General features: G+C 74.8%; 57 protein-coding genes (1 of these 57 only partly in view). 28 read left to right on the top strand and 29 right to left on the bottom strand.

What is annotated here, in order from left to right; genetic code table 11:
- Positions 1 to 1,173 carry the 5' portion of a bifunctional folylpolyglutamate synthase/dihydrofolate synthase gene (locus tag ACGF07_RS03785; RefSeq protein WP_392895093.1) on the bottom strand. Its footprint begins 177 nt before the window's first position, so the window shows 1,173 of its 1,350 coding nt (coding positions 1-1,173); the start codon lies at positions 1,171 to 1,173; its stop codon lies beyond the left edge, outside the window.
- A gap of 202 nt (positions 1,174 to 1,375) precedes the next feature.
- Positions 1,376 to 1,966 (bottom strand): hypothetical protein, encoded by a 591-nt coding sequence (locus ACGF07_RS03780; protein ID WP_392895091.1) that lies wholly within the window; start codon positions 1,964 to 1,966, stop codon positions 1,376 to 1,378.
- Positions 1,967 to 2,176: 210 nt separating this feature from the next.
- Between ACGF07_RS03780 and ACGF07_RS03775 the strand changes: the two genes are divergently transcribed.
- Complete coding sequence (locus tag ACGF07_RS03775) at positions 2,177 to 3,184, top strand: MarR family transcriptional regulator (RefSeq protein WP_392895088.1); 1,008 nt, start codon at positions 2,177 to 2,179, stop codon at positions 3,182 to 3,184.
- Positions 3,185 to 3,390: 206 nt separating this feature from the next.
- Here the strand turns inward: ACGF07_RS03775 and ACGF07_RS03770 are convergent, their stop codons facing one another.
- A complete protein-coding gene (locus tag ACGF07_RS03770) occupies positions 3,391 to 4,467 on the bottom strand; it encodes a hypothetical protein (protein WP_392895086.1) in 1,077 nt (358 codons plus the stop codon).
- A gap of 216 nt (positions 4,468 to 4,683) precedes the next feature.
- Between ACGF07_RS03770 and ACGF07_RS03765 the strand changes: the two genes are divergently transcribed.
- Positions 4,684 to 5,568 (top strand): hypothetical protein, encoded by an 885-nt coding sequence (locus ACGF07_RS03765; protein WP_392895084.1) that lies wholly within the window; start codon positions 4,684 to 4,686, stop codon positions 5,566 to 5,568.
- Positions 5,569 to 6,252: 684 nt separating this feature from the next.
- On the opposite strand, the gene ACGF07_RS03760 is transcribed toward ACGF07_RS03765, so the two are convergent.
- Together ACGF07_RS03760 and ACGF07_RS03755 are read right to left on the bottom strand one after the other, a co-directional pair.
- Positions 6,253 to 7,995 carry a multicopper oxidase family protein gene (locus ACGF07_RS03760; RefSeq protein ID WP_392895081.1) on the bottom strand — a complete coding sequence of 581 codons (1,743 nt, stop codon included), beginning with the start codon at positions 7,993 to 7,995 and terminating at the stop codon, positions 6,253 to 6,255.
- Positions 7,988 to 8,446, bottom strand: a complete 459-nt coding sequence (locus tag ACGF07_RS03755; protein WP_392895079.1) for a hypothetical protein — start codon at positions 8,444 to 8,446, stop codon at positions 7,988 to 7,990. Before ACGF07_RS03755 ends, ACGF07_RS03760 begins: the two co-directional genes overlap by 8 nt.
- Positions 8,447 to 8,594: 148 nt before the next feature.
- Here ACGF07_RS03755 and ACGF07_RS03750 point away from each other — a divergent pair, with 148 nt between their 5' ends.
- A complete protein-coding gene (locus ACGF07_RS03750; RefSeq protein WP_350742492.1) occupies positions 8,595 to 9,488 on the top strand; it encodes a LysR family transcriptional regulator in 894 nt (297 codons plus the stop codon).
- Here the strand turns inward: ACGF07_RS03750 and ACGF07_RS03745 are convergent.
- The 3 genes from ACGF07_RS03745 to ACGF07_RS03735 form a co-directional block, all read right to left on the bottom strand.
- Positions 9,485 to 10,390 carry a neutral zinc metallopeptidase gene (locus ACGF07_RS03745; RefSeq protein ID WP_392895076.1) on the bottom strand — a complete coding sequence of 302 codons (906 nt, stop codon included), beginning with the start codon at positions 10,388 to 10,390 and terminating at the stop codon, positions 9,485 to 9,487. The genes ACGF07_RS03750 and ACGF07_RS03745 overlap by 4 nt on opposite strands.
- A 534-nt stretch (positions 10,391 to 10,924) precedes the next feature.
- Entirely contained in the window at positions 10,925 to 11,422 is a 498-nt protein-coding gene (locus ACGF07_RS03740; RefSeq protein ID WP_392895073.1) for a hemerythrin domain-containing protein, read from the bottom strand.
- Between the two features lie 78 nt (positions 11,423 to 11,500).
- Complete coding sequence (locus tag ACGF07_RS03735) at positions 11,501 to 12,460, bottom strand: DMT family transporter (RefSeq protein ID WP_392895070.1); 960 nt, start codon at positions 12,458 to 12,460, stop codon at positions 11,501 to 11,503.
- Between the two features lie 47 nt (positions 12,461 to 12,507).
- Here ACGF07_RS03735 and ACGF07_RS03730 point away from each other — a divergent pair, with 47 nt between their 5' ends.
- The gene (locus tag ACGF07_RS03730) at positions 12,508 to 13,029 is read left to right on the top strand and encodes a MarR family winged helix-turn-helix transcriptional regulator (RefSeq protein ID WP_392895068.1); all 522 of its coding nucleotides are present in this window, start codon (positions 12,508 to 12,510) and stop codon (positions 13,027 to 13,029) included.
- Between the two features lie 83 nt (positions 13,030 to 13,112).
- Positions 13,113 to 13,763, top strand: coding sequence for an AAA family ATPase (locus ACGF07_RS03725; protein WP_392895066.1), 651 nt, complete (start codon positions 13,113 to 13,115; stop codon positions 13,761 to 13,763).
- A 34-nt stretch (positions 13,764 to 13,797) separates the two neighbouring features.
- Here the strand turns inward: ACGF07_RS03725 and ACGF07_RS03720 are convergent, their stop codons facing one another.
- Positions 13,798 to 14,187: a hypothetical protein gene (locus tag ACGF07_RS03720; RefSeq protein ID WP_392895064.1), complete on the bottom strand. Its 390-nt coding sequence runs from the start codon at positions 14,185 to 14,187 to the stop codon at positions 13,798 to 13,800.
- A gap of 248 nt (positions 14,188 to 14,435) precedes the next feature.
- Here ACGF07_RS03720 and ACGF07_RS03715 point away from each other — a divergent pair, with 248 nt between their 5' ends.
- Both ACGF07_RS03715 and ACGF07_RS03710 read left to right on the top strand, forming a co-directional pair.
- Positions 14,436 to 15,005 carry an AAA family ATPase gene (locus tag ACGF07_RS03715; RefSeq protein WP_392895061.1) on the top strand — a complete coding sequence of 190 codons (570 nt, stop codon included), beginning with the start codon at positions 14,436 to 14,438 and terminating at the stop codon, positions 15,003 to 15,005.
- Positions 15,006 to 15,288: 283 nt separating this feature from the next.
- Positions 15,289 to 15,618 (top strand): hypothetical protein, encoded by a 330-nt coding sequence (locus tag ACGF07_RS03710; protein ID WP_392895058.1) that lies wholly within the window; start codon positions 15,289 to 15,291, stop codon positions 15,616 to 15,618.
- A 239-nt stretch (positions 15,619 to 15,857) separates the two neighbouring features.
- Here ACGF07_RS03710 and ACGF07_RS03705 read toward each other — a convergent pair whose 3' ends face one another.
- The 4 genes from ACGF07_RS03705 to ACGF07_RS03690 all read right to left on the bottom strand — a co-directional run bounded on the left by ACGF07_RS03705 (position 15,858) and on the right by ACGF07_RS03690 (position 18,068).
- Positions 15,858 to 16,334: a MarR family transcriptional regulator gene (locus ACGF07_RS03705; RefSeq protein ID WP_392895056.1), complete on the bottom strand. Its 477-nt coding sequence runs from the start codon at positions 16,332 to 16,334 to the stop codon at positions 15,858 to 15,860.
- Positions 16,331 to 16,816 carry a MarR family winged helix-turn-helix transcriptional regulator gene (locus ACGF07_RS03700; RefSeq protein WP_392895055.1) on the bottom strand — a complete coding sequence of 162 codons (486 nt, stop codon included), beginning with the start codon at positions 16,814 to 16,816 and terminating at the stop codon, positions 16,331 to 16,333. The genes ACGF07_RS03705 and ACGF07_RS03700 overlap by 4 nt, the downstream gene beginning before the upstream one ends.
- A 133-nt stretch (positions 16,817 to 16,949) precedes the next feature.
- Positions 16,950 to 17,672 (bottom strand): HAD family hydrolase, encoded by a 723-nt coding sequence (locus tag ACGF07_RS03695; RefSeq protein WP_392895053.1) that lies wholly within the window; start codon positions 17,670 to 17,672, stop codon positions 16,950 to 16,952.
- A 66-nt stretch (positions 17,673 to 17,738) separates the two neighbouring features.
- On the bottom strand, positions 17,739 to 18,068 hold the full coding sequence (locus tag ACGF07_RS03690; RefSeq protein ID WP_350742468.1) for a transcriptional regulator: 330 nt from the start codon (positions 18,066 to 18,068) through the stop codon (positions 17,739 to 17,741).
- A gap of 142 nt (positions 18,069 to 18,210) precedes the next feature.
- Between ACGF07_RS03690 and ACGF07_RS03685 the strand changes: the two genes are divergently transcribed.
- Positions 18,211 to 19,419 (top strand): MFS transporter, encoded by a 1,209-nt coding sequence (locus tag ACGF07_RS03685; RefSeq protein ID WP_392895051.1) that lies wholly within the window; start codon positions 18,211 to 18,213, stop codon positions 19,417 to 19,419.
- Between the two features lie 271 nt (positions 19,420 to 19,690).
- Here ACGF07_RS03685 and pgm read toward each other — a convergent pair whose 3' ends face one another.
- Both pgm and ACGF07_RS03675 read right to left on the bottom strand, forming a co-directional pair.
- Positions 19,691 to 21,331 carry a phosphoglucomutase (alpha-D-glucose-1,6-bisphosphate-dependent) gene (gene pgm, locus ACGF07_RS03680; protein ID WP_392895049.1) on the bottom strand — a complete coding sequence of 547 codons (1,641 nt, stop codon included), beginning with the start codon at positions 21,329 to 21,331 and terminating at the stop codon, positions 19,691 to 19,693.
- A gap of 143 nt (positions 21,332 to 21,474) precedes the next feature.
- Positions 21,475 to 21,774, bottom strand: coding sequence for a YciI family protein (locus tag ACGF07_RS03675; protein ID WP_392895047.1), 300 nt, complete (start codon positions 21,772 to 21,774; stop codon positions 21,475 to 21,477).
- Between the two features lie 409 nt (positions 21,775 to 22,183).
- Between ACGF07_RS03675 and ACGF07_RS03670 the strand changes: the two genes are divergently transcribed.
- Both ACGF07_RS03670 and ACGF07_RS03665 read left to right on the top strand, forming a co-directional pair.
- Positions 22,184 to 22,522 carry a hypothetical protein gene (locus ACGF07_RS03670; protein WP_392895045.1) on the top strand — a complete coding sequence of 113 codons (339 nt, stop codon included), beginning with the start codon at positions 22,184 to 22,186 and terminating at the stop codon, positions 22,520 to 22,522.
- 242 nt (positions 22,523 to 22,764) lie between these two features.
- Positions 22,765 to 24,255 carry an FAD-binding protein gene (locus ACGF07_RS03665; RefSeq protein ID WP_392895043.1) on the top strand — a complete coding sequence of 497 codons (1,491 nt, stop codon included), beginning with the start codon at positions 22,765 to 22,767 and terminating at the stop codon, positions 24,253 to 24,255.
- Between the two features lie 93 nt (positions 24,256 to 24,348).
- Here ACGF07_RS03665 and ACGF07_RS03660 read toward each other — a convergent pair whose 3' ends face one another.
- The 3 genes from ACGF07_RS03660 to ACGF07_RS03650 are packed head-to-tail and all read right to left on the bottom strand — an operon-like array spanning position 24,349 to position 26,448.
- Entirely contained in the window at positions 24,349 to 25,242 is an 894-nt protein-coding gene (locus ACGF07_RS03660) for an ABC transporter permease (RefSeq protein ID WP_392895041.1), read from the bottom strand.
- Positions 25,202 to 26,050, bottom strand: coding sequence for an ATP-binding cassette domain-containing protein (locus tag ACGF07_RS03655; protein WP_392895039.1), 849 nt, complete (start codon positions 26,048 to 26,050; stop codon positions 25,202 to 25,204). The genes ACGF07_RS03660 and ACGF07_RS03655 overlap by 41 nt, the downstream gene beginning before the upstream one ends.
- Complete coding sequence (locus tag ACGF07_RS03650) at positions 26,050 to 26,448, bottom strand: MarR family winged helix-turn-helix transcriptional regulator (RefSeq protein WP_392895533.1); 399 nt, start codon at positions 26,446 to 26,448, stop codon at positions 26,050 to 26,052. The genes ACGF07_RS03655 and ACGF07_RS03650 overlap by 1 nt, the downstream gene beginning before the upstream one ends.
- A 553-nt stretch (positions 26,449 to 27,001) precedes the next feature.
- On the opposite strand from ACGF07_RS03650, the gene ACGF07_RS03645 reads away from it, so the two are divergent.
- Complete coding sequence (locus ACGF07_RS03645) at positions 27,002 to 27,301, top strand: helix-turn-helix domain-containing protein (RefSeq protein WP_350744328.1); 300 nt, start codon at positions 27,002 to 27,004, stop codon at positions 27,299 to 27,301.
- Positions 27,302 to 27,308: 7 nt separating this feature from the next.
- On the opposite strand, the gene ACGF07_RS03640 is transcribed toward ACGF07_RS03645, so the two are convergent.
- Entirely contained in the window at positions 27,309 to 28,154 is an 846-nt protein-coding gene (locus ACGF07_RS03640; RefSeq protein WP_392895037.1) for a zinc-dependent alcohol dehydrogenase family protein, read from the bottom strand.
- A 390-nt stretch (positions 28,155 to 28,544) separates the two neighbouring features.
- Between ACGF07_RS03640 and ACGF07_RS03635 the strand changes: the two genes are divergently transcribed.
- From ACGF07_RS03635 to ACGF07_RS03620, 4 genes are all read left to right on the top strand, one after another.
- Complete coding sequence (locus tag ACGF07_RS03635; protein ID WP_392895035.1) at positions 28,545 to 29,501, top strand: phosphotransferase family protein; 957 nt, start codon at positions 28,545 to 28,547, stop codon at positions 29,499 to 29,501.
- A 195-nt stretch (positions 29,502 to 29,696) separates the two neighbouring features.
- Positions 29,697 to 30,953 (top strand): SLC13 family permease, encoded by a 1,257-nt coding sequence (locus tag ACGF07_RS03630; RefSeq protein ID WP_392895531.1) that lies wholly within the window; start codon positions 29,697 to 29,699, stop codon positions 30,951 to 30,953.
- A gap of 64 nt (positions 30,954 to 31,017) precedes the next feature.
- Positions 31,018 to 31,539 (top strand): universal stress protein, encoded by a 522-nt coding sequence (locus ACGF07_RS03625; RefSeq protein ID WP_392895033.1) that lies wholly within the window; start codon positions 31,018 to 31,020, stop codon positions 31,537 to 31,539.
- Between the two features lie 264 nt (positions 31,540 to 31,803).
- On the top strand, positions 31,804 to 32,724 hold the full coding sequence (locus ACGF07_RS03620) for an NADP-dependent oxidoreductase (RefSeq protein WP_350744331.1): 921 nt from the start codon (positions 31,804 to 31,806) through the stop codon (positions 32,722 to 32,724).
- A 149-nt stretch (positions 32,725 to 32,873) separates the two neighbouring features.
- On the opposite strand, the gene ACGF07_RS03615 is transcribed toward ACGF07_RS03620, so the two are convergent.
- Both ACGF07_RS03615 and ACGF07_RS03610 read right to left on the bottom strand, forming a co-directional pair.
- Entirely contained in the window at positions 32,874 to 33,743 is an 870-nt protein-coding gene (locus ACGF07_RS03615) for a class II glutamine amidotransferase (protein WP_350744332.1), read from the bottom strand.
- Between the two features lie 82 nt (positions 33,744 to 33,825).
- The gene (locus tag ACGF07_RS03610) at positions 33,826 to 34,248 is read right to left on the bottom strand and encodes an ATP-binding protein (protein ID WP_350744333.1); all 423 of its coding nucleotides are present in this window, start codon (positions 34,246 to 34,248) and stop codon (positions 33,826 to 33,828) included.
- A gap of 285 nt (positions 34,249 to 34,533) precedes the next feature.
- Here ACGF07_RS03610 and ACGF07_RS03605 point away from each other — a divergent pair, with 285 nt between their 5' ends.
- The 6 genes from ACGF07_RS03605 to ACGF07_RS03580 all read left to right on the top strand — a co-directional run bounded on the left by ACGF07_RS03605 (position 34,534) and on the right by ACGF07_RS03580 (position 39,142).
- Positions 34,534 to 34,899, top strand: a complete 366-nt coding sequence (locus ACGF07_RS03605; RefSeq protein WP_392895031.1) for a PRC-barrel domain-containing protein — start codon at positions 34,534 to 34,536, stop codon at positions 34,897 to 34,899.
- Positions 34,900 to 35,372: 473 nt separating this feature from the next.
- Positions 35,373 to 36,113 (top strand): (Fe-S)-binding protein, encoded by a 741-nt coding sequence (locus ACGF07_RS03600; RefSeq protein WP_392895029.1) that lies wholly within the window; start codon positions 35,373 to 35,375, stop codon positions 36,111 to 36,113.
- A 73-nt stretch (positions 36,114 to 36,186) separates the two neighbouring features.
- Complete coding sequence (locus ACGF07_RS03595) at positions 36,187 to 37,659, top strand: LutB/LldF family L-lactate oxidation iron-sulfur protein (RefSeq protein WP_392895027.1); 1,473 nt, start codon at positions 36,187 to 36,189, stop codon at positions 37,657 to 37,659.
- Complete coding sequence (locus ACGF07_RS03590; protein ID WP_392895025.1) at positions 37,659 to 38,336, top strand: lactate utilization protein C; 678 nt, start codon at positions 37,659 to 37,661, stop codon at positions 38,334 to 38,336. The genes ACGF07_RS03595 and ACGF07_RS03590 overlap by 1 nt, the downstream gene beginning before the upstream one ends.
- A 139-nt stretch (positions 38,337 to 38,475) precedes the next feature.
- Complete coding sequence (locus ACGF07_RS03585; RefSeq protein WP_392895022.1) at positions 38,476 to 38,703, top strand: hypothetical protein; 228 nt, start codon at positions 38,476 to 38,478, stop codon at positions 38,701 to 38,703.
- Between the two features lie 67 nt (positions 38,704 to 38,770).
- The gene (locus tag ACGF07_RS03580) at positions 38,771 to 39,142 is read left to right on the top strand and encodes a hypothetical protein (RefSeq protein ID WP_350744339.1); all 372 of its coding nucleotides are present in this window, start codon (positions 38,771 to 38,773) and stop codon (positions 39,140 to 39,142) included.
- A 129-nt stretch (positions 39,143 to 39,271) separates the two neighbouring features.
- Here ACGF07_RS03580 and ACGF07_RS03575 read toward each other — a convergent pair whose 3' ends face one another.
- From ACGF07_RS03575 to ACGF07_RS03565, 3 genes are all read right to left on the bottom strand, one after another.
- Positions 39,272 to 40,303, bottom strand: a complete 1,032-nt coding sequence (locus ACGF07_RS03575) for a LacI family DNA-binding transcriptional regulator (protein WP_350748514.1) — start codon at positions 40,301 to 40,303, stop codon at positions 39,272 to 39,274.
- A 148-nt stretch (positions 40,304 to 40,451) separates the two neighbouring features.
- Positions 40,452 to 40,892 carry a VOC family protein gene (locus ACGF07_RS03570; protein WP_392895019.1) on the bottom strand — a complete coding sequence of 147 codons (441 nt, stop codon included), beginning with the start codon at positions 40,890 to 40,892 and terminating at the stop codon, positions 40,452 to 40,454.
- A gap of 103 nt (positions 40,893 to 40,995) precedes the next feature.
- Positions 40,996 to 42,036, bottom strand: coding sequence for a LacI family DNA-binding transcriptional regulator (locus ACGF07_RS03565; protein ID WP_392895016.1), 1,041 nt, complete (start codon positions 42,034 to 42,036; stop codon positions 40,996 to 40,998).
- 277 nt (positions 42,037 to 42,313) lie between these two features.
- Here ACGF07_RS03565 and ACGF07_RS03560 point away from each other — a divergent pair, with 277 nt between their 5' ends.
- Entirely contained in the window at positions 42,314 to 42,796 is a 483-nt protein-coding gene (locus ACGF07_RS03560) for a GNAT family N-acetyltransferase (protein WP_392895014.1), read from the top strand.
- A 281-nt stretch (positions 42,797 to 43,077) separates the two neighbouring features.
- Here the strand turns inward: ACGF07_RS03560 and ACGF07_RS03555 are convergent, their stop codons facing one another.
- The gene (locus tag ACGF07_RS03555) at positions 43,078 to 43,977 is read right to left on the bottom strand and encodes an AraC family transcriptional regulator (RefSeq protein WP_392895011.1); all 900 of its coding nucleotides are present in this window, start codon (positions 43,975 to 43,977) and stop codon (positions 43,078 to 43,080) included.
- A 142-nt stretch (positions 43,978 to 44,119) separates the two neighbouring features.
- Between ACGF07_RS03555 and ACGF07_RS03550 the strand changes: the two genes are divergently transcribed.
- On the top strand, positions 44,120 to 44,923 hold the full coding sequence (locus ACGF07_RS03550) for an alpha/beta fold hydrolase (protein WP_392895008.1): 804 nt from the start codon (positions 44,120 to 44,122) through the stop codon (positions 44,921 to 44,923).
- A 457-nt stretch (positions 44,924 to 45,380) separates the two neighbouring features.
- Positions 45,381 to 45,584 (top strand): cold-shock protein, encoded by a 204-nt coding sequence (locus ACGF07_RS03545; RefSeq protein WP_045694210.1) that lies wholly within the window; start codon positions 45,381 to 45,383, stop codon positions 45,582 to 45,584.
- Positions 45,585 to 45,775: 191 nt separating this feature from the next.
- On the opposite strand, the gene ACGF07_RS03540 is transcribed toward ACGF07_RS03545, so the two are convergent.
- Together ACGF07_RS03540 and ACGF07_RS03535 are read right to left on the bottom strand one after the other, a co-directional pair.
- Positions 45,776 to 47,344 carry a PTS transporter subunit EIIC gene (locus ACGF07_RS03540; protein ID WP_392895005.1) on the bottom strand — a complete coding sequence of 523 codons (1,569 nt, stop codon included), beginning with the start codon at positions 47,342 to 47,344 and terminating at the stop codon, positions 45,776 to 45,778.
- 31 nt (positions 47,345 to 47,375) lie between these two features.
- On the bottom strand, positions 47,376 to 47,882 hold the full coding sequence (locus ACGF07_RS03535; protein ID WP_392895002.1) for a MarR family winged helix-turn-helix transcriptional regulator: 507 nt from the start codon (positions 47,880 to 47,882) through the stop codon (positions 47,376 to 47,378).
- 279 nt (positions 47,883 to 48,161) lie between these two features.
- Here ACGF07_RS03535 and ACGF07_RS03530 point away from each other — a divergent pair, with 279 nt between their 5' ends.
- The 4 genes from ACGF07_RS03530 to ACGF07_RS03515 all read left to right on the top strand — a co-directional run bounded on the left by ACGF07_RS03530 (position 48,162) and on the right by ACGF07_RS03515 (position 51,881).
- Positions 48,162 to 49,361, top strand: a complete 1,200-nt coding sequence (locus ACGF07_RS03530; protein WP_392894999.1) for a cytochrome P450 — start codon at positions 48,162 to 48,164, stop codon at positions 49,359 to 49,361.
- 113 nt (positions 49,362 to 49,474) lie between these two features.
- A complete protein-coding gene (locus ACGF07_RS03525) occupies positions 49,475 to 49,672 on the top strand; it encodes a ferredoxin (RefSeq protein ID WP_350749568.1) in 198 nt (65 codons plus the stop codon).
- Positions 49,669 to 50,868, top strand: a complete 1,200-nt coding sequence (locus ACGF07_RS03520; protein WP_392894995.1) for an NAD(P)/FAD-dependent oxidoreductase — start codon at positions 49,669 to 49,671, stop codon at positions 50,866 to 50,868. Before ACGF07_RS03525 ends, ACGF07_RS03520 begins: the two co-directional genes overlap by 4 nt.
- A 278-nt stretch (positions 50,869 to 51,146) precedes the next feature.
- Positions 51,147 to 51,881, top strand: coding sequence for a hypothetical protein (locus ACGF07_RS03515; RefSeq protein WP_392894992.1), 735 nt, complete (start codon positions 51,147 to 51,149; stop codon positions 51,879 to 51,881).
- A 361-nt stretch (positions 51,882 to 52,242) separates the two neighbouring features.
- Here the strand turns inward: ACGF07_RS03515 and ACGF07_RS03510 are convergent, their stop codons facing one another.
- A complete protein-coding gene (locus ACGF07_RS03510) occupies positions 52,243 to 53,193 on the bottom strand; it encodes an SDR family NAD(P)-dependent oxidoreductase (RefSeq protein ID WP_392894990.1) in 951 nt (316 codons plus the stop codon).
- A gap of 258 nt (positions 53,194 to 53,451) precedes the next feature.
- Complete coding sequence (locus tag ACGF07_RS03505) at positions 53,452 to 53,658, bottom strand: tautomerase family protein (protein WP_392894987.1); 207 nt, start codon at positions 53,656 to 53,658, stop codon at positions 53,452 to 53,454.
- Between the last annotated feature and the right edge of the window lie 60 nt (positions 53,659 to 53,718).

Here is a 53,718-nt window from a genome sequence, read left to right as displayed (position 1 = left end):
CAGCGCGGCGGGATCGCTGGCGTCGGGCGAGCCGGTGCGGGTGAGGACCAGCGGCCACCGGTCGGGCAGCGCGGCGAGCATCGCGGGCGCGTCCTTGCTGCGCGTCGCGGCGAAGACGACGGCGGCCCGCGGGGTGCGGGGGCTGTCGGCCGCTCCCGCGATGCGTTCGATCTCGGGGACCACGGTGGCCACGCCCTGCGGGTTGTGGGCTCCGTCCAGGAGGACCCGGCCGTGCCAGCCGTCCAGCCGGGCGTCGGTGAGCAGTTCGAGCCGGCCGGGCCAGCGGGTGGCGGCCAGTGCCCGGCGCAGGGGTTCGTCCGTCGGGATCCGGGCGTGGCCGCGCTCGGCGAGCGCGGCCGCTGCGGCGAGGCCGAGGGCGAGGTTGTGGTGCTGGTGGGTGCCGGGCAGGGGGCAGGGCACGGCGCGGTGTTCGCCGCGCGGCGTCGCGACGTCGAGCACGGTGGCGCCGGCCGTGCCGCCGGGGCGGGCGGTGCAGTGGATGTGCCGGTCGACTTGCCAGAGGGTGAGGCCGGTGCGGCCGGCCAGGACCTCTTCGACGGCCGTCTGGGCCTGCGGGTCCAGGCGGCCGAGTACGACGTGGTCGCCGTCGCGCACGGCGCCGGCCTTGGCTCTGGCGATCTGCGCCAAGGTGCCGCCGAGCAGGTCGGTGTGGTCGAGTCCGACGCCGGTGATCACCTTGACGTCGAGCTCCAGGGCCCGGACCGCGGACCTGCGCCCGCCGATGGATGCCTCGGCCACGACGTGGGTGGCGCCGGCCCGCCGGAAGTGGGCGACGGCCACCGCGGTGCACAGGCCGGCGGCGGACAGCGGCAGGTGGTGCTCCTCGATCGCCGCCACCACCTCGGTGAAGGCGGCCGCGAACTCGGCGCGGCTGACCGGCCGTCCGTCGATCCGGACCCGCTCACGCGGCTCCTGCAGGTGCGGACTCGGCATGCTGCCCACCCGCTGACCGGACGCGGACAGCGCCGCGACGGCGAAGGCGGCGGTGGAACCCTTGCCGTTGGTGCCGACCACCATCGCCCCGCGCAGCCCGTCCTGCGGACGGCCGAGCGCCGTCAGCAGCTCGGGCAGGTTGCCGCGCCTCGCGTCGCGCTCCGTCCGCGGGAGCCGGTACAGCTCGCGGAGGTGGTCCGTACACTGCTGATAGTCCATGAGGTGCCATGCTGCCACCGGGGACTGCGGGAGCGGCTGGCGATGTCGCTCGATCGGGTGAGCAGCGTCCGGGGGCCGGGCGTGCCGGGCGGGTAGCGGGGCAGGCGGACGCGACGGGCCGGGCCCGGCGCGGGTGCACCGGGCCTGGCCCCAGGTGGTTCGCTGCGCGGGCCTCAGCCGGGGGGCTGGGGCCCGCGGGGGCCTAGCAGTTGACGATGCTGTGGACCGGCGTCCAGTTGCCGTTCGGGTCCGAGCTGTGGGCGGGCTTGGTCGAGAAGACCCAGGCGCCGCTGGCGCCGTACATGCGGGCGACAGTGCCGGTGGTCTGGTTGTTGTCCCAGGAGCCGGGGCCGGACCAGGTGCTGAAGTAGTAGCGGGCGCAGTTGTACATGTCCACCTCGTCGCCCGTGTACCAGGTGCCGCGGTAGGCGCACATGTGCTTGTAGTCGGCGCCTCCGCCGGCGCACGGGTCGTAGGACACGGCCCCGGCCGTGCCGGTCAGGTCACGCGGGTGGTCCTCGCCGGGCACGGCCACGTACACCGTGGCGCCGGCGAGCTGGATCCGGTTGGGGGCCACCTGGGTGCCGCCCACGGTGGCGAGGTAGGAGTCCACCTTCTCCTGGAGGGAGGAGGCCTGGCCGGCGGTCAGCCCGGCGGCCCGGGCCTGCGCCTCGAACCGCTGGGCGGAGGCCGGCTTCGCCGGGGCGGCGGCCGCGGTGGTGGCGCCGCACAGGACGCTCAGACCGGCGAGGGCGATGCCGATCGCCCGGACTGCCTTGCTGCGTGAGGTCATCTCGACTCCTGTCTGTGGCCCGACCCACTCCCTGGGCGGGCGGTGAGGCGCGGACCGAAACCGCCCGGCCCGCCTTCCCGCACCAGCATCTGTTTCGGGCCCCTGGCCGGTCGCCCTGTTTCAACCTCCGCTGAACAAGGGCGAATCACGCGAAATTCGTGGCATGCTCGATTCAAGAGCCGCTGCCGTCGCGGACACGTGGGGGGACGGATGGTCTACCGGTTCCACTTCACCAGCGCGGACCTGGCGCGCACCCGCGTCGCCGAGAGCGCCCTACCGCTCGACGAGTTGAGCATCGCGCTGCGCGTCCTGCAGGACCGCAACCACGACCTGCGGTTCGGCGCGTGGCGCCGCGAGACCCGCGCCCGCCTCACACCGCGAGCCCGCATGGTGCTCGACCTGACACCCGTGCACGGCTGGTCGCCCACGTTCCTGAGCCCGAGCGGCAGCGGCACCCTCCCCGAACTGCTGGAACGGGTCGCCGCGACCCCGCGGACCCAGCTGCGCGCCTCCCTGGCCTCCGTCGCCGACCACCAGCGCCTGCCCGGCTGGGCGCACCGCCTCGGCGAGGACCCCGGCCTCCTGCGGCAGCTCGCCGACGCCCTCGGGGAGGTCCACTCGACGGTGCTCGCGCCCTACTGGCCGCAGATCAGCGCCGGCCTCGCCGCCGACCGGGCGCTGCGGGCCCGGCAGATGCTGCACGGTGGCGTCGAACGGCTGTTGAACGGGCTGTACCCGCCGCGGATCCGCTGGCGGCCGCCCGTCCTGGAAGTCGACCTGCTGTCCGGCGTCGAGGGTGACGTCCACCTGCAGGGCCGGGGTCTGCTGCTGACGCCCTCGGTGTTCGCCACCCGGGCTCCCCTGGTCGACCCGGACACCGAACCCCAGCCCGTCCTCGCCTACCCGGCCCACTACGACCCGGCCACGGGCCCCCTCCTCGCCGCCCGCCCCGCCCTCGGCACCGCCCTCGGCACCGCCCCCGCGCCGGTGTCCGCCCTGCTGGGTCGCACCCGCGCAGCCGTCCTGCACACCATCGCCCAACGCCCCGGCTGCACCACCGGCGAACTCGCCGGTGCCCTGCGCATCACCGCCTCCGGCGCCAGCCAGCACGCCACCGTCCTGCGCGAAGCCGGCCTCATCACCACCCTGCGGGACCGCAACACCGCCCTCCACACCGCCACCCCGACCGGCCTCGCTCTCCTGGAGCGGTGCTGGTAGCGGACGCCGGGGCGGGCGGGCCCCCACCGTTCCGGTTCCCGCCGTCCCGGTCCCCGCCGTCCGGGCGGTGACGCGGGGGAAGCGTACGGTGCTGACGCCTCGGCGGGACGGTGGCGCGGCGCCGGCGACGGATCAGCCTCGAGCGGCCGTCGCGGTCAGGACCGCACACACCCGCAGTGCGGATCAGCCGGCGCCGCCGCCGCTCCTCAGCCCGCCGACCTCACGCTCAGGTCGTCCAGGACGATGCGGGGCCGGGCCGGCTCCTGACCGTCACCGCCGGGCCGTGTGGCGTTGACGACCTCGGCGATCCGTTCGTAGCAGGTCACCGCCAGAGCCCAGGTCTCCACCTCCTGCCCGGTGCCCGCGTACACGGCGGTCCGCAGGGCGTTGAGCAACGCGATCACACTGCGCCCCGAGAGGATGTTGTCACCGTGGTCCTCGCCGGCACTGCCGCGCGGGCGCGGGGCGAGGTCCTGCTCGGCGAAGTGTTCGGCGCCCTCGACCCGCTGCTCGAGGAACTCCCAGGTGCGGGGGTTGCACGAGACGGCCACGGTGTTGACGGCCGCGGCCTTGAGCAGGGTGGCCACGTGGGCGTTCCAGGCCAGGGCCGCCGGAATCAGGTCGGTTACGCCCCCGGTCGCGGCGGACGGGATCGGGACGCCCTGCCCGGCGGGCCGCTGCTGCGGGGCGGGTGCGGTAGCGGCATCGGGGGCGGAGGCCGAGGCGGGGGCGGAGGCGGGAACGAGGCGACCGAGCAGTTCGAGGATCTGGTTCGCCTGCTCGGCGGTGATGCCGGTCTTCGGGCTGTTCGACTCCTCGGCCGGGACGTTGTCGGGCACGGCGGTCTCCTTCAGCAAGGTGCAACGTGTCTCGGGCAGCGGGGCTTCGGCGGCGGTGGGCTCCGGCGGCCCGGTCCGGGGCTCGGCCGACGGGTCTTCGGAGGCACCGGTACCGGTGACGAGCCGGTCGGGGGCGTTCGCCGCGTCGGCGCCTGCCGCGGCGGTCGTCCGGACCGTTCCGGCCTCGGCGGCGAGGAGCCGGACGCGGTGCAGTTCGTCACGCGTCTCGGCGAGCTGGCGTTGCAGCTTCCGGTTGTCCCGGTGCGCGAGCTCGGCCTCCTGCCGCTCTCCGGCGAGCTTGGCGAGGGCCTCGCTGTGCCCGCGCAGGCCTTCGGTGACGGCCTGCAGCAGCTCGGTGCGCAACGCCTCGCCGGCGGTGCGCAGTTCGGAGAGTCCGTTGCCGACTTCGGTACGGAGGAGATCGACTTGACGGGCGGTGCGCATCAACTGCCCTCCCCTGGGGGTGCGGCACATGGTCATGCCGGGACCAGGGTCGCGGTGCCGCGTGGGAGCGGAGGGCCGATCGTCCGGGGCTGACCCGATCACGATCATCACTGTCCGGAATCAGATCGTCACACCGGGCGGAAGGGGCCACGTCCGTTCGAGCCGCGGCACTGCGTCCGGTCGGACGTTGTCGCACCTGGAGGGCACAATCGGTGGGTGCACGAGACTTTCACTGACCTGGGATCCGTCGATGCGCCGTCCGGTGTGCTGGTGCTCGGCATGGCCGGGTGGATCGACTTCTGGCGGGAACTGGACGAGCCACTCCCCGAGCGCGCCAGGGCGGCGGCGTCGGCGGGGGGAGGACATCTTCGCGAGGAGTTGTGCGAGGCGGTCGCGGTCCCCGCTGCCGACGACCGGCCGTTGAGGGTGAGGGCGAGCACCTCGCCGTCCCCGTTCGACGAGGAGCCGACGATCGCGACCCTGGAGATCGCCCTCGGGCTCCCGTGGCCGGAAGCCGCGGACCGATCCGCGCCGATCCGCCTCGGGGATCTGCCGGTCGACCGGTGCGGGATGGCGATCGGCGACGCCGTGGGGCTGCACGCGTGGACAGGGATGGAGGACGAACCGGCCGACGGGCTCGCCGACCTCTTCTACTGGGGCCTGTACGAGGACGATGCGCACGCTCGGTTCGGCGGTGAACGGATCGCACAGTACGGCGTGGACGGGCCGCACGGCTGGCTCGACCTCCCGCTGGCCGAGGCGACCGCCCGCGCGGCCGAACTCTCCGCCTGGCGCGACCGCCTCCACGGCAGGGGCCTCATGGTCTCGATCGACGAGCACACCGACTACCACCGGTTCCGCCGCGCCGGGTGGCACCACCCGCTCCACGTCGGGGCGATCGAGGTGGGGGGCTGCCGGGTGCTCGGCATCGAATGGGATCAGGGCGACCACTCGGTCAGGCACCACGGCGGCCGCGACGCCGACCAGGTCTACCCGGTCACGCTCGAGGCCGACGATGCGGGCGAGATGGTGATGCGGTGGACCATCCCGCCCTACCCCTTCGACGAGGAGGACGAGGAGGCGCAGCAAGCCGGTTTCTGAGGGTGACCGGGTGGGGTCCCGGGCCCCGCCATCTGTTCGACGGCTACCGGGACCCCGCGGAGCTGGAGCCGCGTCTTCAAGAACTCCATCTCCGCCAGGGTGCCCACCACCCCGTCGCTGCTCAGCTGCTCGGCAAGCCCCCGGGCCTGCGGCAATGTGACGCCCGGGACTTCGCGGAAGACCTTCATGGCCTGGACCAGACTTGGTACGGGACCGGCCAGCCGCAGCCTGGTAGCTCCATTCGCTGCCAGCAGCGCCTGTCGCCACCCATCGTCCGGCGCCGGCCCCGATCCGGCGTACTCGCACCGACGGGAGCCGCAGCTGTCGCAGTGGAACTCGGCACCCCAGCAGACCTTGCCGAAGTTGACGAACTGGTTCACCTGCCGCACCGCCATGTCGCCGCACTCGCAGAGCGCCGCCATCTTCACCGTCTGGCCAGTCACCCGGACACCCCTCCGCCCAGTTCGCGCCGTCGAATCCACCACCGCGGAGATCCTGCCTGGCTGCATCCGCGCACAGTACCGCCTGCCTGCGGAACCGGCCGACGGTCGAACCCCGGTGTGACGGCCCACGCGCGTGACCCGTGCGTTCGGGACCACCCCGCCCGTTCCTTGCACGGCCGCCCTCCGGCCGCAGCCACGGCCACGGCCGGAGGGCGCCGGCCACCGACCGCCGGCCTGCGGGTCAGACGACTTCAAGGTTGGCCATCATCCCCATGTCCTCGTGTTCGGCGTTGTGGCAGTGGAAGAGGTAGCGGCCGCGGTAGCCGTCGAAGCGCGTGATGATCTCCGCGGACTCCCCCGGCCGCAAGGAGACGGTGTCCTTGAGTCCGGCGTCGTGGGGCAGCGGGGGCTTGCCGCCGCGGGAGAGGACCCGGAAGCCCACCAGGTGCAGGTGGACGGGGTGGTGGACGTCGGCGATCAACCGCCACACCTCCACGTCGCCCAGACCGACCGTGACGTCCGAGCGGGCCGGGTCGAAGGGGCGTCCGCCGATCAGCCAGCCGTGGCCGCCGTCCATGCGCCCGGCCCGGAAGGCGAAGTCCCTTACGCGGACCGCGTCCTGGCGGCGCCAGTCCGGTAGGTCGGCGGCGAGCGCAGCGGGGATGCGGCTGTCGTCGCGGGCGGTTCGGGCGACTCGGAAGGCCAGCACGTCGCGGGTGCGTGCCGTGCCGAGCCGGTTGCGGATCCTGACCAGGCTGCCGGGCGGCAGGCCGGCGAAGTCGACGACGACGTCGTAGCGTTCGGCCGGCGCGATCGGCAGGAAGCGGTGGGTGACGGGGGCGGCGAGCAGGCCCTGGTCGGCACCGATCTGGACGAGGTCGAGGCGGCGTCCGTCCTCGCAGAGCGCCTCCAGCTCGTAGTGCCGGGCGTTGGAGGCGTTGAGCAGGCGCAGGCGGTAGCGGGCGGCGTCGACCTCGTGGACGGGCCAGGGGGCGCCGTTGACCAGGATGATGTCGCCGAGGACGCCGGCGAGGTGGGGCTCGGTGACGCCGGGGCGGCTCCGCAGCTCGGGGTCGAGGGAGGGGTAGTGGAGGGTGCCGTCGGCGGCGAACGCCCGGTCGGTGATCACCAGGGGCAGCTCGCGCTCGCCGGCGGGCAGGCCCAGGGACTGTTCGGCGTCGTCGCGCACGACGTGCAGACCGGCCAGGCCGCGCCAGACGGCCGGGGCGGTGAAGTCCATGCGGTGGTCGTGGTACCAGAGCATGGTGGGGCGTTGGTCGTTGGGGAAGGTGTACTCGCGGGTCAGGGTGGTGGTGACGGCCCGGGGGTCGTCCATCCGGCCCCCGCCCGGCGTCCCTGGCATGCCCGGCATGCCCGCCATCCCTGGCATGCCCGGCATGGCCGACATCGTCGCCGCCCCGGGCATCCCTGGCATCGCCGCCGTCCCGGGCATCCCTGGCATCGCCGCCATGCCGGGCATGCTCTGCGAGCCGGTAGCGGGGGCGGGCCAGCCGGTAGGCAGGACGAGGTCGGTCGGGTAGCCGTCGGAGTCGGCCGGGGTGCGTCCGCCGTGCAGGTGGACAACCGTGGGCACCGGCAGCTCGTTGCGGTGGGTGACGATGACGGGGCGGCCGCGGCGGGCCTCGATCGTGGGGCCGGGAAAGGTGCCGCCGTACGTCCACAGCGGTGTCCTGACGCCGGGCAGGATCTCGGCGGTCACCTGCCGCTGGGTGATCTCGTAGCGGTCCGCGCCGCCCGAGGTGGCGACCGGCGACAGGACCGCGGGCAGTGGCAGCGGCACCTGGTGGGCGGGCGGCAGGGGCACCTCGCTGCGCAGCTCGGCGCCGGTGGCGGCCGGGCGGCGGGCGAGCGCGGCGGAGGAGGTCAGGGCGCCGGCGGCCAGCAGGCCCAGCGCCCCGCCGATGCCCAGCAGCCGGCGCCGGGACAGGCCGTCGCTCTCGGCGAGCCGGTGGCGGTCAGTCATCGCCCGCCTCCTGCTGCCCGGTGCGGCCGGGGAACGGCGCGCGCCACACGGCGCCCGCCAGGACGACCAGGCCGGCGATGGTCGCCACGCCCAGCGGCAGGTGCAGCCACAGCGCGCCGTCCAGGCCGGCGAAGTACTGCACCGTCTCGGCGGCGACCACGGCGAGCGTGGCGGTGAAGGGCCAGGAGCGGCGGGCGCGGGCCCACAGCACCCCGGCCGCGACCAGCTGCGCGTAGCCGAGGGAGGTGGTGAGGTTCGCGCCGAGCTCGTGCCAGCGCAGGGCGTCGAAGTCGCCGCTGAGGTAGACACCGGCGAAGACGGGCTGGCCGCAGACAGCGACCAGGTGCGCGCCGGTCAGGGCGCGCAGGACCCATCCGGCGGGCCCGGTCCGCACCCCCGTGCCGGACCGGGCCGCGGTGCCCGGGCTGGGCCTGCCGGCTGCGATGGCCATGGAACGTCCTCTCCTGAACTGCCGCACCGGAGCTCGGTGTTGCCCGGTGCGTGACCACCTCCGACGTTATGACCTGGCAGGTATCGTGTCTAAGATCAGTATTGCTATGACGTTATGCCGTGGACGGCATGGAACCCGGGGGCCGGCGGTGGACCTGAACACGCTCACCCAGTTCCTCGCGGTCGCGCGGCTGGAGCACCTGAGCCGGGCGGCGGAGGAACTGCGCGTCGCCCAGCCCTCGTTGAGCCGGTCCGTCGCCCGGCTGGAGGCGGAGCTGGGCGCGCCGCTGTTCGAGCGGGGCGGGCGGTTGCGGCTGAACCCCGCCGGGCACCTGTTCCGCGGCTACGTCGAACGGGCCCTCGGTGAACTGGAGGCCGGGCGCCGGGCGGTGGCCGAGGCGACGGGGGACGGATCGGGGACGGTACGGCTGGCCTCCGAGACTTTCCTGGCCTTCAGCACCCCGCTCGCGGCGTTCAAACGGGCGCACCCCGCCGTGGAGATCGAGCTGCACCAGCTCCCGGCCGCCGAGATGGCCCGCCGGCTGCGGGCCCAGGACATCGACCTGGCCGTCGCCTCGCAGCCGATCCCCGCCGAGGGCCTGGAGTCGGCCCCGCTCCTGGACGAGGAGGTCGGGTTGGCCGTGCCGCCCGGCCACCGGCTGGCCGGGCGCGCGTCGGTGGACGTCGGGGAACTCGCCGAGGAGCCCTTCATCGCCGCCCGCCCCGGGCACTGGCAGCGCCGCCTGCTGGACCGCCTGTTCGCGGCGCAGGGCCTGACGCCGAGGATCGTCTGCGAGGGCGACGAGGCCGGCGCCATCGCCGAACTGATCAGCGCGGGCCTGGGCATCGGCCTGGTGCCCGACATCGCCCGGCGCACGGCCACCCGCGTCCCGCTGGAGTGGGTCGGCGTCGACAGCCCCGACTGCCGCCGCGCCCTGACCCTGTACTGGGCCGGCGCGGCACACCCGCCCGCCCCGGCCCGGGCCCTGCGCGAGGCGCTCACCGGCTGGGACTGGGCCGGCGGGCGGCAGGAGCCCTCCTAGATCTTGCCGGAGAAGGTGTCGCAGCGGGCGAGGTCGCCGCTGCGGTAGCCGGTGGTGAACCAGGCCCGGCGCTGGTCCGAGGAACCGTGCGTCCACGCCTCCGGGTTGATCCTCCCGGTGGCCTGCTTCTGGATCCGGTCGTCGCCCACGGCGGCGGCCGCGTCCAGGCCCTCGGCGATGTCCTGGTCGGTGAGCGAGGCGATCAGCGGACGGCCGGTGGAGGGCTGCGGGGTGGTGGTGGCGTGGTGCGCCCACACCCCCGCGTAGCAGTCGGCCTGCAGTTCCAGACGCACCGAGGCGCTGTTCGCGCCCTGCCGGTCGTTCCCGACCTTCTGCATCGTGCCGGTCAGCGTCTGGATGTGGTGGCCGTACTCGTGGGCGACGACGTAGGACTCGGCGAAGGGACCGCCCTTGGCGCCGAAGCGGGAGGACAGCTCGTCGAAGAACCCCAGGTCGAAGTAGGCCTTCTGGTCGCCGGGGCAGTAGAACGGGCCCACCGCCGAGGTCGCCGGCCCGCAGGCGGTGGAGACCCGGTCGGTGAACAGCACCGTCTGGGCGCTCTTGTACGCGGTCTTGGTGCGGGCCGGCAGCTCGGTGCGCCAGAACTCCTGGAGGCTGTTGGTCACCGCCGTGATCCGGCAGTCCTGGCGCTTGTTGGCGTCGGCGCCGCTCTTGCAGGACTGCTGGACCTGGCCGTCGGTGCGCACGCCGGACGAGGACGAGGTCCCGGAGCCGGAGCCCGACGACAGGCCCAGCAGCTGCGGGTCCACGCCGAGGACGACCGCCAGCAGCACCACGATCAGACCCGCCGCCCCGCCGCCGATGGCCACCTTCCCGCCCGGCACACCGCGCCGGTCGTCCACCTGTGAGGTGTCGAGGTCGCCCTGGTCATCGAACTGCATGCCCTGCCTGCCTGCTTCCGTCGCTCTGCGGGTCGTGGTCCGCCGGGTGTCGGCCCGCCGGATGCCGCTCTGTCGGATGTCGGTGTATCGGTGTATCGGATTGTCGGCTTGTCGCTGTTCGCGCTGTTCTGCGCGCCGCCTTGCGGCCCGCCCAGCCTACGGGCAGCGGCGCCCGGCACGCACGAGGGCAGGGCCTCCACGCCCTGACGGTGAGGCACGCCCCGTACCGGGACGAAGCCGGGAACTCGGACCGGACGTGTTCGGGGTGGACCCGCCCCCCGCGTTCATCGACCTCGCCCGCCGGGCGTACCCCGACCTGCGCTTCGAGCGGGTTCGAGGGGCGCCCTGGAGACGGCCGACGGACAGCTGGGCGGCGTCGCCTCCTGGCACCCGCTCATCCACACCCCGCCCGGCGACCCGCCCCCCACCTCGCCTCGGCTGCCGGTTCGGCGACAGCGAGAACCCCGGACCCGGGGGCGAGCGACAGGGGGCGAGCAGCAGGAGGCGGGCAGCAGGAGGCGGGCGGCGGAGGCGCTACGGCGCCCGGAAGTGCAGGACCGGCTCCCGCCAGCCGTCTTCGGGCACCCCGGCGTCCAGCGCGGCGCCGATGGCGCGTTCCTCGTAGCCGAAGTGGGACTCCATGATGGCGGCCAGGCCGTCGAGTTCCCGTCCGATCGCCTCGAGGTCGCCGTCCGGTGAGGCGGTGGCCCGCTCGGCCTCTTCGGCGAGTTCGCGGACGCGCGTGAGGATGCCCGCGATGAGGCCGTGGTCCTCGACGAGGGCGGCCACGGTCGGTGCGAGGTCCGGCCGTTCGCGCACCAGGGCGGCGAACAGGCCCTCGTCCTTGCCCTGGTGATGGTTGGTCAGGGCCGTGCAGAACGCCAGGCAGTGGGTGAGGAGCATGTCGTCGCCGTCCGGGCGGCGACGGCCGAGTCCGGTTCGGACCTCGGTGAGGTGGCGGCGCAGATCCCGGTGTGCTCGGGCGAGTTGGGCGCTGAGGGCGGCCGTGCGGCCGTCGGCGGAGGAAGCCACGGTGGGTGGTCCTTCGGTTCCGGCACCTCCATGCCTGGCGCAGTCCGCCACCGGCACGCGATGCTGCCCGCCATCCGATCACGGCACCGGCCGCCGGGGCAAGCGCGAGCCCGCGTCCGGGGCCGGGGCCGGGGCCGGGTTCGGGGCCGCGTCCGGGGCCGGGGCCGCGACCTGGGCGGGGTCGGCGTGGCGCGCGGGGCGGGGGCGCCCGAGGAGGATGCCGGTGGCCACCAGGGCCAGTCCCGCGCCCTGGCGCGGTCCGAAGGCATCCCCGTCGAGCGCGGTGCCCAGCAGCACCCCGGCCAGCGGGTTGAGCAGTCCGAGCAGACCGACGGTTCCGGCCGGCAGGTGGCGCAGCCCGGCGAACCAGCAGGCGAAGGCGAGCGCGGTGGCCACCAGGGCGGTGTAGCCGAAGGCGAGCAGGGTGGGGGTGGACTGCGGGGGCGGCGCGCCCTCGACGACGGCGGCGAACGGCAGCAGCAGCAGCGCGCCGGCGGTCAGTTGCCAGGCGGTGGCGGCCAGCGGGTCGGCGCCGTCGCGCCAGCGGGCGGAGAGCACGTAGCCGACGCAGGAGACCAGCATCGCTCCCACCGAGGCCGCCAGGCCGGTCCGGTTGAGCGCGCCGAGCGGGCCGAGCAGGGCCAGTGCGACGCCCGCCAGCCCCACCAGGGCTCCGGCCAGGTGCGCCGGGTGGGGGCGCTGGCCGGCGAGCGCCCAGGCGGTGAACAGCATGACCAGGGGCGAGGCGGCCATGACGGTGGCGGCGGTGCTGGTGGGCAGCGACTGGGAGGCGAGGTAGAGCAGGACGAAGAAGAGTGCGGTGTTGAGGAGTCCGAGCAGGGCGCTGCGGCGCCACCAGGGGCCGCGGGGGCGGCGGCGGACGAGCGCGAGCAGGAGCAGGCCGGCGGGCAGGGCGCGCAGGGTGGCGCCCCACAGCGGGCGGTCGGGTGGCAGGTAGGCGTGGGTGATCCAGTAGTTGGTGCCCCAGGCGAGCGGCGCGAGCGCGGTCAGGAGGGCCCAGCGGAGTTTCGCTTCCATGGAAGGTAATCTAGCTTCCCGGGAAGCTATCGCGATAGGGTGGTCGCATGCACCCGGACGTTGACCATGTCGCGCTGATCCAGGCCGAGTGGCGGCGCGAGCGCCCCGACATCGACGTCTCCCCGCAGGCCGTGATCGGGCGCCTGCACCGCCTCGCCGCCCGCCTGACCGCCGAGCTCACGCTCGTCTACCAGCGCTACGGCCTCGGCGAGGGCGAGTTCGACGTGCTCGCGGCGTTGCGGCGCGCCGGCGCCCCGTACGAGCGGGCCCCCGGTGAACTCGCCGCGCACACCATGGTCACCACCGGCGCGATGACCAAGCGGATCGACCGCCTGGAACGCGCCGGGCTGGTCACCCGCCGCCCCGCCGAGGAGGACCGGCGGGCCCGGGTGGTCGGCCTCACCGAAGCCGGCCTGCGCCTGATCGACGAGGCGTTCACCGCCCACATGCGCAACGAGCACCGCCTGCTCGCCCACCTCAGCCCCGAGGAGGCCGCCGCCCTCCAGACCCTGCTCACCGCCTGGCAGCACCGGCTGGACGGCACCGGATCCACGCACCCCACCCCGTGACGCGGGCCACCGGCACTCAGGGCCCGGCGGCCCGCTCCACCCCCAGCGGACCCGACGCGCCGGGAACCGTCTACCGTGCCCGTATGCACAGCGACCACAGCCCCTGGGACGTCCTGCTCATCGGCGGTGCGTCCGGCCTCGGCAAGAGCCGCGCCGCTGCCGCCCTCGCCGCCCGACACGGCGCGTTCACGGTGGAGTTCGACGATGTGGTCGCCGCGCTGCAGGCCGCCACCACTCCCGCCACCCACCCCGGCCTGCACCACTTCGACGCCCAGGGGGACGAGCTCCACGCCCCGGACGACCCGACGGACTCCCGGACCGGCTCTGCGGAGGAGTCGCCGGACGCCCAGCGCGTGCTCGAGCTGCAGATCGCCACCGCCCACGCCCTGGACGAGGCCCTGCTCGGCGTGGTGCGCAACCGGCTGACCGTGGACGTGCCGGCCGTCATCGAGGGCGACTACCTCACCCCGGCCGCCGCCGCCCGCTGCGCGGCCGAGGCCGGGCGGCGGGGCCGCCGGGTGCGGGCGGTCTTCCTGCACGAGCACGACCCGGCGCGCATCAGCGCCAACTACGCCGACCGGGAGCCCGACCTCGGCCCGCAACCCGAGCGCGCCGAGGTCAGCGCCCGCTACTCCGCCTGGCTCGCCGACCAGGCCCGGGCCCACGGCCTGCCGGTGGTGGACTGCCGGCCCTACGCCACGCTGGCCCGGCGGCTGGCGGCCGCCCTGGCCTGAGCGGCGCCGAGCGGGTGCCCGCCGTCAGGAGGCTTTAGGCGTCCTCGATGTCGGAGATCAACTTGGTGCTCAGGTCGCTCTGCACCGCGAGCCGGGTGTGCCCGGCGTCCGGCCCGGTGCCCCAGGTGAGGGTGACGGTGGTGAACAGGTGCCCGGCGCCGGAGTCGTGGTACGCCGCTGACCAGGCGGTGGGCACGTCCTGGGCGCGCAGCACGCCGTCGGCGTGGTTGGCCTCCTCCCAGGCCGCCAGCCGCTGGCGCAGGTCCTCGGTGAGGTAGTGGGCGCGCAGCTCGTCGGAGAGGTCGTCCGTTCCGTCGGAGACGGCGTCGATGTAGGCGCCGTAGAAGTCGGCGACGCGGTCCACCGCCGAGTCCGGGCTGCCGCTGCGACGGGCGGCGCCCGTCTGGGTTCGGTCACGGAACATCCTCTTCGTCAGGGCCGGGGCGCCGCTGCCGGCGGTCCGGCCGTCAGGTGACCCGCACCGGACAACGAGCCGGGGGCATTGGGGTTTCGCCCCGCCCCGTTGCAACCGGTCGGGGCCTCAGCCGAGTTGGCGGCGTGCGCCGCCCGGCCGCCTGCCGGGCCGCCCGCCGGGAGGGGAGCGCGCGGCCGACGGAATCCGGCACGGCGGCGTACCGTCGTGGCGAGTGCGGGTGGGACGGGAGGCGGGCGGTGCTGATCGTGGTGAGCGGCGGGCCGGGCAGCGGCAAGACGACGCTGGCGCACGCGCTGGCGGGGGCGGTCGGCTGTCCGGCGGTGTGCCGGGACGAGCTGAAGGAGGGCCTCGTACACGCGGGCACCGCCGGCACTTCGAGTGCCGCAGGCACCGCCGGCGCTGCGGGTGTCGAGCCCGGCGGGGTCGACGCAACGGTGCGGGCCGTGTTCTTCGATGTGCTGGGGGTGCTGGTGCGCGCGGGGGTGAGCGTGGTCGCGGAGGCCGCGTTCCAGGACCGGGTGTGGCGCCCCGGTCTGGAGCCGCTGGCCGCGCACGCCGAACTGCGGGTGGTGCACTGCGAGGTGGACCGGGCGCTGGCCCGGCGGCGGATCGCCGCCCGCCTGGCCGCCGGCGGGCACCGCGGCGCGCACGCCGACCGCGAGCTGCTCGCCGCCCCGTCCGGCACGGGCAACCTGCTGGACGACTTCACGCCGCTGTCCCTGCCGGGCGTTCCACGGCTGTGCGTGGACACCGCCCACGGCTACGATCCGCCGCTGGCGGAGATCGTGGCGTTCACGCGGCACTGAGGGTGGCACCGGGCCCGTGGGGCGTCGTCGGCGCTCGGAACCGGTCGTTCCGGAATCCCCGACGGACCGCGCGCGACGCGGCGAGCACGCCGCAGCGCCGCGCCGCCCTGTCGGTCCCGGCCGGCAGGATGGGTGGTCCTGCCGCAGCAGAGACGCGACGGATGACGCCTGGAGGACGAGATGACCGGTGGAGACCGGCCCGGGTGTGCGGGCTTCCGCAACAGCGGTGGCCACGAGTGCCGGGATGCTGGGGCTCTGGGATCCGGCGGCCTTCCGACGTGTCGTGGACCACGACTCGTGGGAGCGGGAGCTGCTGGAGGACGAGGACGTGTCGCGGCACATCCGTGCCGGATCCTTCATACCCGTGCACATCGGCGGCGACGGAGCCTTCGGATTGCTGGTTCGGGTGGGTGCCCAGGGCCGGCCGGCCGAGCTGAGTAGGCGTGAGGCGGGCCACCTCGTCGTCTCGTCGTCGCCCTATCTGTTCGTCTCCACGGGGCTGGCCTGCCTGAGCGGGATCGAGGACGTGAGCGCGGAACCGGACGACGCCGTGCTGGGCGTGCCGGTGGAGCCGGGCGAGCACGCCGTCACCGTGCACATGATCGACTGGTAGGCCGAGCCCGGCAGCCGTGACGGGAGCGGCCTCCCCGTCGCCGACGCCCTCCCCGACTTCGTGGTCCTGATCAACCCGGTCGGCAGTGCCGAGGGGCCGTGGCGCAGCAGTGTGGAGACCTTCGAGCGCCCGGGGCAGTGAGGCAAGGGCGGCTGCCCCGGGGCTCGACGTCGCGTCCGGGCACGCGCAATCGGCCGGCCGAGCGGAGCGCGGCCGGAGCCCGGCCGCCCTCCGCTCCCCTACGAGGCGCGGGCCAGTTCGGCGTTGGCGCGCTCGGCGACCAGCGCCAGCACGCGGCCGGCGACGGCGAGGTCCTCGGCCGGGATGCCGGCGTACACGCGGGCGGTGATGGGGGCGGTCTCGGCACCGGTGCGTTCGAAGAGCTCGCGACCGGCGTCGGTGAGCCGGACCAGGGCGGACTGCTCCGCGTCCGTTTCCAGCAGCCCGGCGCGAACCGTCCGGTCGAGGACGGCCCGCACGGCCCCCTCGCCGGCCTTCAGCGAGCCGTTGACGTCGGCGACGAGTGCGTCACGCTCGATGCGGCCGCCGGCGGCGGTGACGGCCCGCAGGACGACGCTCTGCTCGAAGGTGAGGCCGTGGCGGGCGAGGACGCCTTCCAGGAGGGCGCGCGAGGCGTAGTGGGCCAGGGCGATGGCGCGGGGGTTGAGGGGTGCGGGCGCCCCGGTCGTGCTCGTGGTGGTGGTCGTGGTGGTCATGACTGGTGCTCCTCGTCGTCGTCGGTGCGCGGGTCAAGAGGTGCGTCGAGCAGGACGGCCAGGTCGCGGGTGAATTCGCGGGCGCGCGGCCCGTGTTGGCCGCCGAGCGGCTCCAGCAGCTGGTCCAGCAGTCCCTGGACCACGGTGATGGCCCGGGCGGTGACCTCGTGTCCGTGCTCGGTGAGCGTCAGCTGCATGGCGCGCGGGTCGTCCGGATCCCGGGTGCGTGCCACCAGCGCGGCACCTTCCAGCGCCCGGGCGAGCTTGGAGACGTACAGCGCCTCCAGCCCGGTGTGGTCGGCCAGCCGGCGCTGGCTGGGCCGCAGGCCGGAGCGCCCCATGCCGTACAGCGAGGCGAGTACGGCGTACTGCGCGTGCGTCAGGCCCAGCGGGGCGAGGGCCCGGTCGACCGCGACGCGCCACTTCATCGACAGGCGCCAGACCAGGAAACCGGTGGTGGCGCTCTCGGCTGCTGAACTCATGGGGAACACTGTACATGGCTACTATGTCCATGGCTACTGTTTTCGTGACCGGAGCCGCGCCCCGGCGGCCGGACGCAGCGGCCGGGCACAGCGGCTCGGCACAGCGGCCGGGACGGACGACGAGCCGGCGGCCTCAGCCGGCGGCGAGGGCCCGGGGCAGGTCGTCGAGGGTGTGCAGGACGCGGATGCCGGGCGCCACCGGGGCGCGGGAGGCGGCGCGGTCGAGCCAGAATGCGGTCAGCCCGGCCCGGTGGGCGCCCTCGGCATCGAAGACGTACTTGTCGCCGACGTAGGCGACTTCACCGGGAGGCAGGCCCAGGGCCGCGCAGCCGGCGAGGAAGATGCCGGGGGCGGGTTTGGCCTCGCCGTGCTGGTCGGAGCAGACGAAGGCGTCGGCCACGTAGTCGAGCAGTCCGACGGCATGGAGCTTACGGCGCTGGTGGTCGGCGTCGGAGTTGGAGACGACGCCGAGCCGGTAGCGGGGCGCGAGGGCGGCGAGGGTGGGGGCCGCGTCGGGGAAGGCGGCCCGGGCGGCGTCGCGGTGGGCCGCGTAGCCGGCGAACCAGGCGGCGGCCTGCTCGTCGGTGAGGTGGTCGGCGTCGGCGCGGCCGAGGTGGGCCAGGAAGCGGCGGGTGCGCTCGTACTGCTGGGCGCGGAAGGTGAGTTCACCGGCGAGGAAGCGCGCATACTGGACTTCGGTGACGGCGCGCCACAGTTCCAGGGCCGCCTGCGGGGAGACGGAGGCGTCGGGTCGGCCGCCCGCGCGCAGATGGGCCAGGAGGCCGGCCGCCTCGGAGCCGGAGTAGTCGAACAGCGTGTCGTCGACGTCGAAGAGCACGCCCCTGATGGTCGGCACGGACCGCCCCTTTCCGCTCGGTGTGTGAGCCCGTTTCGCATCCGCCCCGTTCGCGCGCGGGCGCGCTCAGGCCGGCGCGCCCGCCGCGGCGAGCAGGGCGTCGAGCAGGCCCGGGAAGCGGGCGTCCAGGTCGGCCCGCCGGAGGCTGACGAAGCGGTTGCGGCCGGCGACGCGGGTGGTGGTGACGCCGGCTTCGCGCAGGACGCGCATGTGGTGGGAGACGGTCGACTTGTGGAGGTGGTCCAGGCCCAGGTCGCGCGGATCGCAGGAGTGCTCGGCGCCGTCGGCGTAGCTGAGCAGCAGGCGCATGCGCACCGGGTCGCCGAGGGCGTGCAGGACCGTGACGAGGTCGATGTCGGCGGTGGCGGGCTGGGCAAGCCGCTCGTCTGCGGTCATGGACTCGACTCCGGCGTCTCGGGTTGTCGGCGCACCGGGCGGCGACGCGGATGGTTTGACAATCATCCACCAATCCTCAATTGTTTGACGAGCATCAAACGGTTGCATGTTTGTCCAACAATCTTCCCGGGGGGCCTTTCCCGTGCCCGTACGCCTGCTCCTGCTCGCCCTCGGCACCTTCGCCATGGGCACCGACTCCATGGTCATCGCCGGCATCCTCGCCCCGATCAGCACCGACCTGGGCGTGTCGGTGGGCTCCGCCGGCCAGCTGGTCACCGTCTTCGCGCTCGGCTACGCGCTCCTGGCGCCGCCGCTGGCCGCCGCCACCGCCCGCTGGCCGCGCCGGCGCCTGCTGCTGACCGCCCTCGCCGTCTTCGGCGCGGCCAACGCCCTCAGCGCCCTCGCCCCGACGTACGACCTCCTGCTGGCCACCCGCGTCCTGGCCGCCGCCGGCGCCGCCCTCTACACCCCGACCGCCAACGCGGTGGCCACCACCCTCGTCGCCCCCGAACGCCGCGGCCGCGCCCTGGCCACCGTCCTCGGCGGCATGACGGTCGCCACCGCGCTCGGCGTGCCGCTGGGCACCTGGATCGGCCACGCGAACTGGCGGCTGACGATGTGGCTGGTCACCGCCCTCGCCGTGGCCGCCCTGGCCGGCCTCGCCGCCCTGCTGCGCGACCTGCCCGCCCCCGCCGCCGCCCCCGCGCTCGGCGCCCGCCTCGCCCCACTCGCCAGGCCCCGGGTCCTCGGCGCTGCCGCCACCACCCTGACCTTCTTCCTCGCCTTCCAGAGCGTCTACATCTACCTGGCCACCGCCGTCTCCGGCGCCACCGGCGGCGACGCCGACCGGCTCGGCCTCGTCCTGCTCACCACGGGCCTGGCCTCGGTGGCCGGCAGCTGGCTCGGCGGACGCCTCGTCGACCGCGTCGGCGTGCGCCGGGTGCTGCTCACCGGTTCCGCGATCGCGGCCGGCGCCTTCACCGCCCTGCCCTGGCTCGGCCGCACCATGACCGGATCGCTCGTCTACGCGACGGTGGTACCGCTGGCGGGCTGGGCCGTGTCCGTGGCGCTGCCGCACCGGCTGGCGTCGATCGATCCGCACAGCGCGCCCCTGCTGATCTCCCTCAACAGCAGCGCGCTCTACCTCGGCACGGCCGCCGGCGGCGTCGCGGGTTCCGCGGCGATCACCCTGCTCGGGCCCCGCTGGTTCCCGCTGGCCGCGGCCGGGCTGGCGCTGGCGGCCTGCATGACGGCGGCGGCCACCACCCGCGACCAGCGGCCAGCCCGACGGCCCCGCCCGGCGGGCGCCGCGCCGGGGAACCGGAAGGACCGCACGCCGGCTGGGGCGTGACCAGCCGCACGACGGACCGGTGGGCGTGACCGGCCGCACGGCGGACCGGGGAACGTGACCGGCCGCACGGCGAGCGGGTGGCACGACGGGGCGCACGGCGAACCGGTGATGTGACCGCTCGCGGGGGGCAGCGCCGCTCGAGGCCGGCAGCCCCGGTGCGGCGGGCCGGCGCTGCCCGGCCCGCCGCACGGCGTAAGGCGTACGCGCAGGGCCCACGTCCCACGGGCCACGGCCCACGGCGCACGGCCCACGGCCCACGGCCCACGGAGCGTCAGGCGCCCAGGACGTCGCCCACCAGGGCGCGCGCCTCCTCCTGCACCCGCGCCAGGTGCCGCTCACCGAGGAACGACTCCGCGTAGATCTTGTACACGTCCTCCGTCCCCGAGGGCCGCGCCGCGAACCAGGCGTTGTCGGTGCACACCTTGAGGCCGCCGATGGCCGCGCCGTTGCCGGGCGCGTGGGAGAGCACCGCGGTGATCTTCTCCCCCGCCAGCTCCCCGGCGGTGACCTGCTCGGGCGACAGCCGGGCCAGGCGCGCCTTCTGCTCCCGGTCCGCCGGGGCGTCGACGCGGGCGTAGGCGGGCTCCCCGTAGCGGGCGGTCAGCTCGCGGTAGTACGTGCTGGGCGTGGCGCCGGTGACCGCGGTGATCTCGGAGGCGAGCAGGGCCAGCAGGATGCCGTCCTTGTCCGTGGTCCACACCCCGCCGTCACGGCGCAGGAACGACGCCCCCGCGCTCTCCTCGCCGCCGAAGGCGATCGAGCCTTCGAGCAGGCCGTCGACGAACCACTTGAAGCCGACCGGGACTTCGACCAGCCGCCGCTCGAGGCCGGCGGCGACGCGGTCCAGCATCGAGGAGGACACCAGGGTCTTCCCGACGGCCGCGTCGCCCGGCCAGTCGGCGCGGTGGCGGTACAGGTAGTCGACGGCCACCGCCAGGTAGTGGTTGGGGTTCATCAGACCCCCGTCCGGGGTCACGATGCCGTGCCGGTCGGCGTCCGCGTCGTTGCCCGTCGCCACCGCGAACTGCTCCCGGCGCTCGATCAGGGAGGCCATCGCCGCCGGCGAGGAGCAGTCCATCCGGATCTTGCCGTCCCAGTCCAGCGTCATGAACCGCCACGTCGGGTCGGTGACCGGGTTGACCACCGTCAGGTCCAGCCGGTGGGACTCGGCGATCCGCGCCCAGTACGCCACCGACGCCCCGCCCAGCGGGTCCGCGCCGATGCGCACGCCCGCCGCCCGCACCGCCTCCAGGTCCAGCACCGACGGCAGGTCCTCCACATAGGCCGTCAGGTAGTCGTACCGGCCGGTGGTGGCCGCAGCCGACGCCCGGGCGTACGGGACCCTCTTCACACCCCGCAGGCCTTCGCGGATCAGCTCGTTGGCGCGGTCCTGGATCCACCCCGTGGCCTCCGACCCCGCCGGGCCCCCACTGGGCGGGTTGTACTTGAAGCCGCCGTCCCGTGGCGGGTTGTGCGAGGGCGTCACGACGATGCCGTCCGCCAGCGCCTGCGGACTGCGCCGGTTGTGCGCCAGGATCGCGTGCGAGACCGCCGGTGTCGGCGTGTAGCCGTCGGCGGAGTCCACCAGCACGTGCACGCCGTTGGCCGCCAGCACCTCCAGGGCCGTCACCCGCGCCGGCTCCGACAGCGCATGGGTGTCGGCCCCCAGGAACAACGGCCCGCTCACGCCCTGTTCGGCGCGGTACTCGCAGATCGCCTGCGTCGTCGCGGCGATGTGGTCCTCGTTGAACGCGGCGTCCAGGGACGAGCCCCGGTGCCCCGACGTCCCGAACACCACCCGCTGTGCGACCTCCTGGGGATCCGGCCGCACCGCGTAGTACGCCGTCACCAGCCGCGCCACATCCACCAGATCATCAGCCTGCGCCGGCTGCCCGGCCCGTGCGTGTGCCATCCGTTTCCTCCCAGCAAAACCTGAATCCGCGACCGTCCACTGCCCCGCCCTCACCGATCGTAACCAGTGCGCCACCTCACCCCCGCCACCCGTCCCGCGCCACGCGCGGACGGTCGGGGCCGAGGTCAGGGGGTCAGGAGGGATCAGGCGGGCAGCCGCTCGCGGTAGCCCTCGAGCGCCGGTGCGGTGACGGTGGCGACGAACTCCGTGATCCGGTACTCGGTGAGGCCCTCACGCACGAACGGGTCGGTGGCGACCAGCGCCTCCACGGCCGCCCGGTCCGCCCCCGCCGCCAGGATCACGCCGCCCTCGCGCGGCACCTTGCGCCCCGCCGCCAGGAACGCCCCCGCCTCGAACTGCCCGCGCAGCCATTGCGCGTGCCGCGGCAGCGCCTCGTCGATCTGCTCCAGCGGGGCGGTGTACATCAACTCCAGAACGAACATGCGGCCAGGTTAGACGGGCTTTCGGCGGGATCCTGCGGCAGGGCCGGACGCCACCGCCGCGACCGTGCGCCGACGCTTGCGGCACCCGCGGCGCACTCCCCTCCCCCGCCGCGCACGGCGTCCGACGCGCCGGGGTGCGGCGGACCCCCACCCGGCCCCCGGGAGGGTGCCGACCCCGATCCTGCCAGCTCGGGCGGCGTTTGCGATAGGACACAGCACACCCCGGTTCCACCTTGTCGCGCCCCCGTGGCCGGGCGCACACTCATCCGACACCCCTCCCCGCCGCGCGGCCCGCGCGCCGCCGCCCGCTTTCCCGGGCAGCCGGCGTGCGAGCCGTCGTGCCCCGGTGCGGCGCGCGACCTGCCGGGAGGGGTGGAGCGATCGCCAACGACGAAGGGGGACACCGGACATGAGCGTGCACGCGGACCTGGTACTGAAGGCGCGGGTGCGGTTGCTGAGCCACAACGAGCGGATCCTCGAAGGCGAGGAGGGACTGTGGGTCTACCGGATTCTGTTCGCCGTCAGCCCCCGCAGCTACGCCTACCGACTCGCCTACGTCCTGCGGGCAGCGGCCGAGAGCCCGCGGGTGGCCCACCTGCCCGGGGCCCGGCAGGCGCTGCTGGACGAGGCCAGGGCCGCCTCGGCGCGGATCCCCGCCGACGCCCCGGCCTACCAGCGGGGAATGTGGGACCACACCGTGCCGGGCCTCCGGGAGATCGAACGCCGTCTGGGCCAGGCGACCCGGTAGCCCGCGACCCGGTGGCCCCCGTCGGCGTCCCCGCGCTGCCGCGACGTCGGCGGGGAGGCGCGCCGGCGGGAAGGTGCGCGGGCCGGTGGATGCCGGCGGGGCGGTCGGTGCCGCTGCGACAGTGGTCGCCGCCGGGGCGTTCGGTGCCACTGAGGCGGTAGGCACTGCTGGGGCGGTAGGCGCCGCTGGGACGGTTGCGGTACAACACTCGGCATATGACGACTGATCGGAGAATGTCAGAGATGAGCGGACCAGGACTGTCCCGCCGCGCCCTGATCGCCGGCGCGGGCGCCGCCGTCGTCGGCTGGAACACCGCCGCCCGCGCCTGGGCCGCCGAGCCGGGCGCGCAGGTCGCCGATCTGCCGCCGCTGGACGGGCAGGTGACACTCGACGGCGCGGGGCTGGAGCGGTTCCGGGGCGACTTCGGACACCTGGTCAGCGCCGCGCCGCGCGCCGTGCTGCGGCCCGGCTCGGTCGCGGACGTGCAGCGGACGATCGCCTTCGCACGCCGCCACCGCATCCCGGTGGCGGTCAACGGGCAGAGCGGCGACCAGGCGGCCCTCGGACAGGACGGGCTGGAGTCGCACTCCAGCTACGGCCAGGCCAACCCGCGCGGCGGCATCGCGATCGACGCCCGCGGACTGAGCGGCATCGTCTCCGTCCAGCCGGGCCGCGCCGTGGTCGAAGCCGGTGTCACCTGGGCCCAGTTGGTGGACGCGGGCCTGGCCCTGGGATGGGTGCCGCCGGTGCTGACGGACTACCTGCACCTGTCGGTGGGCGGGACGCTGAGCGTGGGCGGCATCGGCGGGGCCGTGCAGCGCTACGGGATGCAGGTCGACACCGTCCAGGAGCTCGAGGTGGTGACCGGAACCGGGGAGCTGGTGACCGCCTCCCCCACGCGCAACCGGGAGCTGTTCGAGGCGGTCCTGGCCGGCGGCGGCCAGGTGGGCGTCATCGTGCGGGCGACGCTGGCGCTGGTGCCGGTGCCCGCGCGATCCACCGTGTTCACCCTCGCCTACGACGACCTCGACACCTACCTCGCCGACCAGGAGCGGGTGCTCGCCGACGGACGCTTCGACCTGCAGGTCGGCAACGTGGTGCGCAGCGCGGACGGCGGGCGGTGGCGCTACACCGCCGAGCTGGTGGCCTACGGTGGCGCCGGCGAGCCGGTGCAGCGGGACGCGCTGCTGGCGGGGCTGCGGCCGGTCGCCGACGAGACGTCCGTGGCGGAGGGCAGCTGGCGCGAGTACGCGTTCCGGGTCGACGGGTTCGCCGGGTACCTGCGGGCGGCGGGGTTGTGGGGGCTGCCGAAGCCGTGGCTGAGCCTGTTCCTGCCGGCCTCCACGGCGGGGGTGTTCATGCGGGAGGCGGCCCGGGAGCTGACGCCGGCGGATCTCGGGGCCGGGTTGCTGCTGTTCTACCCGTACGCGCGGGAGCGGGTGAAGGCGCCGCTGGCGGTGCTGCCGGACGCGCGGACCGGCTGGCACTTCGACCTGCTGGCCTTCCCCGGGCCGGGCGCGGACACGGCGGGGATGCTGGAGCGCAACCGGCGGTTGTACGAGCGGGCGGTCGAGCTGGGCGGCAAGCGGTACCTGATCGGGGCGGTGCCGGGGATGACGGGGGCCGACTGGCGGCGCCACTACGGGCCGCTGTGGGACCGGGTGGAGCGGGCCAAGCGGCGTTACGACCCGGCGGGCATCCTCACCCCGGGCCAGGGCATCCACGGCAGCTGACGGCCGCAGCGGCGGTGGCCGGGCGCCACCGCCGCCCGCGGCGGGCGCGCGGCCTCCCGGGGGACGGCGGGGCTCCTCCACCGCGGCACGCCGCTACCGGGCCAGCCGCCCCAGCAGGGCGGAGGCCGCCGCGATCCCCGCGAGCGTCGCGGCCGTGAGGACGCCGAAGTCCAGCGGCAGGTGCGAGGGCGTTCCGATCAGCAGGCCGCGCAGCGCGTCCACCTGGTAGCTGAGCGGGTTGGCCTTGCTGACGGTCTGGAGCCAGGCCGGCATCAGGGCGACGGGGTAGAGAGCGTTGGAGCCGAAGAACAGCGGCATGGTGATCGCCTGGCCGATGCCCATCAGGCGGTCGCGGGTCAGCACGATCCCGGCGATGGCCATCGACAGGCAGGAGAAGAAGGCCGAGCCGAGCAGCACCGCCGCCACCACTCCCAGCAGGCGCAGCGGGTTCCAGGTCATGGCGACGCCGAGGACGGCGGCGATCAGCACCACGACCACCGCCTGCAGCACCGCCTTGACGCCGGCGGCGAAGGCCTTGCCGGTCACCAGCGCGGCGCGGGGGGTGGGGGTGACCAGTAGTTTGGTCAGGACGCCGGAGTCCCGCTCCCAGATGATCATGATGCCGTAGAAGATCGCGATGAACATCGCGGACTGGGCGATGATCCCGGGCGCCAGGTAGTCCAGGTAGGGGATCCCGCCGGTGGGGATGGCCTTGAGGCGGGTGAAGGTCTCCCCGAAGATCAGCAGCCACAGGGCCGGCTGGATCGCCCGGGTGTAGAGCTCGGTGCGGTCGTGGCGCAGCTTCTGGAGCTCCACCGCGCACATCGCGGTGATCCGGGCGGGCACCAGGCGCCAGCCGGTGCGGGCGCGCGGGGGCACCAGCAGCAGGCCGAGCTCCGGACCGGATTCGGGGGCCCGCCCCGGCGCGGCTCCGCGTGCGGGAGGTTCAGCCGACGCGTCCTGCGGTGCGGCGGGTACGGCGGACATCGCCGAAGTCTCCTTCCGTGGCGTCGGCCAGGTCGCGGCCGGCGAAGTGGCGGAACACGTCGTCCAGGGTGGGGTCCTCGCGCTGCGGGTCGTCCTCGCGCACCTGCGCCTTGAGCTCGGCGGGGGTGCCGAGGGCTCGGATGCGGCCGCGGTCCATCAGGGCGACGCGGTCGCAGTGGCGGTCGGCCTCGTCCATGTAGTGGGTGGTGACCAGCACCGTCATGCCGGTGGCGCGGCGCACGGCGTCCACGCGCTCCCAGACCCCGGTGCGGGCGATCGGGTCCAGCCCGATGGTGGGCTCGTCCAGGACCAGCAGGCGCGGCGCGCTGACCAGGGCCTGGGCGAGCTCGAGGCGGCGCACCATGCCGCCGGAGTAGGTGGCGGCCATCCGCTCGGCCGCGTCGAGGAGGTCGACGGCGGCCAGCGCCTGGGTGACGCGCTCGGCGCGTTCGGCGCGCGGCACGTCGAAGACCCGGGCAAACAGGGCGACGTTCTCCCGTCCGGTCAGCCCGGAGTCGGCGGACAGCTGCTGGGGCACGTAGCCGAGCAGCCGCCGCACCTGCATGGGTCGGCGGGTGGCGTCGTGGCCGAAGACGCGCACCATGCCGGCACCGACCGGCAGCAGGGTGGTGATCGCGCGGATCGTGGTGGTCTTGCCGGCACCGTTGGGGCCGAGCAGGCCGAACACCTCGCCGGTGCGCACCGTCAGGTCGACGCCGTCGACGGCCCGGGTCTCGTGTCCCTTGCCGCGGCCGTGGCGGAAGGTGTACTCCAGCCCGCGGCACACCACCGCCTCCGCCTCCTCCATCACTCCTCCTCGGGCAGGGTGCGCAGGCCCTGAGCGAGCGAGCGCAGCGCGGGCAGGGCCGCGGCCAGGGCCTCCCGGTCGCCTTCGGGCAGGCCCGCCACCAGTCGGCCCACCAGCGCCCGGCGCCTTGCGCGCCAGGCCTCGATCCGCTCCTCGGCCTCCGCGGTGGCGTGCAGCAGCACCGCCCGCCGGTCCGCCGGGTCCACCTCGCGCCGCAGCAGGCCCTGTGCCACCAGCTGGTTGACCAGCGTGGACACCGAGTTCCCGGCCAGGCACAGTTCCTCGGCCGCGTCCGAGACCCGCAGCCCGGGGCTGTCCGTCACCAGGCGCAGGAGTTCCACCTGCGCTCCGCGCAGCCTGGGCTGCTCCAGGCCCTGGCGCAGCCTTCGCCGCAGCATGCGCTGGAGCCCGACCAGCAGCGCGGAGAACTCCTCCGCGAGGGCGGTGTCGGGGGTGTCGGGGGCTCGTGTCGTCACACTCCCGATTTTAGCTCTCAGTGCGAGGCATCTGTCGAGGGTGCGGCTGCCGGCTCGGGCGTCACCCCGCACCACAGCACTCCCGTGCGTCACGGATTCCGCCGATCCCGGGAACGGCGGGCGCCGCCGCTGCTAGCGTCCCCGGACACGGGATCCACCCGCAGCCGCGCGGGGCGGCGAGGTTCGAGGACGGTGCAGAGCTGACCGGCGTCCGCAGCGTCCGGGACGCCGGCGGCCGGCACCCGGGTGTTCCACCGCCTCTCCCGCGCGCGGGGGGCGGCGGCGCGGCGCGCGGCTGGCGCGTCGGGCGGGTCGGCAGTCCCGGGCGTAGTAGCGTCGGGCGCGAAGTCGCGCCCGGTGCGCAGCTGTTGCTGATGGCGGAACGGGGGTTCGGCTTGCGGAGGAAGAGGGGGTGGTGGGTGTGGGACGGACACCTGCACAGGCACGGGCGATCGAGCACCCGGGGGTGGAGGACGTGAGCGTCCAGCAGGTGCTGGACGCCCTCGCCGATCCGGCCAGGAGGGCGGTGGTGCGCACCCTGGCGCACGCGCGCCGGGACCTGAGCTGCGGATCCTTCGACCTTCCGGTGGGGCGCTCCACCTCCAGCCACCACCTCGCGGTGCTGCGCGCCGCCGGGCTGCTCCGCCAGTACTACGTGGGCACCACGAAGATGAACGCGCTGCGCACGCAGGAGGTCGAGCGGCGCTTCCCGGGCCTGTTGCCGGCGGTGGTCGCCGCGGCCGACGCCGAGGCCCGGGAAGCGCCGGCTACCTGACGAGCAGTCAGTTCTGCCGGCCGCCGTCGACGGTGACGACGATCTTGCCGACCTGGGCGCCGGCCTCGAGGTAGCGGTGGGCCTCGGCGATGCTGTCCAGCCCCTCGAAGACCCGGTCGATCACCGGGGTGAAGGTGCCGTCGGCGAGGCCCGCGGTGATGAACGCGTGGCCCCGCCGCAGTCGTTCGGCGTCGCGGCTGACCTCGTGGATGGTGTAGAAGCGGCTGCTGAGAGGGGCGAAGGTGTCCTGACCGGGCATGGGGGTGTCGCTGAGGTCGAGACGGCCGTAGACGATCAGGCGGCCCCCCGGGGCGATAGCGCGGGCGAGGGTGTTGACACCGGGGCCGGCGATGGCGTCGAAGGCGGTGCGCACCCCCGCGCCGCCCGTGATGTCCAGGACGCGGGCGACGAGGTCCTGTTCACCGGTGACGATGACGTCGGCGGCGCCGGCGTCCAGGAGCTGCCGCCGCTTGGCCGGGGTGCGCGTGGTGGCGATGGGCACCGCGCCCAGGCGCCGGGCGATCCGGATCGCGGCGAGGCCCACGCTGGAGGCGGCCGCGGTGAGCAGTACGTGGTCGCCCGGGCGAAGGTGCCCGTCCTCCGCGAGGGCGCCGTAGGCGGTCAGGTACGGCATCCACACGGCGGCGCCCTGTACGGCCGTCAGCTGCGGAAGGCGGTGGACGACGGCCCGGGCGGGCACGATCGCGTGGGTGGCGTAGACGCCGTAGTCGTTCTGGGAGAACGCGGGAATGGAGTCGACCGGGTCGCCGACGCGGAAACCGGTGACGCCCTCGCCGACCGCGTCGACGGTCCCGGCGGCCTCGTACCCCGGAGTGGCCGGGAACTCGGGCACCTCCAGGTACTGGCCGGCCCGGTACAGGGCCTCGGTTGAGGCCCAGCGCCTCGACCTTGATCCGGACCTCCCCGGGGCCGGGCTGGGGCAGGTCCACCTCCCGTACGGTCAGGACTTCCGGACCGCCGACGGCCTCGAAGACGACCTTCCTGGGCATGACGAACTCCCCCTCGTTTGCACGTGCACGGACGTGATCCGAGATCCACCCAAGCGCCGTCCGGAGCCGGTGTCAAACGTCGATCCGGTTCGGAATACGGGACCATCCGCCCTTGTTGTCAACGAGATTGAGTGCACGTCAGGTGACGACCACGCGGGGACGCCCGGGGCGTGCGGGGCGCCCCTCCGGGGCGAGCGGACGGGGCCGGCGGGGTGGGGCGTACGCTGGCGGCCATGATCGAGGACGGGGTCCAGGGGTGGGCCGGCACGCGCCGGTGGGTGGAGGGCGTACTCGCGCCCGGCGAGCGGATCGCGGAGGTGACGCCGCTCAAGGGCGGCTGGACCTCCCGGATGCGGCGCCTGGACATCGAGGGCGGGGCCGCCCCGTACGCGCTGGTCCTGCGGTCCTTCGTCAAGCCGTTCTACCGCCGCCACGCCAGCGGCCTGCTGACCCGCGAGGCCGAGATGCTGGAGCGGCTGGCGTCCTCCGGGGTGCCGGTGGCCGGGCTGCGGGCCCTCGACGCGGACGGGCGCTGGTGCGACCACCCGTCCCTGGTGATGACCCACCTGCCCGGCACGGTCCGCATCGGCGAGGACGGGCAGGTGCGGCACCGCACCGCCCTGCTGGCGGCCCAGTTGGCGGCCGTCCACGCCGTCGAGGTGCCCGAACCGGCCCGCCCGAGGGCCTGGCAGGCCTGGACGGCGCCCGAACGCGTCCGGACGCCGCCCGCCACCGACCGCCCGGACCTGTGGGCGCGTGCGGTCGACCTGATCCGCCGCGAGGCGCCCGCGCACCGCTCCTGCTTCCTGCACCGCGACTTCCACCCCGGCAACGTCCTGTTCACCGGCACCGGCGAGCAGTTGGCGGTCAGCGGCGTAGTGGACTGGGTGGAGACCTCGTGGGGCCCCGCCGACCTGGACGTGGCGCACTGCTCCACCGCCCTGGCCCTGCTGCACGGCGTCCCGGCGGGCATGGCCTTCGCCGACGCCTACTGGCAGGCCGGTGGACGGCTCACCGAGGACGGCGTCGACCACCTGTACTGGCGGCTGCTGGACGCCCTCGCCTTCGCGCCCGACGCCGAGAAGGTCGCCGAACCCTGGCGCGAACTGGGCCGCACGGACCTGACACCCGAGCTCCTCACCCAGCGCCTGGAGGACTACCTCCAGGCCCTCCTCGACCGCTACGCGTAGCCCCCACCGGCCCGGCCGTCCGTGCCCGGTGCCCGCGGCGCGCCGGCGGACGGTCCACCAGGCCCGCGCCCTGTCGGCCGGCCTGAGGGACGGCGGGCGGACACCGGCGCTGCCGACGGGGGTCTGAGCCACCGCTCCGCGCGGACTCTGGTTCGATGGGGGACGCCGTGACCGTCGACTGCGAGGAGCAAGACCCTGAGTACGTCGTTCGCCGAAGTCCTCTCCGTCGGCCTGCTGGTGTTGGTGCTGGTCTGCGCCGTGGTGCGGCCCTGGGGCTGGCCGGAGGCGGTGGTGGCGGTGCCGGCGGCCGCCCTGGTGGTCGGCACCGGGGCGATCTCGCCGGCGGACGCGGTGGCCGAGGCGGAGCGGCTCGGCCCGGTGGTCGGCTTCCTCGCGGCCGTGCTGGTGCTGGCACAGCTGTGCGATGACGAGGGTCTGTTCCAGGCGTGCGGGGCGTGGATGGCCCGTACCTCGGCGGGGAGCCCTCGGCGGCTGCTGGTGCAGGTGTTCGCGGTCGCGTCGGTGATCACCGCGGTGCTCAGTCTGGATGCCACCGTGGTACTGCTGACGCCGGTGGTGTTCGCCACCGCGGCCCGGCTCGGCGCCCGGCCCAAGCCGCACCTCTACGCCTGCACGCACCTGTCGAACACCGCCTCGCTGCTGCTGCCGGTGTCGAACCTGACGAACCTGCTGGCCTTCGCCGCCAGCGGGCTGAGCTTCACCCGGTTCGCCGCGCTGATGGTGCTGCCGTGGCTGGCGGCGATCGTCGTGGAGTACCTGGTGCTGCGCCGGTTCTTCGCCACCGACCTGGACGCGGGCGCTCCCGCTCCGGTCGGGGCGGAGGCGCCGGAGATGCCGCTGTTCGCGCTGGTCACCGTCGGCTGCACGCTCGCCGGGTTCGTGCTGACCTCCGCGGTCGGGATCGACCCGGCGTGGGCGGCGCTGGCCGGCGCGCTGGTGCTCGCCGCCCGGGCCCTCGTCCAGCGGCGGACCAGCCCGGCGGCGATCGCGCGCTCGGCCGCCGTGCCGTTCCTGGCGTTCGTCCTGGCGCTCGGCGTCGTGGTGCGGGCGGTGGTCGACAACGGGCTGGCCTCCGCGCTCGGGCACCTCGTCCCGCACGGCACCTCGCTGCCCGCCCTGCTCGGCCTCGCCGGGCTGGCGGCCGTCCTGGCGAACGTGATCAACAACCTGCCGGCCACGCTCGTCCTGCTCCCGCTGGCCGTGCCGTCCGGGTCGGGGGCCGTGCTGGCGGTGCTGCTCGGGGTGAACATCGGCCCCAACCTGACCTACGCCGGCTCGCTGGCCACCCTGCTGTGGCGGCGCATCGTCCGCGAGCACGACACCGAGGTCGGCCTGGGCGAGTTCACCCGGCTCGGCCTGCTGGTCGTGCCCGCCGCCCTGGTGGCGGCCGTGGTGGCGCTGTGGGGGTCCCTGCGGATCGTCGGAACGTGACGGGCGGGCGGGGGCGGTAGCCGAGCGGGCCGGCGAGGGCCGGAGAGGCCTGGAGGGTGCTGGAATGGTGGACGAGCATGAGGAGGGTGACACCGTGACCGTCGTCGTCTGGATCGCCGAAGGCACCTGGGCCGCCTGTGTGGACGCCGCCCGCGCGCACGCGCCGCAGGACGCGGAGGTCGTCCTGCTGCACGTCAGCGGTCAGGACGTGCCCGGCGTCGCGCACGGCGCCTTCGCCGGCCTGCTCGGGCGCGGCCACCGCGAGCGCGACCCCGGCACCCGGGTGGAGCACCTGGCGGCCGGGTCGGCCCGGCAGCTGCTCGACGCCGCGGCCGACCGCCTCGGGCGGCCCTGCACCCGCGTGGAGCGCAGCGGCCACACGGAGCGCGAGGTCGTCGCGGCGGCGGAGGACGCCGACCTGCTCGTCCTCGCCCGGGACGGCGACCGCACCCGTCTCGGACCCCGCAGCCTCGGCCCGGCCACCCGTTTCGTCGTCGACCACGCGCCCTGCCCCGTGCTGCTGGTCTGGCCGGAACCGGCACCGGGCGCCGACACGCTCCCTCCGCCGCCGCCCCGGCAGCGGTGACCCGCCGGGCGGCGGGGTTTCGCCGGGTCCACGGGCCGGTGGGTCGGCGGGTCGCGCCGACGGGTCCACGGGCCGCACCGACGGGGCTACCGGACTACGGGTCCACGGGCCGCACCGACGGGGCTGTGGGATCAGGGTCCACGGGTCGCACCGACGGGTCGGCGCGGGTGCCGGGCGCCCGCCCGCGGCATAGCGTGGCCGACGGCGCCCGCCCGTCCGGCGGCGGTGCGCGAGACGACGGCATCGGCCCCTGGAGGTCCGTACATGCGCGCGGTGACCTACGACTCGTACGTCCCGGACAACTCCCGACTGCGCTTCGGCGAGGTGCCCGACCCGAAGGTGGCGCCCGGCCAGGTGCTGATCCAGGTCCGGGCGGCGTCCGTCAACCCCGTCGACTGGAAGATCATGGCCGGGGGCCTGGACGGCATGATGGACGCGGTCTTCCCGGTCATCCCCGGCTGGGACGTGGCCGGAGTCGTCACCGGGACCGGCCCCGACACACCCGAGTTCGCTCCCGGGGACGAGGTGATGGCGTACGCCCGCAAGGACGTGGTGCACGGCGGCACCTTCGCCGAGTACGTCGCGGTCGCCGCGACCTCGGTGGCCCGCAAGCCCGCCGGGCTCGACTGGGCGCAGGCGGCCGGGCTGCCGCTGGCCGGCCTGACCGCGCTGCGCTGCCTGGACCGGCTGGAGGTCGGCCCCGCCGACGTGCTGCTGGTCCACGGCGCCTCCGGCGGGGTGGGCAGTCTGGCGGTGCAGCTCGGCCGTGACCGCGGTGCCCGGGTGATCGGCACCGCCTCGGAGCGCAACCACGCGTTCGTCCGCGAGCTGGGCGGCGAGCCGGTGACGTACGGGGACGGCCTGGCCGAGCGGGTGCGGGAGCTGGTGCCCGCCGGTGTGTCGGCCGTGGCGGACTTCGTCGGCGGCCAGCTGGAGACGACCCTGGCCGTGCTCGCCGAGGGCGGTCGGCACGTGTCCATCACCGACCCGGGCGTGGCACAGCACGGCGGGCACTGGATCTGGGTCCGCCCGGACGGCGCCAAGCTCGCCGAGCTCGCGGCGGCGGTCGACCGGGGAGCGCTGACGGTGGAGGTCGCCCGGACCTTCCCGCTGGAGCAGGCGGGCGAGGCCTTCGACGCCAGCCGCACCGGCCACACCCGCGGCAAGATCGTCCTCCTGCCCTGAGGTGCTTCCGGCGCCCGCCCCCCCGGGACCGGGCCGGGGAGGGCAGGCAGGACCGGGTGGGGGCGCACCGGGCGGGACCGGGCAGGGGCGGTCGGGCGGGCAGGACCGGGCCGGGGCGGCCGGGGCGGGTGCCTCGGACCGCCCTCTGCTCAGGCCGCCCGCTGCGCGGCGGCGGCCGCGGGCCGCAGGTCCGCCAGGCTCAGGAGGTGCGCGGGCGCGTCCGGCAGGAGGATGCGGCGGGTGGCGGTCTGGTCCGGCCCGATGTGGACGAGCTCGCCCGGCTCCATCAGCCGCCAGTGCGGGTTGTCGTCCATGCGTTCGCTGGCGACCACGGTCGACCGGGCGTGGAGGAGGTCACCCGAACGCACGCGCATCCGCCCCGCCGTGCCGGCGTGGTCCAGGTGCCGGTTGCCGTGCTTCCCGCCGGCCTGGCGGTGGAGGACGTACAGCTCGTGGGTTCCGGGGTAGCGCAGCGCCCACAGCTGGTCGGCCGTGGTGAGGACCAGGTTGAGGGCGTAGAGCGGCAGGTTGCGGGCCACCCAGCGGGCGGCGGCCTCGATCCCGGCGGTGACGTCGCCGCCGCGCGCGGCCGTCTCCCGGGTGATCAGCGCGAAGAAGCGCTCGGAGTCGGTGTCGCCCTGGACCAGGGAGCGGTCCGGGCCGAGGTGCTCGTCGAGCCGTTCGAGGTCCTCGATCACGCCGTTGTGGGCGAACAGCCGGCCGTCCTGCTCGAACGGATGGGTGTTGACGTCCTCCAGCGCTCCGGTGGTCGCGAACCGCAGGTGGGCCAGGAAGGTCGCCGATTCCACCGACGCGGCGTCCTCGGCGAAGGAGCGGTCCTGGAACGCGGCGATGGGGGCCTTGTGGACCTGCGGGGTCCCGTCGACCGCGAAGTAGCCCAGTCCGGTGCCGTCGGGCTCGCGGTGGCTCTGCGCGGTCAGGCTGTCGGGTGCCTCCAGCAGCCAGAAGGTCGCGCGGCTGCGCCGGGGCGCACTGCTCAGGCCGAACAAACGGCACATGGGCGTCCTGCCTCTCCTCTGACGACGGGCTCGCCCGTCCTCCTTCTCACCGCTGTCCTCCTGCTCACCGCTGGCCTCTCCCTCACCGCTGCTGCGGGTCGGGCCGCAGGTCCGGCGGGTGGAAACAGGCGGTGACGGTCTTGCCGTCCTTCTGCAGGCGGGTGTGCCAATGGTCGGCGAGCGCGTCGACCAGCGCCAGGCCACGGCCTCCGGTGGCATCGGGGGACGCCGTCCGGGGGCGCGGGAGCCGGCTGCTGTGGTCGTGGACGCTCAGGTGCAGGCAGCGCCCGTCCCAGGTCAGCACCAGCTCCGCGTCGCTGCCGGCGTGGACGTGGGCGTTGGTGGTCAGTTCCGACACGGCCAGCACCACCGCGTCCGCGACCGCCGGGGCGTCCCGGTCCCAGCCGAGGGCTTCGAGGTGCGTCCTCGCCCACGCCCGCCCGGCACGTACCCCCGCGCCGAGCGGCAGGCGCCGAGCCCACCCGACTCCGCGGATCTTGGACATGCAGGCCTCCCTCCACATGGATGCGGCCCGCGTCTGCCCGCATCCGGCGACGGTATGCGGTGCAGGTCACGCTCCGTCGGCTGGCGCTCGGTCAGGGAGCCGTACGGGACAGCGCGGGCGCGGCGGGCGCGGGGTGGCCACACGGGGAGCGCGCACGGCACGTGACCGGGTCGGCACGGGAAGGGGCGGACGGGACGGGAAGGGGCGGGCATGGAACCGGAGCGGGCGGGAAGGCGGTGGCCACGGAGCGCGCCGCAGGGGCGGCGCCGTGACGCGAGGAGAGACATGAGCACCAGCAGGATCTGGGAGTTCCGTTCCGAGTCCGGTCACGTCTCGGGCACCGATCTGGTGGGCTTCCACGTCGAGGCCACCGACGGCCCCATCGGCAAGATCGACAAGCACTCCGATGAGGTCGGCGACGCGTACCTGGTGGTCGACACCGGCCCGTGGATCTTCGGCAGCCGGGTCCTGCTGCCCGCCGGCACCGTCGCCCGCGTCGACCAGCACGACAAGAAGGTGTACGTCGACCGCACGAAGGACGAGATCAAGAACGGCCCCGGGTTCGACCCCGCCACCCACGGCACCGACACCGGCTACCAGGAGCGGTACACCGCCTACTACGGCCCCTTCTACGTCGGTCCGTTCCTCTGATCGTCACCCCGGTCCGCCTCCCCCGGTGCGACCGTCCGCTCCCGCCCCCGCGGCCGACCACCGCGGGGGCGCGGTCTGCCCGGACCACGTCCACGGTGGCGCCCGCGGCTCGGTCCGGGCCGGCGGTTCGGGGTTGCTCGCGGTTCGGGGTCGCGGCGCTCACCGGGCACCCGTCGGCGGTCATCGGACGACCGGTGGTACGGAGGGGCCCTGCGGCCCGGACATCGGCCGGCCGGCTCGGAGTCCGGCGTCCTGCGAGGACGGCCGAACCGGAGGTCCGCTGGAGAGCCAGGGGCTCGGTGTCCTTGCCGTGACCGGTGAGCCCTCGTATCGTCGGGGCCCTGCGGATTCACCCGAGGTGTCGACGGGAGTCACCGTATGAAGCTGCGTCGGGTCGGCGATCCGGGCGCCGGGACGCCCGAGCGGCGCGGCCTGCTCGCGCCCGGCGCTCCCACCCCGCGGGAGGCGCACTGATGCGCGTCGCGCTGTTCATCACCTGCTTCAACGACACCATGTTCCCCGCCACCGGCCGCGCCGTGGTGACCGTCCTCGAACGGCTGGGCCACACCGTGGACTTCCCGCTCGAGCAGACCTGCTGCGGCCAGCTGCACGTCAACACCGGCTACCCCGCGGACGCCGTCCCGCTGGTGGCCCGGTTCGCGCGCACCTTCGCCGAGTACGACGCCGTCGTCACGCCGTCCGCGTCCTGCGCCGGGCTGGTCCGGGAGACCCACCCCGCCCTCGCCGAGGCGTACGGTTCCCGCCGGCTGCACCGGCAGGTCGCCGAACTGGCACCGCGGGTCCACGAGTTCACCGAGTTCCTGACCGAGGTCCTCGGCGTCGACGACGTCGGCGCCCGCTTCCCGCACCGCGTCACCTACCACCCCACCTGCCACTCGCTGCGCGCGCTGCGCCTCGGCGACCGGCCGCAGCGGCTGCTGCGCGCCGTGGACGGCCTCGACCTGGTCGAGTTGCCGGCCGCCGACGCGTGTTGCGGCTTCGGTGGCACCTTCGCCGTCAAGAACGCCGCGACCTCCGGAGCGATGCTCGCCGACAAGGTCGGGGCGGTCCGGGAGACGGGCGCCGAGGTCCTCTGCACGGTCGACAACTCCTGCCTGATGCACATCGGCGGCGGCCTGTCCCGGCAGTCCGCCGCGGTGCGGACCCTCCACCTGGCCGAGATCCTGGCCACGACCGAAGGCGGACGACGATGACCCGAGGCAGGCGACGATGACCGAAGGCGGACGACGATGACCCGAGGCAGGCGACGATGACCGAGGGCGGACGATGAGCGCCCCCGGCGACCGCGGAGTGGTCTGGCTGGGCACCCCGCCCTTCCCCGAGGCCGCCCGCGAGGCCGTCGGCGACACCCGGCTGCGGGCGAACCTGAAGCGGGCGACGACCGTCATCCGCGACAAGCGCCTCGCCGTCGCGTCGGAGCTGGACGACTGGGAGCAGCTGCGCACCGCCGCCGACGCGATCAGGACCCGGACCCTGCGTCACCTCGACCACCACCTGCTGCGGCTGGAGGAGTCGGTCACCGCCGCCGGTGGAACGGTGCACTGGGCGGCCGACGCCGCCGAGGCCAACCGCATCGTCACCGACCTGGTGCGGGACACCGGCGAGCACGAGGTCGTCAAGGTCAAGTCGATGGCCACCCAGGAGATCGGCCTCCACGAGGCCCTCGCCGCGGCGGGCATCACCGCCTACGAGACCGACCTCGCCGAACTCATCGTCCAGCTCGGCGACGACCGCCCGTCCCACATCCTCGTCCCGGCGATCCACCGCAACCGGACGGAGATCCGCGACCTGTTCGCCGAGCGGATGGGCGCGTGGGGGCAGCCGGCTCCCGAGGGGCTCACCGACGAGCCCGCCGAACTCGCCGAGGCGGCCCGCCGGCACCTTCGGCGGAAGTTCCTCACCGCGAAGGTCGCCGTCTCCGGTGCCAACTTCGCCGTCGCCGACACCGGCACCCTCGTCGTGGTGGAGTCCGAGGGCAACGGCCGGATGTGCCTGACCCTGCCCGAGACCCTGATCACGGTGATGGGCATCGAGAAGGTCGTCCCCAGCTGGTCGGACCTGGAGGTGTTCCTCCAGTTGCTCCCCCGCTCCTCCACCGGCGAGCGGATGAACCCGTACACCTCCACCTGGACGGGCACGACGCAGGCCGACGGTCCGTCCCGGTTCCACCTCGTCCTGCTCGACAACGGCCGCACCGACACCCTCGCCGACACCGTCGGCCGCCAGGCCCTGGCCTGCATCCGCTGCTCCGCCTGCCTCAACGTCTGCCCGGTCTTCGAGCGCACCGGCGGGCACGCGTACGGCTCGGTCTACCCCGGGCCGATCGGCGCCGTGCTGACGCCGCAACTGGTCGGCGTGGAACGGGCCTCCTCCCTGCCGTTCGCCTCCACCCTGTGCGGGGCCTGCTACGACGCCTGCCCAGTGAAGATCGACATTCCGAGGCTGCTGGTGCACCTGCGGGCCGCGGCGGTCCGGGCCCGACGCGGCGCCGGACGCCTGCCCACCGCCGAGGCCGTGGCGATGAAGGCGGCCGCCACCGTCCTTGACTCCCCCGGACTGTTCGCCGCCGCCCAGCGGGCGGCCTCGCTCGGGGGCCGGGCGCTCGCCCGACGCGGTCGGATCGGCCGGATCGGCCGGCTGCCCGGCCCGCTGCGCGCGTGGTCCGCCGAGCGGGACACCCCGGCGCCGCCCGCCGAGTCCTTCCGCGCCTGGTGGCGCAGGAACCGGCAGGAGAGGTGATGGACAGCCGTGACGCCGTCCTCCGGCGGATCCGGGCCGCCCTCGCCGACGTCCCCGCCGACGAGGGCCCGGAGGACGTGCCCGTGCCGCGCGCGTACCGGCGGGGCCACGCCGCCCCCGGTCAGGACCTGACGCGGCTCTTCGCCGAGCGGGTCCGCGACTACCTCGCCACCGTCACCCGGACGGACCGGACCGGACTTCCCGGGGCGATCGCGGCCGCCCTCACCGCGCGCCGCGCCACGCGGCTGGCGGTACCCGACGGCTTCCCCGCCGGGTTCCTGCCGTCCGGAGCCTTCGAGTGGCACCGGGAGCCCCTCGGCGTCGCCGCCCTGGACGCCCTCGACGGCGTCGTCACCCTGGCGGCCGTGGGCATCGCCGTCACCGGCACCATCGTCCTGGACACCGGCCCGGGCCAGGGCGGCCGGGCCCTCAGCCTCGTCCCCGACTACCACCTGTGCGTCATCCGCGCGGAGCAGATCGTCGACGACGTGCCCGAGGCGCTCGCACGCCTCGACCCGCGCCTGCCGCTGACCTTCGTCTCCGGCCCGTCCGCCACCAGTGACATCGAACTCACCCGGGTCGAGGGCGTGCACGGGCCGCGGACCCTGGACGTCCTCCTCGTCGACCCCGGCGAACCCGTCCCACCCGCCGGAGCCGGTGGCACCGCGGAACCCTGAGGCACCGCGGAACCCTGAGACACCGCGGGGCCCCGAGGCACCGGGGGGCCCGGCGAGGCCGGCGCCTGGAGCCCGGTGCGCCGAGGCATCGCGGCCGGACGGTACCGCGCCCGCCGCGCCCGGGCGCATACTGTGCACGATGAACAAATTCCCAGCAGGTCGCCGCCCCCTGCCCACCAGCCCCTTCAAGGCCCCCACGGAGGCACCGCGCAAGCACTTCGACGTCGGGGACCGCGTCACCCATGACGGATTCGGCCTCGGCCGGGTCATCGGCGTCGAAGGCGACGGCGACATCGCGGTCCTCGTCGACTTCGGATCACGGAGGGAACGCATCACCCAGCCGTACACCGCGATGTTCAAACTCTGACCGCCGGAAGCCGGCCGGGCGTCGCCCCATGGTCCGGACGGTCCTCGCGGGCACTATTCTCGGGTCCATGTCGAAACCTGATGCGCTGCTCGTCGACATCGCCGCGATGGTGGAGTCCGAGGGCAGCAACCAGATGCCCCTGACCGTGGTCGTCCCGGGGGCGGTCATCACCGGCCGGCTGGCGCCGGAGCGGCTGTGGCTGGAGCGGGTGGCCGAAGTCCTCGCGGCCTCGGACCACTTGAAGCCCTTCGCCACGCTCTTCGCGACGCCCGGCGGCGAGACGGCTCCGCCCGACGCCCGGCCCACCCACCTGCACCTGCACGTCGCCCGCATCCTCCAGGGCAGCTTCGGCCTGCCCCACACGGGCGGCCTGTACCGGATCGCCATCGCCGACATCAGCAGTTGGACGGTGGGGGACCTCAGCTACTCCGACCACTGACCGCTCCTCCGCCCGGCGGCGGAGCCCCCGCCGGGCGGAGGGTTCCGCCGCCGGGCGGGGCGAACCCGGCGCCGGGCGGGTGGGGCGACCCGTCAGCCCCGGGGGACGGCCCGTCGGCCCGTGACGCCTTCAGCGCCGGACGGCGGGGCCCGCGCTGCGCCGCAGCACCATCTCCGGGGCGATCTCCACCCGGGCGTGCGGGACCGCCCCGCCCTCCAGCTCCTCGACCAGCAGTTCCAGCGCCTTGCGGCCCAGCTCGCCGAAGTCCTGCCGCACGGTGGTCAGCGGCGGGGTGAAGTAGGCGGCCTCCGGGATGTCGTCGAAACCGACCACGCTGATCTCCTCCGGGACGGACCGGCCGGCCTCGTGCAGGGCGCGCAGCAGTCCCAGCGCCATGTGGTCATTGGCGCAGAACACGGCTGTGACATCGGGTAGTTGTGCGATCCGCAGCCCCGCCTGGTAGCCCGATCGGGCACTCCAGTCGCCGCGCTCCACGTCCGGCACCGGCGCTCCGGCGGCCTCCAGGGTGCGGCGCCACCCCTCCTCGCGGTCCTGGCTCTCCAGCCAGTTGGCCGGCCCCGCCAGGTGGTGCACGGTGCGGTGGCCCAGGTCGAGCAGGTGCCCGGTGGCCTCTCCGGCACCGAAGCGGTTGCCCACCGACACCATCGGCACCCGGGCCTGGTCCCCCGATCCGACCGCGACCACCGGCACCGAGCTGGAGAGCCGGGCCACCGCGCTGACGGCCGAGGTCTGCGGAGCGATCACCACGACGCCCTCGACCGCCTGGTCGCGCAGCCGGTCGACCGCCTCCTGGACGGAACGGCCGTCCAGCGAACGGAGGCTGGTCACGCTGACGAAGTACCCCGCGCTGCGCGCGGCGCGCTCGATGCCGTCCAGCATCGCGGCGGGGCCGTAGAGGGTCGAGTCGAAGCTCACCACGCCGAGGGTCTGGGAGCGGCGGGTGACGAGCGCGCGGGCGGCGGAGTTGGGCCGGTAGTCCAGCTCCCGGATGGCGGCCAGCACACGGTCCCGGGTGTCCGGACGCACGTGCGGCGCGCCGTTGAGCACCCGGGACACCGTCTGGTGCGACACGCCCGCCAGCTTCGCCACGTCGGCCATCACGGGCAGGCGCTGCTCCGTCCCGGCGCTGTCGGTTCCCACTGCCAGTCCCCTCCTCGGCTGTGACCACAGTACGCGACCGGGTCCAGGCCGATCCGTCACCCTCCGTCCGGCGGAGGTCGCCACCCCCGGGTGCCGGGACCGCCCGGTCGAGTGCCCGGTTCAGCGGGCTCAGCCGGCTCCGCGGGGCTCAGCTCAGCTGCTCGGCCAGCGCGAGGACGATCCCGCTCGGCCCCCGGAGGTAGCAGAGCAGGTAGCTGTCCTCGTAGCGCGTCACCTCTCCGACGAGTTCGGCGCCGTGGGGGCGGAGCCGGGCGAGGGTGTCCTCGAGGTCGTCGACGGCGAACATGATGCGGTGCAGGCCCAGCGTGTTCACCGGAGTGACCTCCCGCTCCGGGGTGACCGCCCTGGGGCTGTGGTACTTCGACAGTTCGATCCGGCCCGGGGCGTCCGGGACCCGCATCATCGCAATCTCGCTCCGCAGGTCGTCGAACCCGACGACGCTTCCCGCCGAGCGCCCCTCGACCTGCGTCCGGCCCTCCAGCTCCATGCCGAGTTCGGTGAAGAAGGCGATGGCGGCGTCGAGGTCGTCGACGACGATACCGATGTTGTCCATGCGCTGAACGGCCATGCCGACGAGGATAGGGGCCGGGTCCGACACCACCGGCTCCGCTGCCGTCCCACCCGCGACCGTGTCGTCCCGCCGTCCGGGGGCGGCCGAGGACGGCACCGAGTCACAAGAGTGACGGCCCGACGGGAGAACCGCTCGAGGCGCGCACCACCAACTCGGGCAGCAGCCGCCGGGACCGGGCCCGCCCGCCCTCGATCCGGCGCAGCAGCTCCCGGACGGCGACCCGGCCCTGCTCGGCCATCGGTGACCGCACCGTGGTGAGCGCGACCGGCAGTTCGGCGGCGACCGGGGTGTCGTTGAACCCCGCCAGCGCGAGGTCCCGCCCCGCGTGCAGGCCGAGGTCCCGGGCCGCGCCGAGGACCCCGATGGCCGCCAGGTCGTTGACGGCGAACAGGGCGGTGGGTCGGGAGCCCGCGGTCAGCAGGGCGGTCGCCGCCGCACGGCCGCCCGCGGTGTCGAAGCCGCAGTGCCGCACCAGTCCCGGCGGCACCGGTAGCCCCGCCTCGGCGTACCGGTCCACGAACCCGGCCGTGCGGTCGGTGCCGGTGCTGGCGAACGGTTCCCCCGCGACGCAGCCGACCCGGGTGTGGCCCAGGGCCAGGAAGTGCTCGGCCACCAGGCGCCCGCCCAGGTAGTCGTCGCAGGTGACGGCAGGTGTGTCGCCCTCGGTGCGGCGGTTGACCAGGATGTGGGGCGTGCGCCGCAGGGCCGGGTCCGCCAGGGCGGCGCCGTCCAGGTGGGCGTCGCCGATGACGATGCCGTCCACCCGCCTGCCGAGGACCATCGCGATCCGCTCGCGCTGGCGGACCGGATCGTCCTGGGTGTTGGTGACGAAGGCGGCGAGCCCGTGCCGGGCCGCCTCCTCCTCGATGCCCTCGTAGACGGTCGCGACGACGACCTCGGACAGCCGCGCGAACACCACCCCGATCAGGTTGCTGCGCCGGGTGCGCAGGCTCACGGCGGCCGGGTCCCGGCGGTAGCCCAGCTGCGCCGCCAGTTCCCGCACGCGGTGGGCCGTCGGCCCCGAGGCGGCACGCCGTCCGTCGTCGTCGCGTCCGTTCAGGACCCGGGAGACGGTGGACACGTCCAGCCCCAGCTGGTCGGCGATCATCTTCAGCGTCACCGGGCGGCTCTCGATACCCACGACCGACTCCCTCTCCTCCACGACCGCCCATTCTGCGCGATCGCCGGCCCCGGCCGTGAGGCGCCGGCCGGCCGGGGCCGACGCGCCCGCACCGGGGCCAGGGCCAGGGCTGATGCGTTCTCAGGCGCTGAGCCGGAGCATGGCGGCTGCTCCTGGACGCAGGAGTCCTGAACACGTGACCTCACCAGCCGTCACACCCGCGGCCCATACCCGCACTCCGCCGTCCGGCAACAGAAAGTCGCAGGTCAGACCGCAGATCGACGGATAGGGTGCCGCAATGACCTCAACATTCCGTCTCGCGGAGATCACCACCGACAACGTGGAGGACGCCCTTCGGCTGTCCGTACGTCCTGACCAGCAGGACTTGGTGCAACCGGTCGCGCATTCCCTCGCCCTGGCGTACGCGTTCGGGGACACGGCCTGGCCCCGGCTGATACTCGACGGCGAGGAGATCGTCGGCTTCGTGATGGCGTTCTTCGGGGTACCGTTCGATGCCGACCCGCCCGGTGTCACCCGCGCCGGTCTGTGGCGACTGAACGTGGCCGCCGGCCAACAGGGCCGAGGGATCGGCCGCTTCGCCGTTGAGCAGGTCGCCGAGGAGGTCCGGCGGCGCGGCTGGAGTCGACTCACGACGTCCTGGCACATCGCTGACAACGGTCCGGAACCGTTCTACCGCCGGCTCGGCTTCCGACCGACCGGCGAGATGACCGGCGACGAGGTCATCGGGGAACTGGAACTGGGCGGCGCCGAGCTGACGTGACCTGCTGGTAGGCCTCCCTGCAGATGCCCGTGCGGTGGGCCTCCAGGCCGTAGCGCTGGTGATCGCCGAGGTCTCCTCCTCCCGGATCGGTGTCCTCACACGCCACTGCGAGGACACCGCCCCGCCGTGCCTGCCCGCCGGACTGCGGGAACTGTCCGCCCTGGCCGAGGTCCGGGTGGCATCCCCGGTCGGCCGCCCGGTCCGGGGCCGTCCGGACGATTCCCGCCCTGGCCGGCCGGTCCTGACCGGCTGCCGTTGGGGGCCGCCGGGCGGAGCGCTGTTCACCGTGCGGTCGGGACACCGGCCCCGGGGCCGGCCGCGCCGTGGACCGACCGCCAGGCGGCGGGGGGCACCCCGGTCTGGCGGCGGAAGAAGGTGGTGAAGTTGCCGACGTCCCGGAAGCCGAGGCGCCGGGCGCAACCGCCGACCGGGAGGTCGGTGTGCGCGAGCAGCCGCTTGGCCTCCAGCAGGATGCGCTGGTCGAGGAAGGCCTTGGCGCCGGTGCCGGTGACGGCACGGGTGGCCCGGGTGAGGGTGCGCGGGTCGTAGCCGAGCGCGCGGGCGTGGTCGGCCACGTGGTGCCGGGTGGTGAAGTGCTCCTCGACGGCGTCCCGGTAGGCGCGGAAGACGGCCGTCTGCCGGTCGCCGGCCGGTGGTACCGCGACCGGGTCCGCCGCCGCGGGCAGCGCGCGCAGCAGCAGCGCCGCGAGGAGGTGGGAGAGCAGCGCGGGCGATGCCAGGGCGGGTGTGCGGGAGGCCGCGTCGTGCTCGCACCGGAGGTGCTCGGCCGCGAGCAGGGCGAGGTCCAGTCGCCGGCGGTCGAGGTGCCAGCACGCCGGTGCGGCGGTCTCCGCCGCCGTGAAGCCGGGCAGGAAGCCGGTCCGGAAGAGGATCAGGGGGCCGTCGCAGCCGTCGATGTCGCTCCAGCGGTGCACCGTGCCCGGCCGGATCCACACCGCGCTGCCCTCCTCCAGGCGGTGCCCCTGGAAGTCCGCCTCGTGGGCGCCGGCACCGGAGCCGACGAGGGCGAAGACGTGGAAGTCCGGGCGTTGCGGGAGCACTCGACGGCGGGCGGTGTCCATGGCACGCAGCCCGGCGAAGTCGAGGACCTCCACGCCGTACGGCGAGCCGACGGCCGGAGCGTAGCGCAGCTGCCGTACGGCCTGGTGTCCGTTTTCCACAATCGCTGCGCCCCTTTTCACCGTGGCCGGGCGGGCGTCCCGCCTACGGTCGTCCTGCCCGTTCGAGCGGGCGCAAGGCTACCGATGCGGGTGTGCCGCGGCACGGCGGCGGTCCCCGTACGGCGGACGGAAAGGCACAGTGATGACGGAAACCACAAGGTCGCTACCCCTGGCGGGCGGCAGCCTGGACGTGCGGATCGGAGGAGGACGGCAGGGGCCGGCACTGGTGTTCGCCCACTACTGGGGCGGGTCCGCCGGCACCTGGGACGCGGTGGTCGAGCGCCTGCCGGCCGGGCAGGCCACGGTCCGCTTCGATCAGCGCGGCTGGGGGACGGCACGGGCGCTGCCCGGGCCGTACCACCTCGACCAGCTCGCGGACGATCTCGCCCGGGTGGTCGAGGCGTGCGTGCCGGGGCCGTTCGTCCTCGTCGGCCACTCGATGGGCGGCAAGGTGGCCCAGCTGCTCGCGGGCCGCCGGCCCGCCGGACTGGCCGGTCTGGTGCTCGTCGCTCCCGCTCCGCCGCGGCCGCCCGCCACGCTCACCGAGGCGTACCGGCAGGGCCTGTCCCACGCGTACGACTCGCCGGAGACGGTCCGGCACGCCCTCGACCACGTCCTCACCGCGCTGCCCCTGCCGGAGGCCCTGCGCGCCGCCGTGGTCCGCGACAGCCTCGCCGCGGGGGCCGCGGCCCGGGAGGAGTGGCCGCTGCGCGGGATCGCCCAGGACATCACCGGGGTCGTGCCCGGCATCGAGGTCCCGGTGGCGGTGCTGACCGGGGAGCGCGACCCGGTGGAGCCGTCCGAGGTGCTTCGCGCGTGCCTGCTGCCGTACGTCCCGCACGCGACGCTGACCACCGTCCCGGGCGCCGGGCACCTGCTGCCGGTGGAGTCCCCGGACGCCGTCGCGACCGCCCTCCGGGATTTCCTCGCCCGCCTCCGGCGGTGACCGGATCCCTCCGGCGCCGGGCGCTGACGGCCGACCCGGCCCGGGATGGCCCCGGACGGCGCCGGACGGCCCCGGGGAGCGGGCCGGGAGGCCGGTGATCACCCGGTCGGACGCGCCGTACGGCGAAAATCCACCTCCTCGGAAGTCAGCCGGGGCGCAGGCCGTACGACCGCCAACGGGCCTGCCCGCGGGGCCCCTTGGCGGTCGCGGCCGGACGGGGTCGAGCGCCCCGGCGGGGGTATTCCGGAAACCGGGCGTGAAATATCCGCCCGTCGCGTGCCCGGGCCTGCTAGAGTCGTTTTTAGTTGCAGTGGTTCCCATGAACTTTGTGTGCGCCTGCTGATGTATCACCGCAGGCGCATTTTTGTTTCCCGGCTCTTTCCCGGGTGGATGGTCATCGCGGCGACGCGGAGCCTGCGCAGTGCCGGCTCCGGACAGCCTCTGAAGGAGAATTTTTATGGCTAATGGCACCGTGAAGTGGTTCAACTCGGAAAAGGGCTTCGGCTTCATCGAGCAGGAGGGTGGCGGCCCGGACGTCTTCGCCCACTACTCGAACATCAACGCCAACGGCTTCCGTGAGCTGCTCGAGGGCCAGAAGGTCGAGTTCGACGTCACGCAGGGCCAGAAGGGCCCGCAGGCGGAGAACATTCGCCCGCTGTAGTTCTCTGCGATGGCTCAGGCCTAGCAGTGACGGGCCCGCACCGCGCATTTCGATGCGCGGTGCGGGCCCGTCGGCGTTTTCCCGGCTCCCCGCGAGACCGGGAGTGCCCAAGTGCGCCGGGACACCGAGCCGGAGGGCGGGGTCGGCGCGGGGCCGGGGAGGCGAGGGGCCGGCACGTGCCGTCCTTCGGCTCAGGGGCGCAGGTCCGCCGCTCCCCCGGGCGCCTCGGCGGCGGGCTGGGCGGCAGTGGCGGTCCCGGCGGCGGGCTGGGCGGCGGGCCGGGCGGCAGGCGGCGCGGCGGGCTCCGCGGTCACCGCGTTGTACTCGGCGAGCGTCGCCCGGGTGAAGCCGAAGAAGTAGGTGGCGAGGAAACCCACGACGTAGCCGGTCAGCAGTCCGCCGCCGTACACCGCGGCGCTCGCGGCCATCCCGTGCGGGCCCGCCAGCAGGGGGAACAGGGCCCAGCCGGACGGACCGACGGCGGTGGAGCCGACCGCGCTGCCGAGCTGGCCGGCCACCCCGACGAACGCGCCACCGGCGGCGCCGCCGACGCAGGCGGTCACGAAGGGCCGGCCCAGCGGCAGCGTCACCCCGTAGACCAGGGGTTCGCCGACACCGAGCAGGCCGGCCGGGAGCGCGGACCTGATGACGGCCCGGACGGAGGCGTTGTTTCGCAGCCGCAGGTAGACCGCCGCGGCGCAGCCGACCTGCCCGGCGCCGGCCATGGCGAGGATCGGCAGCAGGACGGTGGAGCCCTGCTGCTGGATCAGGGTGGTGTGGATCGGGATCAGCGCCTGGTGCAGCCCGAGCATGACCAGCGGCAGGAAGAGGCCGCCGAGCACCAGCCCGGCGAGCAGCCCGCCGTGGGCGAGCAGCCAGGTGGCGGCGTGGCCGATGGCGGCGGAGACCTCCCCGGCGACGAACATCAGGCCGAACAGCGCGGCGAGCCCGCCGACCAGGACGGTGACGGTGGGGGTGACCAGCACGTCGAGGGCGTCGGGCAGCAGCCGCCGGGTCCAGCGTTCGACCTGGACGGCGAGCAGCGCGGCGCCGAGCGCCCCGACCACGCCGCCCTGCCCGGGGGTGAGGTGGTGGCCGAAGGCCTCCACCTTGGCCACCCCCGCGTAGACGATCACGCTGGCCACGGCCCCGCCCAGCACGGGTGTGCCGCCGAACTCCTTCGCCGTGTTGTAGCCGACGAAGACGGCGAGCAGGGACATGAAGCCCGCGGAGACCGGCCCGAGGGCGGCGACCAGCCCGGGCGCCCAGCCCAGGTTGGCGAGGGCGCCGGAGAGGGCGGCGACGATGCCGCAGCCGATCAGGGCGGGGATCAGCGGGACGAAGATGTCGGCGATCCTGCGCAGGGCCCGTTTCACCGGGGTCGCGTTGCGGACGCGGGCCTCGGCCCGGATCCGCGCGCCGCGCCCGGCCAGGGCCTCGGCGGTGGGGGCGCTTCCGGCCCCCGGATCCTCCTGGGGACCGGTCCCGGCGGCCGCGCCGTCGCCGGAGTCCAGGAGCCCGCGCAGCTGCGCGGTGACGCCGGCGACGGCTCCGGGGCCGAGGACGATCTGGTAGGTGTCGTCGTCGACGGTCCCGAGCACGGCCGGCAGCGCCCGGAGGGCTTCCTGGTCGACCAGCGAGCGGTCGGCCAGCCCCAGCCGCAGCCGGGTCATGCAGTGGGCGACCGAGCGGATGTTGGGGGCGCCGCCGACCAACGGGAGGATCGCCTCGGCCGTGGCGCGGTTCTTCTCGTCCGACATGCCGGGTGACGTACCCGGATGGTCCCCGCGCTCAACCGGAGCCGTGCGGGTCGTCCTCCGACCGCATCGTGGTGCGCACCCGGTGCACGTACCGGTCGACCAGATGGCGCAGCACGCTGACGGTGGCGACGACGTCCGGCTCCGGGACGCCGTCCAGTGCGCTGGTCAGTCCGGCGATGTTGGCCTGTTTCAGCCGGTCGAGCAGCTGCCGCCCGTCGGCGGTGATGGCCACCTGGCGGGCCCTGCGGTCCAGCGCGTCGGGGCTGCGTTCCACCAGTTGCTGGCCCTGGAGCCGGTCGATCTGCCGGGTGACGTGGGAGGGCTTAACCATCAGCCGGTCGGCCAGGTCGCTCACCCGGCTGGCCCCCTCGGCCTCGGCGAGGGCGCGCAGCAGGTAGACGTCCGAGCGGGCGGCCGTGATGCCGGCCCGGGCCGTGCGGCGTTCGTGCTCCTGGGAGCGCGTCAGCAGGTAGGCCAGGGAGGCCAGTACGGCCTCCAGGTCGGAGGCGGTGGTCCGATCGTCTTCGGCGTCCGGCATGGAGGAACTGTAGCGATCCGGTACGGGCCGCAGCCGCACCGGGCGGCGGTGACCGGATTTCGGACAGATTCGGCCGTCACCCGATGCGCCCTTTCCTCGCCACGGACCGCGAGTTAGCGTGACGATCAGTTAGTTGCTTTTGGCACGTAAATGGCCCGCCCCGACGGCCCGCGCCCGCGGGCCTGCGCCACCACATCCGCAGGCCCGTCGGCCCCACCGGCACCGTCGGCCCCACCGGCACCGCCGGCCCCACCCAGCTCCGAGAAGGGGAGCCCCCTGATGGCCACTGCCGCGAAGACCCCGCGCTTCAGCCACCCCGCCGCCCGCGACACCTGCCCGTTCGCCCCGCCGCCCGCCTACCGGCAGGCCCAGCAGGAGGAGCCGGTCAGCCGCGTCACCCTCTGGGACGGCTCCACGACGTGGCTGGTCACCCGCCACGAGGACGTCAAGGCGGTCCTCGCCGACCGGCGCTTCAGCTCCGACTCCACCCGCCCGGGCTTCCCCTTCATCAGCGCGGGCGCCCGGCAGCTGAACGCCGGTCAGCCCACCTTCATCCGGATGGACGACCCGGAGCACTCCCGTCTGCGCCGGATGCTCACCGGCGAGTTCATGATCAAGAAGGTCGAGGCGCTGCGCCCCGAGGTCCAGCGCATCGCCGACGAGCTGCTGGACCGGATGACCGAGGGGCGCTCCAGCGCCGACCTGGTCCGCGAGTTCGCCCTGCCCCTGCCGTCCCTGGTGATCTGCCTGCTGCTCGGCGTCCCCTACCAGGACCACGCCTTCTTCCAGGAGTGCAGCCGCGTCCTGCTGCGCCGCGAGTCCTCGGCCGAGGAGGTCATCGACGCCCAGGCCCGGCTGACCGACTACCTGATCAGGCTCACCGAGGCCAAGCGCAGCGAACCCGACGACGGCATCCTCAGCCGTCTGGTCGAACGCGGCGACCTGAGCACCGAGGAGATCGGCGCGATGGGCCGGCTGCTGCTGGTCGCCGGACACGAGACCACCGCCAACATGACCGCGCTCTCCGTCCTCGCCCTGCTGCGCAACCCCGAACAGCTCGACCACCTGCGCCGCCACCCCGAGTCCGCCCCCGGCGCGGTCGAGGAACTGCTGCGCTACCTGACCATCGTGCACTCCGGGCTGACCAGGGTCGCCACCGAGGACGTCGACCTCGGCGGCGTGCGGATCCGCGCGGGCGAGGGCGTCGTCTGCATGGTCAACACGGCGAACCGGGACGAGCAGGAGTTCCCCGGCGGCGACGAACTCGACCTGACCCGTGACGCACGCCGCCACCTGGCCTTCGGGTTCGGCGTCCACCAGTGCCTCGGGCAGCCCCTCGCCCGGCTGGAACTGCAGATCGCCCTGAACACTGTTCTGCGCCGGCTGCCCGGACTGCGCCTGGCCGTCCCGTTCGAGGAGATCGCCTTCCGCGGCGAGATGCTCATCTACGGCGTCCACGAGCTGCCGGTCGCCTGGTGATCGGGCCGGCCCCCGCGCCGAACCACGGGCGCCGCCCAGGGCGGCGCGCCACCACCCACCGGAGCCAGGGCCGTCCGGCCCCTCCGCACCCGACACGTCCCGAAGGGAAGACCATGCTCGTCCGGATCGACCAGGAGAAGTGCTGCGGCGCCGGCCACTGCGTCCTCGCCGCGCCCGACGTCTTCGACCAGCGCGACGAGGACGGCATCGTCGTCCTGCTGGACGCCGAACCGCCCGCCGAACTCCACCAGGCCGTCCAGGACGCCGCCGCCGTCTGCCCGGCCGCGGCGATCAGCCTGGAGCGGGTGTGACCGCTCTGCGGGACGTCGCCGTCGTCGGCGCCGGCGCCGCCGGGCTGCACGCCGCCGAATCGCTGCGCCGGGCCGGCTACGACGGCCGCCTCACCCTCATCGGGGCGGAGGACGAACCCCCGTACGACCGGCCGCCGCTGTCCAAGCACCTGCTCGGCGGGGAGTGGCAGCCCGACCGCCTCGCGCTGCGCGGACCCCAGGCGTTGGAGGAGCTCCGGCTCGACCTGCGCCTGGGGGTCCCGGCCGAGCGCCTGGACCGCCGGGAGCGGACCGTCCGGCTCGCCGACGGCCACCGGGTGCGCTGCGACGCCGTCATCGTGGCGACCGGCGTCCGCCCGCGCCGGCTGCCCGGCGCCGACGGGCCGGTGCCGGGCGCCCACGTGCTGCGCACCCTCGGCGACGCCCTCGCCCTTCGCGAGGAACTCCGTGCGGGCACCCGGCTGCTGGTGGTCGGCGGCGGCCTGCTCGGGGCCGAGGCGGCGGCCACCGCGGTCGGGCTCGGCGCCGAGGTCACGTGGCTGGCCTCCGCCGCCGTGCCCCAGGCCGCCGTCCTCGGCACCGAGACGGCCGCGCTGCTGGCCGGCCTGCACCGCGAGCACGGGGTGCGGATCCACCGGGGCACGGCCGCCGCGCTGCTCCGGCGCCACGGCCGGGCCGCCGGCGTCCGGCTCACCGACGGCTCCGAGCTGGCCGCCGACACCGTCCTGATGGCCATCGGATCCGAGCCGGCCACCGAGTGGCTGGCCGACAGCGGCGTCCCGCTGGACGACGGCGTGGTCTGCGACGCCTACTGCGCCGCCGGGCCGGGCGTCTGGGCCGCCGGGGACGCCGCCTCCTGGCCCGACCCGAGCACCGGCCGCCACCACCGCCTGGAGCAGCGCACCAACGCCACCGAACAGGCGGTGCACGCCGCCCGGAACCTGCTGGCCGGCCCGGACGGCGTCCGGCAGGCCTACCAGCCGGTCCCGTACCTGTGGACCGATCAGTACGGGCTGCGCGTCCAGGCGTTCGGCCGGCCCGGTGACGCCGACCGCTTCGAGGTGGTCGACGGCAGCCTCGCCGACCACCGCTTCGCCGCCGTCTGCGGCCGTGACGGGCTGGTCACCGGAGCGGTCGGCATCGCCTCCGCCCGTGCCCTGCGGCACCTGCGCGCCCAGGTGGCGGCGCACAGCGCGTGGCCGTCGGAGGCGAGCTGACCCGCGCCGGCGGTCCACCGCCCACCGCCCCGGCCGCCACCCGGCCGGGGCGGTGGGCGTTCCGCCCCCTGGCGCAGGCCGGTGCCGAACCGCTCGGCGACGGGCGCCCGAAGCGGTCGCGAGCCCGGGCGTAGCGATCCGGTGACACGGAAGGCGCGATTCCGTCGACTGTTCGCACTACGTTCGATCGTGCACGTCCGCCGCGCCGCCGTCCCGCCCCCCGTGGGAGGGGGCCACAACGTGCTTGTCCTCGCCCGTACTTCATCCAGGAGCACCACATGCCCGTCGTGACGAACCGCCACGCGACCGCCGCCCGCACCCTGGCCGGCACCGTCCTGGCCGCCGCGCTGCTGGTGCCCACCGCGACGGCCTGCGGTTCCGCCTCCGACACGTCCGCGAGCACCGCAGCGGCCGCACCCGCCACCACTCCGGCCACCACCACCGCCACCGCATCGACCACGCCCGACCCGAAGGGCACCAGCAGCACCACCCCTGCCGTCACCCCGCCCGGCCCGCACGCCACCACCGCACCGGCCGCCCCGGCCGCCACGCCCGACGCGCGCCGCAGCACGGCGCCCGCCGCCGCGGGCAAGGGGTCGTCCCCGGTCCGCACCCAGACCCTGGTGGACGGCAGCACGGCCGAGATACGCGACCTCGGCAACCAGCGCTACCAGGCCAGGATCGTCAGCCACGGCGACGTCCTGGCCACCCTGGAGACGACCGGCACCGATGCCGGGCTCGACGCCAACGACATGTTCGTCGTGCTCTTGACGGACGGAACGGTCCACTCCTGGATGGGCGGTGGGCACCAGGGGCCGGGCACCTTCAAGCTCGCGGGCGGCTGGACGGCCAAGGTCACCGAGGTCGGCGAGCTCCACTACCGCGCGCAGCTCCTCGGCAACGACAACGCGGTGGCCGGCACGTGGGAGGCGAACCAGCACGACGCCGGCGGAGTCGCCAACGGCGTCCACCTGGTGCTCACCGCCGGCGGCGAGATCAGCGCCCACCTGTGAGCCGCCGGACGCCACGGCACGGGTGACTCCTGTCGACCCGTCACCCGCCCGGATTCGGAAGGGGCACCCGCGCTCGCCGACGATGTCGTGCAGCAAGTGGACAGTGCGCCGCCGAGGAGTCGTTCTCCACCGGAAGTCCTGCCATGATCGCCTCGGGGCAAGGCCTCCCTGAGCCTGATCCCGCGCCCAGTGATCACCGGGACCGGTCCCGGCCGCAGCTGGGCCGGGTGCGGGTTGGGGCGGTGGGCGCCCCGCGCAACCCCACCCCCACCCGCCCCCCCCCCCCGCCCGCGGGGGGGGGGGGGGGGGCGGCCCCCCCCCCCCCCCCCCCCCCACCCCGACCGTCCACCCCCACGGATCGTCAGACGGCGGCGAACGCCGGGTCACAGCCCGTCAGATTGCACGAGGCCGCCCACAGGCGTGCGGCCGTCGCGGGATCGGCCAGGTGGTCCCAGAAGGGCTCGGCGCGCGGTGCGCCGCGCAGCCCGAACGCCCGGGGGCTCACCATCCGGTCACCGCGGACGTCCGGGTCGAGCACCGCCCGGACGGCGGGCCACGCGGCGGCGTCCTTGCCCTGGACGACCAGGCCCAGCGGCAGGTGGCGCACCCGGTCGCCGGCGGTCCGGACGTGGAACGGCGGCCGCGACGGGGTGAGGGAGTCGAGAGCTCCGCCGGGGTGGACGAGAACGCTCAGCGTGCTGCTGCCGGCGGCGCGCAGGCGGCGGCCGAGTTCGACGGCGAAGAGCATCTGGGCCAGCTTCGACCGCCCGTAGGTCCGCTTGGGCCGGTAGTCGCGCTCGCTCTGGAGGTCGCCGAGGTCCAGGCGCTCGGTCTTGGCGGCGAAGCTGCCCGTGGTGACGATCCGGCTCCCCGGCGTCGCCGAGAGCAGCGGTGCCAGGAAGTGGGTCAGGGCGAAGTGGCCGAGGTGGTTGGTGCCGAACATCAGCTCGTGGCCGTCCCCGGTCTCCCGCCGCGGCGGATGGTCGAGGGCCACGCCGGCGTTGTGGACGACCGCGTCGAGGCGGTCCAGCCGCAGCGCGCCCACGGAGGGCCGGAGCGAGCCGAGGTCGGCCAGGTCGAGGGGCAGGTGGCGCACCTTGGCGCCCGGGACGTACGAGGCGATGGAGGCCATCGCGGTTGCGGCCTTCGCCGGGTCTCGGCTGCCCAGGACGACCGTGGCGCCGGTGGCGGCGAGCTGCTCGGCGACGAAGTAGCCGATGCCCGCGTTGCCGCCGGTGATCAGAAAGGTCTTCCCGTCCGCGCGGGGCAACCGGTGGACGTCCCAGTGCGGGGCCTTGGGTACGGAGGGCATGGCGGGCTCCTGGAGCTGAGCTGGTTCGGAGCCGGGCGGGGCCGGAGGTTCGCGGCCGGTCCCGCCCGGTTCGACCAGCGTCCTGGGCGCGACTCACATCCCACCGACAGATCGCTGTCCGCGCTGACGGCCCGCCGGTACCACCCGCCGCGGCGCCGGTGGCGGCCCGACGCCGGCGGGCGGCACCGCAGAGTCGGCCGGTGTGGGCGGGGCCGGCACCGGCCGCCGCAGCGCCGGTGACAGCCCACCCGACTGCGCTCAACTCCGGCCGAGCACGGCTTCGTCGAGGATGGTCCCGCCCAGGCTCCAGCCGCCGTCGGCGACCTCTTCCAGGATCACGAGCGTGGTCGCGCGGGCGCGTTCTCCGTAGACGCCGACGAACGCGTCGGTGACGGCGTCCTGCAGCCGCTTCCTGGACTCGGCCGTGAGCGTGTCGGCGGGAACCTTGAGGTTGGCGAAGGGCATGGGTCTTCCTTCCAGGGGTGGAACGGGTCAGCGGATGACCGGGTGAGCGGGTGAGCGGGT

Source organism: Kitasatospora sp. NPDC048194 (assembly GCF_043202455.1).
Classification (GTDB): Bacteria; Actinomycetota; Actinomycetes; order Streptomycetales; family Streptomycetaceae; genus Kitasatospora.
This window is presented reverse-complemented; position numbering and strand designations above follow the sequence as displayed.

Coding starts and splice junctions, on each gene's coding strand:
- ACGF07_RS03780 (WP_392895091.1), bottom strand. CDS start 1,966: ATGACCTCACGCAGCAAGGCAGTCCGGGCGATCGGCATCGCCCTCGCC.
- ACGF07_RS03775 (WP_392895088.1), top strand. CDS start 2,177: ATGGTCTACCGGTTCCACTTCACCAGCGCGGACCTGGCGCGCACCCGC.
- ACGF07_RS03770 (WP_392895086.1), bottom strand. CDS start 4,467: ATGCGCACCGCCCGTCAAGTCGATCTCCTCCGTACCGAAGTCGGCAAC.
- ACGF07_RS03760 (WP_392895081.1), bottom strand. CDS start 7,995: ATGACTGACCGCCACCGGCTCGCCGAGAGCGACGGCCTGTCCCGGCGC.
- ACGF07_RS03755 (WP_392895079.1), bottom strand. CDS start 8,446: ATGGCCATCGCAGCCGGCAGGCCCAGCCCGGGCACCGCGGCCCGGTCC.
- ACGF07_RS03745 (WP_392895076.1), bottom strand. CDS start 10,390: ATGCAGTTCGATGACCAGGGCGACCTCGACACCTCACAGGTGGACGAC.
- ACGF07_RS03735 (WP_392895070.1), bottom strand. CDS start 12,460: ATGGAAGCGAAACTCCGCTGGGCCCTCCTGACCGCGCTCGCGCCGCTC.
- ACGF07_RS03730 (WP_392895068.1), top strand. CDS start 12,508: ATGCACCCGGACGTTGACCATGTCGCGCTGATCCAGGCCGAGTGGCGG.
- ACGF07_RS03725 (WP_392895066.1), top strand. CDS start 13,113: ATGCACAGCGACCACAGCCCCTGGGACGTCCTGCTCATCGGCGGTGCG.
- ACGF07_RS03720 (WP_392895064.1), bottom strand. CDS start 14,187: ATGTTCCGTGACCGAACCCAGACGGGCGCCGCCCGTCGCAGCGGCAGC.
- ACGF07_RS03705 (WP_392895056.1), bottom strand. CDS start 16,334: ATGACCACCACGACCACCACCACGAGCACGACCGGGGCGCCCGCACCC.
- ACGF07_RS03700 (WP_392895055.1), bottom strand. CDS start 16,816: ATGAGTTCAGCAGCCGAGAGCGCCACCACCGGTTTCCTGGTCTGGCGC.
- ACGF07_RS03690 (WP_350742468.1), bottom strand. CDS start 18,068: ATGACCGCAGACGAGCGGCTTGCCCAGCCCGCCACCGCCGACATCGAC.
- pgm (WP_392895049.1), bottom strand. CDS start 21,331: ATGGCACACGCACGGGCCGGGCAGCCGGCGCAGGCTGATGATCTGGTG.
- ACGF07_RS03675 (WP_392895047.1), bottom strand. CDS start 21,774: ATGTTCGTTCTGGAGTTGATGTACACCGCCCCGCTGGAGCAGATCGAC.
- ACGF07_RS03670 (WP_392895045.1), top strand. CDS start 22,184: ATGAGCGTGCACGCGGACCTGGTACTGAAGGCGCGGGTGCGGTTGCTG.
- ACGF07_RS03665 (WP_392895043.1), top strand. CDS start 22,765: ATGAGCGGACCAGGACTGTCCCGCCGCGCCCTGATCGCCGGCGCGGGC.
- ACGF07_RS03660 (WP_392895041.1), bottom strand. CDS start 25,242: ATGTCCGCCGTACCCGCCGCACCGCAGGACGCGTCGGCTGAACCTCCC.
- ACGF07_RS03655 (WP_392895039.1), bottom strand. CDS start 26,050: ATGGAGGAGGCGGAGGCGGTGGTGTGCCGCGGGCTGGAGTACACCTTC.
- ACGF07_RS03650 (WP_392895533.1), bottom strand. CDS start 26,448: ATGCTGCGGCGAAGGCTGCGCCAGGGCCTGGAGCAGCCCAGGCTGCGC.
- ACGF07_RS03635 (WP_392895035.1), top strand. CDS start 28,545: ATGATCGAGGACGGGGTCCAGGGGTGGGCCGGCACGCGCCGGTGGGTG.
- ACGF07_RS03625 (WP_392895033.1), top strand. CDS start 31,018: ATGGTGGACGAGCATGAGGAGGGTGACACCGTGACCGTCGTCGTCTGG.
- ACGF07_RS03620 (WP_350744331.1), top strand. CDS start 31,804: ATGCGCGCGGTGACCTACGACTCGTACGTCCCGGACAACTCCCGACTG.
- ACGF07_RS03615 (WP_350744332.1), bottom strand. CDS start 33,743: ATGTGCCGTTTGTTCGGCCTGAGCAGTGCGCCCCGGCGCAGCCGCGCG.
- ACGF07_RS03610 (WP_350744333.1), bottom strand. CDS start 34,248: ATGTCCAAGATCCGCGGAGTCGGGTGGGCTCGGCGCCTGCCGCTCGGC.
- ACGF07_RS03605 (WP_392895031.1), top strand. CDS start 34,534: ATGAGCACCAGCAGGATCTGGGAGTTCCGTTCCGAGTCCGGTCACGTC.
- ACGF07_RS03600 (WP_392895029.1), top strand. CDS start 35,373: ATGCGCGTCGCGCTGTTCATCACCTGCTTCAACGACACCATGTTCCCC.
- ACGF07_RS03595 (WP_392895027.1), top strand. CDS start 36,187: ATGAGCGCCCCCGGCGACCGCGGAGTGGTCTGGCTGGGCACCCCGCCC.
- ACGF07_RS03590 (WP_392895025.1), top strand. CDS start 37,659: ATGGACAGCCGTGACGCCGTCCTCCGGCGGATCCGGGCCGCCCTCGCC.
- ACGF07_RS03585 (WP_392895022.1), top strand. CDS start 38,476: ATGAACAAATTCCCAGCAGGTCGCCGCCCCCTGCCCACCAGCCCCTTC.
- ACGF07_RS03580 (WP_350744339.1), top strand. CDS start 38,771: ATGTCGAAACCTGATGCGCTGCTCGTCGACATCGCCGCGATGGTGGAG.
- ACGF07_RS03570 (WP_392895019.1), bottom strand. CDS start 40,892: ATGGCCGTTCAGCGCATGGACAACATCGGTATCGTCGTCGACGACCTC.
- ACGF07_RS03560 (WP_392895014.1), top strand. CDS start 42,314: ATGACCTCAACATTCCGTCTCGCGGAGATCACCACCGACAACGTGGAG.
- ACGF07_RS03550 (WP_392895008.1), top strand. CDS start 44,120: ATGACGGAAACCACAAGGTCGCTACCCCTGGCGGGCGGCAGCCTGGAC.
- ACGF07_RS03545 (WP_045694210.1), top strand. CDS start 45,381: ATGGCTAATGGCACCGTGAAGTGGTTCAACTCGGAAAAGGGCTTCGGC.
- ACGF07_RS03540 (WP_392895005.1), bottom strand. CDS start 47,344: ATGTCGGACGAGAAGAACCGCGCCACGGCCGAGGCGATCCTCCCGTTG.
- ACGF07_RS03535 (WP_392895002.1), bottom strand. CDS start 47,882: ATGCCGGACGCCGAAGACGATCGGACCACCGCCTCCGACCTGGAGGCC.
- ACGF07_RS03530 (WP_392894999.1), top strand. CDS start 48,162: ATGGCCACTGCCGCGAAGACCCCGCGCTTCAGCCACCCCGCCGCCCGC.
- ACGF07_RS03525 (WP_350749568.1), top strand. CDS start 49,475: ATGCTCGTCCGGATCGACCAGGAGAAGTGCTGCGGCGCCGGCCACTGC.
- ACGF07_RS03515 (WP_392894992.1), top strand. CDS start 51,147: ATGCCCGTCGTGACGAACCGCCACGCGACCGCCGCCCGCACCCTGGCC.
- ACGF07_RS03510 (WP_392894990.1), bottom strand. CDS start 53,193: ATGCCCTCCGTACCCAAGGCCCCGCACTGGGACGTCCACCGGTTGCCC.
- ACGF07_RS03505 (WP_392894987.1), bottom strand. CDS start 53,658: ATGCCCTTCGCCAACCTCAAGGTTCCCGCCGACACGCTCACGGCCGAG.